Here is a 55,315-nt window from a genome sequence, read left to right on the forward strand (position 1 = left end):
GGCCGACATGACAGTCTCGGTCAATGTCTCTGCGCAGCAGTTCTCGACGGACAGCCTGCCCGCGCTGGTCACGAATGCCTTGGCCTCGTCGGGTTTGAAGCCGCGCCGCCTCGAGCTTGAAATCACCGAAAGCGTGTTCATGGGCGATGCCGCGACGACCGACGCGATGTTCGCCAAGCTGAAGAAGATCGGCGTACGCCTTGCGCTCGACGACTTCGGCACCGGTTACTCGTCGCTCGGCTACCTGCGCAAGGCGCCCTTCGACAAGATCAAGATCGACCAGAGTTTCGTGCGTGGCTCGACCGAGGACGACAATTCGAACTCGGCGATTATCGCCGCGATCGTCAGCCTGGCCGACGCGCTCGATATGGAAACGACCGCCGAGGGCGTTGAGGCGATGGACGAACTGGCGCTGGTCAAGAAGCGCGGGGCGACGCTCATCCAAGGCTTCATTTTCTCGCGCGCCGTGCCGCAGGAGGAAGTGCTTGAGAAGCTCGCCGACGGCAATTTCGTCTATGAGCCCAACGGACCCGAGAAGCAGCGCTCGCAGCGCCGCACCTTGTTCCGCCGTATCGGTGTGATCCATGAGGACCACCGCTACGAAGCCGTCCTGCGCAATCTCTCGCGCACCGGAGCGATGATCGAGGGCCTGCTCGAAGTGCCGGTCGGGACCGATCTCGTCCTCGATCTCGGCGAGGGCCAGCTCGCGATCTGCCGGGTGCGCCGCTCGCAAGATGCCACGCAGGGTGTCGAGTTCGAAACCCCGCTGATCAGCGACGGGGCAGACGGCTTGTGCACGCGCCACCGCATCTCGCCCTATGCACTCGCCGCGGCCGGCATGCCGCTCGCGGCGCTGCCACCGGGCCATTACGCGATGCCCGACCGGCGCGGGGCGAGGCCGACGGACAACCGCCGCTTCATGCAGGTCGACGTCGGCATGGGCGCATCGCGCGCTGCATAACAGAGGCTGCTGACAGCGGGGCGGGGCGCGGCTAAGGGCGGCGCATGACCGAGCTTTCGCTGATCCGCAATTTCTCCATCATCGCCCACATCGACCATGGCAAGTCGACGCTGGCCGATCGGCTGATCCAGGCGACGGGGGGGCTGACTTTGCGCGAGATGAGCGAGCAAGTGCTTGATAACATGGACATCGAGCGCGAGCGCGGCATCACCATCAAGGCCCAGACCGTGCGCCTCAGCTACACCGCCGGCGACGGGAAGACGTACGAGCTCAACCTGATGGACACCCCCGGCCACGTCGACTTCGCCTACGAGGTCTCCCGGAGCCTCGCCGCGTGCGAGGGGGCGCTGCTGGTGGTCGACGCGGCGCAGGGGGTCGAGGCGCAGACGCTCGCCAACGTCTACCAGTCGATCGAGCACGACCACGAGATCGTGCCCGTCATCAACAAGATCGACCTCCCCGCCGCCGACCCGGAAAAGGTCCGCGCCGAGATCGAGGACATCATCGGCATCGACGCGAGCGAGGCCGTGCTCACCTCCGCCAAGTCGGGCATCGGCATCGAGGACGTGCTCGAAGCGGTGGTCAAGAAGATCCCGCCCCCCACGGGCGACCGCGACGCGCCCCTGCGCGCGCTGCTGGTCGACTCCTGGTACGACCCCTACCTCGGCGTGGTCATTCTCGTCCGGGTCCTCGACGGGGCGATCAAGAAGGGCCTGCAGGTCAAGTTCATGCAAGGCGGCACCGAGCACCTGATCGACCGCGTCGGCTGCTTCACCCCCAAGCGCGTCGAGCTACCCGAGCTCGGCCCGGGCGAGATCGGCTTCATCACCGCGCAGATCAAGGAAGTCGAACAGGCCCGCGTCGGCGACACCATCACCACGGTCAAGGGCGGCGCCACCCAGGCGCTGCCGGGCTACAAGGAAGTCCAGCCGGTGGTGTTCTGCGGCCTGTTCCCGGTCGACGCCGCCGACTTCGAGAAGCTGCGCGATTCGATCGGCAAGCTGCGGCTCAACGACGCCAGCTTCTCCTACGAGATGGAGACCAGCGCCGCGCTCGGCTTCGGCTTCCGCTGCGGCTTCCTCGGCCTGCTCCACCTCGAGATCATCCAGGAACGCCTGAGCCGCGAATACGACCTCGACCTCATCACCACCGCGCCGAGCGTCGTCTACCGCATCCAGCTGAACAAGAGCCGGACCGACGATGCGCGCGAGATCATGCTCCACAACCCGGCCGACTATCCCGACCCGAGCCGCATCGAGAGCATCGAGGAGCCGTGGATCAAGGCGACGATCTACACCCCCGACGAATACCTCGGCGCGATCCTCAAGCTGTGCCAGGACCGGCGCGGCATCCAGCGCGACCTGACCTACGTCGGCGGCCGCGCGCAGGTGACCTACGAGCTACCGCTCAACGAGGTGGTGTTCGACTTCTACGACCGCCTGAAATCGATCAGCCGCGGCTACGCCAGCTTCGACTACGAACAGATCGGCCTGCGCGAGGGCGACCTGGTCAAGATGAACATCCTGGTCAACAACGAGCCGGTCGACGCGCTCAGCCTGATCGTCCACCGCGCGGTGGCGGAAGAGCGCGGCCGCGGCATGTGCGAGCGCCTCAAGGACCTCATCCCGCGCCACCTGTTCAAGATCCCGATCCAGGCCGCGATCGGCGGCAAGGTCATCGCCCGCGAAACCATCGCCGCACTGCGCAAGGACGTCACCGCCAAGTGCTACGGCGGCGACATCAGCCGCAAGAAGAAGCTGCTGGAGAAGCAGAAGAAGGGCAAGGCGCGGATGCGGGAATACGGGAATGTCTCGATCCCTCAGGAAGCCTTCATCGCAGCGCTTCGCATGGGAGAGGAGTAGCCCTCATTCTGAGGATGCGGGAGCGCCGCAGGCGGCCTGTCCCCGCGGAAGCGAAGCTGGCCGAAGGCCAACGCGGGGAGCAATGTGTCGGTCCCGCAGGAGGCGTTTATTGCGGCCTTGCGAATGGGCGAGGAATGAGCTTTCACATGAAAGTGGTTCCAAGGAGGCTATTTCGTGCGGCTGTCGATTGAAATTTGCACCGAGCCGGATCAGTCGACAACTGACAAAGGGGGCCTTCTCGAGGCTCTGGCTAAGGAATTTCTAAAATCGCAAGGCCTCAGCTCGATTGTCAATGTCCGATTGACAGGCATGGAGGTCGATCTCCTTGCGACAGATAATAGTTCGGGTGAGAAGATTCTCGTCGAGTGCAAGGCTTATCGCAGTAATATAGCTGCAGATGTAATTACAAAGCTCCTGGGAAATGTTGATATTCGCGATGCACAAGCTGGCTGGTTGATAACTACTTATGACTTCGGCAAGGACGCGAAAGGACTCGTCGAGGAGTGGGGCAACAGGACGGTCGAAAAACGAAGGCGGCTAAAATTCTTTCCGCCTGAGAGCTTTATCGGAAGGCTCGTTTCCGCGGGCCTGATATCTGAGCCTTCATCCCTGGTCGCTTCAGCAGGTGAGTCGGCTGCCAATGCTCAGCTCTACCTCATGGTAACCCCAAAGGGACGCTATTGGGCGTATCCTCTCCACGATCCTCACTCCGGCCTATCATCGGCCATTAACGCTTACGATGCAAAATCACTTAATCGGGTGACCGACGAAAAGGAGCTGGCGTACTTAAAAACCTTGGACAGCAGTCTCGCTGAATACGATTGGCCGAGCCCGAGTTCAAATGTGGATGTCGATCAGCAGCTTCCTTTAAAAGATGAACTTGAGCACATTGTTACGATTCCCGTCGCCGAGCACTGGACAGATTATCGGCCATCCCGTCCCATAGATTTCGTTGGCCGTGAGACAATTCAAAGGGAGGTCTTCGCGTTTCTAGAGCGAGTGAGGGATGGCCAGACGGCCATTCGAACCATTGCACTTAAGGCCCCGTCCGGATGGGGCAAAAGTTCGGCAGTGGTCAAGATTGCTGATAAGGCACGCGACAGGCGTCATCGCGCCAAATTCTTTGTGCACCCAATAGACTCTCGCTCTGCGCGGACTTCACGCTTTCCAGAGCTTGGTGTCGTCTCGGCGATGAAGGCAGCCATTTCTGCTGGCTTCGTTCGCTCTGACAAAGCGCCACAGTTCGGAACAGGGGCCAACCTTCTCGAAACAGCGGATGCCGCAGGCATTATCGAGCAGCTTCGATCAGAGAATAAGGTGATAGTTATCTTCTTCGATCAGTTCGAAGAAATTCTATATAGAGAGGCCCTTAGTCCAGCATTCGACCAGTTCGGAGTTTTGATATCCGCCATCGAATCCTCCTTACCTAATATTGTTGTCGGATTTTCCTGGAAAACGGACGGGTCGATCGTAACTGACCACCCTGCCTACTATTTGTGGCACCAGTTGGCGGATCGCCGCTTCGAGACGGATATTCCACCTTTTACAGAATCCGAGGTCAACTCAGCGATCCGGCGCTTCAGTGAAGAGCTTGGCGAGCCGGTTTCAAACCAGCTTGCGCGCCTACTACGCGACCATTGCCAAGGCTACCCGTGGTTGCTGAAGAAGCTATGTGTCCATATCTATGAACAGGTGCGCGCCGGGGTTGATCAAAGCGACCTCTTGAATCGCGGGTTGAGCATTGAGGATTTATTCAAGCGCGATCTCGAAACACTAAACGGTCAGGAAAACGCATGTATTGTTTACATCGCGCAGAATTCACCTGCAGAATTTTATAAGGTATCTGAGAAATTTCCGGAGACTATCATTACGTCATTGTTGAACAGGCGTTTGATTGTGCGGAGTGGCACCCGGTTATCACTATATTGGGATATCTTCAGGGATTATGTTCTCACGCAGAAAATACCCTTCATTCCGCTAACCTATATCCCGCAGGCAAATTTGAGTGCTTATCGTGCTGCTCTTGATCTCATTCTAGACGCCGAGGAGGTGAGTTACGCTCGTATTGGAAATGCGCTCTCGCTAAGTCCCGGTGCAACAGATAACCTCGTACGTGACTTGGTCAATGTTGGCCACGTCGAAGCGGATCGAAAGCAAGGGACGGTCCGTCGATTGTACGCGGATCGTAAGGAAGCCGTGAAAATTGCGCACGACTTTTGGTCCACACATGAGGCGTTCCGCTTAATAAGTATCGATTTTGCAGGTCAGGCATTCTCATTTGAGGTGTTTTACTCTCGTTTCAAAACCGCCGTTAGACGAACAGATTTTTCGGACAAGACTCTCAGCATCTACGCGAATCGCATCTTGCAATGGTTGCAGAGCGTCGGATTGGTGGAACGTTTTCAGAATAACGCGTTTCGCATCGCAGAGAGCCGGGTGCCGAACGCTGATTTTATGACGGTCGATCCCCGCCGGCGGCACGCAGGTTCGTTTCTCGCGCCGAGCTCGCCAGAGGTCACTCTTTTCGCGTTCCGCGCATTTCCGAAGCAAGCAGTGGCGCTTGAAGCGGCGAACGAACAGTTTGGACGAAATGCGGTCCAGTCCCTTATCGCTCTTGGATTGCTAGAGCGGGCGCAGGGTGGATTTCGGCGGGCTGATTTAGAAATCAACGAGGAAGAGGCCTTAAAGGCGGCGGCGCGAAGGCAAGCAACCATACAGTTAGCGAAGCACTTCCTGGACGGAAATGAAGACCTGAGCGGTTCTGATCTGGGTGATCTCATAGCGCGATTCTTGGATGCAGATTGGAAGGATGCTTCTAAGTCTAGGTACGGGAACGCGATCGCGCGTTGGGCTAGATGGGCATTTGGCATGCAGCAAAAGAGGCGCCCTCGGAATTGACGAATCGAGCCGAGCTTCTCCTCCGACGCGGAGGTTCTGTTATCTGAGGGCCACAGCAAAGGGGGGTGGCATGCCGCACTGCCTCTTCATGCACAAAGCGGACTCGATCTACGACGACATCCCGGCTGAGCGCTATCAATTCCCCGCGCAGTACTTCACCCGCGCCGAGCCCTGCATCGCGGACTGGATCGTCTATCTCGAGCCGCGCAAGGTCAGGAATTCGCGCGGGTACTTTGCCGTCGCCCGGGTCGAAAAGATCATCCCCGATCCCACCGCGCCGGGCATGTTCCTCGCGCTGATCGAGCCGGGGACTTATCTCGACTTCGTCGATCCCGTTCCCTTCAGCGGCTCCGAGGGGCCGATCGAGCGCGGGGTGCTCAACGAGGCGGGTGCGATCTCGGGCCGGGCGCAGGCGGCGGTTCGGCCGCTGTCGCGGCTGGACTTCGCGCGGATCGTCAACGCCGGGCTGCCCGAGGATGACACGCTGCCGCGTGTGGGCGACTTGGCTCCGCTGGACCGCGTGCAGGACCCGCAGGTGTCGTTCGAGATTGAGCGGCCCATCATTCAATCGCTGGTCAATCGCCCGTTCCGCGACCGGGCGTTCCGCCGCGCGGTGCTGCAGGCCTACGACGCGCGCTGCGCGGTCACCGGGTGGAAGCTCATCAACGGCGGGGGCCGGGCGGAGGCCGAGGCGGCGCATATCCGCCCGGTGGAGCGCGGCGGACCGGACTCGGTGCGCAACGGGCTGGCGCTGTCGGGCACCGCGCACTGGATGTTCGACCGGGGGCTGATCGGCCTTTCGGATGATCTCGACATCATGATCTCGCGGCAGGTGAACGACTATCCCAGCGTGGAGGCGATCATCAACAAGACGGGCAGGGCGCTCGCCCCCGAGCGGGCCGCGCTGCGGCCGCATCCGGCGTTCCTGGGGTGGCACCGGGAGAATTGCTTCAAGCATTGATGGAGGAAGCCGCGATTTAGCTTCGCCCGGCCATCCACTCTTGGCCATTCGCGCGCGAGCGCGACTCCGGATTGCGCATTGGCCTGGCTGGATCCCCGCCTGCGCGGGGATGACGAGGAGCGGCGGGGATGACGAGGGAGCGGCGGGGATGACGAGGGGGTGGGCGGGGCGGGACGTTGCCGGGATGGGGGCGGGCAGGGTGAGGCGCTGCCGGGATGGGGCGGGCGGGGTGAGGCGCCGCCGGGGTGGCGGCCCCTCTCGCGGCCCGCTGTGGTTGTGCCCCATCCACGTCGCCCCTGAAGGGCGGTGCTAGGCGGCCTCCTCCCCTTCATTCCCATCGTCCGCCCAATCCAGATCCCGCCAGTGGTCCTCGTCTTCGTTGAACTGCTCGAGCTCGTCCTCGACCTCGACCAGCCCTTCGAGCTCGCCGGCTTCCTTCCAGTCGCTGCTGCGCAGTTCGAGGAAGGCGGTGTCTTCGTTGTGTTCGGGCGGGCCGTCGAGCTCGGCGCGCTTGCGGGCGGCGATTTCCGCGAGCTGGGCCTGCATCGTCTCGATCTCCGCCAGGCTCATGTCGACCGGCGCGAAGTGTTCGACGATCGCGGCGTTCATGTCGTCCTTCTCGGCGCGGGTGAGGGCGGGGATGGTGTAGGTTTGTCCTACCGCTACGCTGCTTGAGGGCATGCTTGTCTGTCCTATCACTTCGTTGCTTGAGGACGTTATTGTCCGTCCTACCGCTACGCTGCTTGAGGACGTTTTTGTCAGTCCTACCACTTCGTTGCTTGAGGAGGGGTAGACCACATCCCCCGTGCCGCCGTGGAGGCGGGAGGCGCCCGGATCGAAGTAGCTCGCGGCGAGGCGTTTGCCGCGTTCGTCGCGGGCGTTCATCCTGAGGCAGAACATCAGCAGCCGGTCATTCCGCACGCGGCGGAAGCCCCTGAGCTTGCCGGCGACGAACACCGGCGAGAGCTGGCCGTCGATGGCGCGTTCGTAGGCGATGTCCTTGAGGCGCTGGACGCCGAGATCGAGCGCGGCCTCCCACGCGCGGCGGAAGCCTTCCGCACCCGGGCGGCGGCGCAGGTAGTATGCGCCCTCGGGGCTCATGTTGACGTAGCGCGCGGCGCGGCTGACGCTGCCGGTGTCGGCCAGCGCGCCGATGAAGGCCTTCTGGCGCGCCGGGGTCCAGCCGTCGTGCCGCGGCTTGACCGGCACGGGGGTGAAGGCGGGGAGGTCTTCGGGCCCGACGGGGACGCGGGTTTCGGCGGGGTCTTTGCGGCGAGTCATGGGGCGAGTCCTTGATCGGTGAACGGGACTCGCCCCGGTGAAACACATCGGGCGCTGTAGGAAAGTTGTTTCTACGGTTTGCGGGCGGAAACGAGGCTGTAATAGCCGCCGCCGGTGCGCTGCGCGGCGACCTCGGTGAAGCCGGCGGCTTCGAGGATCGCGGCGAATTCGGCGAGGCTGTACTGCTTGCCGAGCGTGCCGGTGAGCATGAGCAGGCTGAACGCGGCGGCGTGGTAGGGGCCGGTGTAATCGTCGTGCATGAGGATCTCGTTGAGGAAGATCCGCCCGCCCGAGGGCAGCGCCGCGAAGCTGCGTCTGGCGAGGTCGAGGCAGGTCGCGTCGCTCCAGTCGTGGAACACGTTGGAGAAGAAGTGCGCGTCGGGGCCGGAGGGCCATTCCTCGGTGAACATGTTGACGCTGGCCGTGCCGACCCGCTCGCCGACGCCGGCCCTGGCGACGTACTTGCCGGCCTCGTGCGCGACCTCCTTGAGGTCCATCAGCGTGACCGTGAGGTGCGGGTGGGCCCTGGCGATCTCGATGCCGTAGACCCCGCTGCCGCAGCCCACGTCCATCAGGTGCTCGACCTCGCCCCACACCGGCATGCGCGCGGCGCCGAGCGCGGGGGCCTGGCTGTGCGCCTGCATGAAGCGGGCGATGTTCTCGGCCACCTCCTGCGGCATCGTGCCGTCTTCCCACCCGGCGGGGCGCCGGTCGGTGCCGCTCTCGGGCCGCTTGCCGGTGCGCAGCGATTCGAGCAGGCGGCCGCGAAGGTGCTCGTTGCGGTCCATGGCGTCGAAGAAGTGGCTCCAGTTGCCCTGGCCCTCGGGGTGGAACCAGGTCCGCGCCAGGCTCGTCGCCCGCCACGTGCCGAGCCGCTTCTCGACGTAGCCCATGGCGCACAGCGCGGCGAGGTGCATGGCGAGAGCGCGGGCGTCGACCTTGAGCTCGGCCGCGAGGTCGTCGGTCGTCAGGCCCCTGTCGGAAATCGCCGGGAACAGCCCCACCGCCAGCGCGGTGTTGAGAATCGGCAGCTTGAACATGGACAGCCAGGTGTCCCAGATCTCGCGGTCGTCGACGGTCGGCGGCAGTGCGCTCATGCAGATTCTCTCCCCTGTTGCGCCGGCGGAGATAACCGCGCCCGCGGCGCTGCGCCAGCCCCGGGTTGACGAAATCAAATAGCGCGGGGGGCGCGGCGGCGTCGCGCCCGCGCCGGCCGCCGGTCAGCGGCCGCCCGCGACCAGCCGCAGCGCCTTGCGCGCGGACGCGCTCCAGCTCTGCGACCCGGCCGATTGCCAGTGCGAGACGAGCGCGGGCACGCGCTTGGCGGGGACGGCCTTGGAGAACAGGAAGCCCTGGCCGTAGTCGCAGCCGAGCGAGAGCAGGCGCTCTGCCTGGCTAGGCGATTCGATCCCCTCGGCGACGACGTGGATGCCGAGGCTGCGGCCGAGGTTGATGACGGCGCGCACGATGGCCTCGTCGCCCGGATCGATTTCCATGTCGCGCACGAAGCTCTGGTCGATCTTGATGATGTCGACCGGGAACTGCTTGAGGTGGCGCAGCGAGGCATAGCCGGTGCCGAAGTCGTCGAGCGCGATCCGCACGCCCTGGGTGTTGAGCAGCGCCAGCGCCCGGTGCACGTATTCGGCGCCGCGGCCGAGGAACACGGTTTCGGTGACCTCGATCTGGAAGCAGCGGGTGGGGATCGCGTGGCGTCGCAGGCTCTCGAGAATGCGCTCGGCGAAATTGTCGCGCCGGAATTCCGCCGCCGAGGCGTTCACCGCGACGTGATGGAAGTCGATGCCGCGGTCGAGCCACCCGCGCATGTCGGTGATGGCGCGCTCGATCATGCGATCGCTGATGGCGGCGGCGACCTCGAGGTCTTCGAACGCGGCGGCGAGCATGGCCGGCTGTCCGATGCGCCCGGCCGGCGTCCGCCAGCGCAACAGCGCCTCGAACCCGCGCACCGCGCCGGTGACCAGGTCGAGCTTGGGCTGATAGTAGGGGATGATGCGATCCTCGGCGACCGCGTCGCGCGCGAGGCTGACCATGTTGAGCTGGCGCTGCAGATCCTGCCGCATGGCCGGTTCGTAGATCGTCAGCCGCGAACGCCCGCCGCTTTTGGCGGCGTAGAGCGCCAGATCGGCATTCTTGAGCACTTCGTGGGCCGACTGTCCGTGCGCGGGATATATCGCCGCGCCCGCGCTGACCCGGCAATCGAGCATTCGGCCGCCGTGCACGAAGGGGGCGCGCATTCTTTCCTGGACGGTCTGCGAGAGGGCCACGAGGTCCTGCGCGTCGGCGAGATGCGGGACCACGATGGCGAATTCGTCGCCGCCGAGCCGCGCGACGGTGTCGCTCTTGCGCAGGCTTTCGCGCAGCCGCTCGGCGATCATCTTGAGCAAGGCATCGCCCACGTCATGGCCGAGCGAATCGTTGATCTGCTTGAAGTGATCGAGATCGAGCAGCAGCACGCCGGCCTGCATGTCGTTCGCGCGCGCTGCGCGTATCGCGTTGTCGAGTTCCTCCTGGAATAGGGCTCTGTTGCCGAGACGTGTCAGCGGATCGTGCAGCGCGCTCCAGCGGATCCGTGCCTCGGCGGTCTTCTCGTCGGTTGCATCGCGCACGGTGGCGATGATGCGCGAGGAGGAGCTGTCGCCCTTGCGCGCGCGCCAGCCGTTGAAGGTTACCCAGCGCTCGCGCCCGTCGTCGGCGCGCGTGATCCGAAAGGTGTCTTCGAACCGCTCCTGGCGGCCGGACATCAGGCTCTCGAGGCGGTCCGCAAACCGGTCGCGGTCGGCGGGGAAAATGCACTCCATCGCCGTTTCCCGGAGCGACGGCGCATCTGGCGCAATGCCGAAGATTTCACGCAGCCGGTCCGACCATTCGCGCTGGTCGCGCGCGGCATCGTAATCCCATACGCCCAGGCCGGCGGCCTCCGCGGCGAGGCGGAAACGCTCTTCACTTTCGCGCAGGGCCTCTTCGGCCAGCTTGCGGTCGGTGATGTCGAGGTGGACGCAGATCGTACGCAGGGTCCGGCCCTCGGCGTTTCTTTCCTGCATCGTACGGCTGTGGATCCAGCGCATCTCGCCGGTGACGCCGTGGTGGATGCGGAATTCGCGTTCGAAAGTATCGCTCTTGTCCAGACTCGAAACGAAGGCCGACGTGAGTTCCTCGCGGTCGTCGGGGTGAACATATTGGTTCAGTTCCGGGTACGACAGGCGTTCGGTACCGGGCGGCAGGCCGAGCTGATCGATCAATGCCTGCGAGATATGGACGACCCCTTCCAGGCCGGCTTCGAAGTCGGCCAGGCCGGAGACTTCCTTGACGAGCTGCAGGCGCTCTTCGCTCAGGCGCAGCGCTTCGTGGCTGCGTTCCTGCTCGGTAATATCGCGGTGCGAACCGATTGTCCGGATAGCCGTGCCGTTCTCGTCACGAAGGAGCTTGGTGCGGCACGCGATCCAACGCACCTCTCCATTGTCGGGGCGGATGATGCGGTAGGTGTTTTCGAAGGCATCGGCATTGTCGCGCGCTTCTTCCATTTCGCGCTTCAGCCTGTCGCGATCTTCGGGATGGACCAGATCGAGCCATTGCCAGATGGAGATAGTGCCGTCGCCCACCGGCAGCCCGACCTGTTCGAAGAACAGATCGGAGCAGTGGGTGATTTCGCCGCAATCGTTCTCGAAATCGGCGAGGCCGGCGCCGTCCTGGATCAGCCGCAAGCGTTCCTCGTTGCGACGCAACGCCACATCCGCCTCGTGCCGCTCGGTCATGTCGCGAGTGATGGAGAGGTGCGCGCGCGATCCGTCGGGCAAGTGGAAGGGCACCGCTCGCGCCTCGCAAAGATAGCGCGTGCCCTTCATGCCCAGTATCTCGTAAGTCCAGATAACCGTCTCGCCGGCCATTACGCGGGTATGTACGTCAATCGCCTCCGCAAGATAGTCGGGCGAGATGGGCAGGTGGTCCGAAGCCTTCAGGGCTTCGAGGTCGCTGGCCTCGATGAGCTCGAGGCCCTTGGGATTGATGTAGGTAAGGATTCCCTGCGCGTCGAAGATCTTTACGCAATCGGGTAACGCTTCGAGTATCGCGCTCAGCCGCGCTTCGCTTTGCCGGGTCGCCGCCTCGGCCGCCTCCTGGGCGGTGACGTCCTCGAATGTCGCAACGAGATTGCCACTCGCGGTACGGCCCGGATGCACCACATAAGTGCGGCCGTTGCGGCGGATTCTCCCCCGGTCGGGGCCATCATCGGCCAGATTGCGCCAGAATTCCTCCTCGATTTCCTCGACCGTGCGGCTTGGATCGTAGTAGCCGGCCTCCATGGCCATGCCGATCAGCTCGCGAACCGCAAGGCCCGGCCTGATCTTTTCGGCCGGCAGACCGACGACCTCCGGATAGCGCCGATTGCAATAAGCGATGCGCCCCTCGTGGTCGAACACGCACAGCGCATGGCGCACGTTCTCGAGCGCCTCCTGCAGGCGCTCGAGTTCCTGGCTCATCCGCGCGTTCTCGGCAGCCAGGCCCTCCAGATGCCCTTCGTGACGCAATCGTTCGGCCTCCGCTCGCAAACCCCTCTTTTGCTTCACACTTCCGCGTTCGAGACGGACTAAGAGCAGACTCGGGAAAAGTACCTAGTGGCTCCGCGGGCCGCAGGGCAGGCGGAGCAAACCCGCCGAGACGGGTTGCACAACCGAAGCGTCGTGGCATTATCGTAACGAGCGTTATGAACGTTGGAGAGGACGATAAACATGGCCACCGCCGCAATCCCGCATGACGACGTCGAGGACGGTGCGCGCGAGGTGCGCACGACGATCCGCTTCGTCGACGAGGGGGATTTCCTGACCCGGCGCTATGTGAGTGCGGGCAAGGAGATGAACACCGGAACCTATTCCGACCACGAAGTGACGGTGCGCGACGGCATGCCGATCCGCGACCACTTCGAACTCGACGTGCACGGCTTCCGCATCGCCATTCAGCCAAGCGCGGTGACCGATTTTCACGACAAAGAAATGGTCGAGCGGCTCTACGAGGCCGAGGTGGAGCGGCATGTGAAAGAGCTGACCGGAGCCGACAAGGTGGTGCCGCGGGGGTGGATGATCCGCACCTCGGCCGATCTTTCGCAGCAGTCGGCGAAGAAGGTCGAAGGCTACCAGCATCGCGGGGGCATCCAGCCCCCGGCGGGGGAGGCGCATGTCGATCTCAATACGGCCACGGCGCGGATGATGGCCGAGAACACCTATCGCGACCGGTTTCCCGACGGGCCCGGCTTCAAGCGCTTCCTCATCACCAGCTACTGGCGCACCTTCTCGCCTCCGCCGCAGGACGTGCCGCTGGCACTGTGCGACGGACGCACCAGCTTCGGCGGCGAGGAGAAGTCCAACACCCTGTTCATCGTCGACGACTTCCCGAGCGAAGAAGAAGCCGTGCGGCCGATCGAGGGCGAGGACAAGATGATCGCGGCCTCGATCTTCAGCTACAATCCGGCGATGCGCTGGTGGTACTTCTCCAACATGAGCGCCGACGACGCGCTGTTGTTCAAGTTCCACGACAGCGATCATTCGCTGACCTGGCGCTGCCCCCACACGGCCTTCATCGACCCGACCTTTGCGAACGCCAACGTGCGCGAGAGCATCGAGTGCCGCAGCGTGGCGTTCTGGGAATAGGGCGGGGAAAGCCGGTGCCTTCCGGCGCGCTGGTGATCCCTCACCTTACGTACTTTCACCCAAGACGCCATTTTCAAAAGCTTAACCGATTATACACCCCGCCGCCCTAGTTTCCCGGTGTGGAATCACGGGAGATCGCAATGGTCGGGGGACCGGATACGATCGCACCCGACACCGGGAATTCCAGCGACGGGCGCTGGCTCACGGGCACGGTCGCGATGTTTGCCATTGCCGTATTTGCCTACACGGGCGCGCGCATCCTGCCGCTGATCGCGGCCGGGGAGCACGCCGCGAGCGAACTGCGCCCGCACGAGATCACCGGCTTTCTGCTCGACATCGCGCTGGTCATCTTCGCCTGGAAGCGCACGACCGACCTGAAGCAGTCCTTTGCAGAGCGTGACGCGGCCCTGTCGCGAGCGCACGACCTGGCCTACATCGACGAGGTCACGGGCCTCTTCAACCGCCGCTACCTGCGCGAACGGATCGCCGAATGCCAGGCGAACGGGACGCGGTGCGCGCTGTTCCTTCTCGACCTCGATCGGTTCAAGCGCGTCAACGACCTGTACGGTCATGCTGTCGGCGATGCGGTGCTGACGATCGCGGCGCAGCGGCTGCGCGAGGTCAGCCCGCCGCACGCCAGCTGCGTGCGTCTCGGAGGCGACGAGTTCGCCGTGTTCTTCGCCGGCTCGGGCATCGACAGGGGCGAGCTTGCCGCCGGGGCCGAAGCGATCATCGCGGCGTTGCAGGCCCCGGTCAGCGTAAAGGGCATCATTGCAGTGATCGGCGCTTCGATCGGCATCGCCATGCGGACAAGGAGCTGCCAGGATTCCAGCGAGCTGCTCAAGCGTGCAGATATCGCCATGTACGAAGCCAAGCGGCTCGGGCGCAATCGCCACGTCTTCTTCGACGGCGCCATGGAGTGCGAGCTGATCCTGCGCAACGAGCTCGAGGCCGACATCCGTCGCGGCGTCCGGGCCGGCGAATTCGTGCCCTATTTTCAGCCGATCCTCGACCTGGCGAGCGAGGACGTGGTCGGGTTCGAAGTGCTGGCGCGCTGGCTCCATCCCGAAAAAGGCATGCTCGAGCCCAGCGAGTTCATCGCCGTGGCCGAAGACACCAGCATGATTTCCGACCTGTCGCTGATGGTCATGGAGAAGGCCCTCGAGATCGCCCGCGAATGGCCCGGCGAATACAAGATCGCGGTCAACGTATCGCCGATGCAGTTCACCGACCCGATGATCGCTCAGCGCATCCTGCAGGTACTGACGCTGACCGGCTTTCCGGCGGGGCGGCTGGAACTCGAGATCAGCGAACGGTGCCTGCTCGCCGACCTCGACGCGGCGATGGCGACGATCGCCAGCCTCAAGAACGCCGGGATCGCCATTGCGGTGGACGATTTCGGCAAAGGCTATTTGTCGCTCACGCAGTTGCAGGCGGTTCCGTTCGACCGCATCAAGATCGATCACCAGTTCATCCTGGCGCTGGAGCAGGGCGGGGCGAGCAATGCGTTGGTCCAGGCCGTGGCGACGCTGGGCAAGGGATTGAAACTGCCGATTACGGTCGAGGGCGTGGAGACGGCAGCCATTCGCGACCGCCTCGCCGGGCTGGGCTGCGAGAACGCGCAAGGCTGGCTCTACAGCAAGGCCCTCACCGCGCGCGAAGTGCGGACCGGGTTCGGTTTCGCCGCGCCGCACCGGAGCCGCGATGAGACGGAAATGCCGCAGGACAGGGTCGCAGCAGGCTGACCGCTGGGCTACAGGCTGGCGTTACCGGCGCTCCATTTCACCGTGAGCTCGATGCCCTGGCCGACCGGTAGCAATGTCGTCTGAAGATCGCCTTTGGCATTGATCGCATCGCGCAGGGCGCGCGCGTTGGGGCGGGCGCCCTCGGGCGCGATCATGTTGTCGGTGCAGACCACCGCCTCTTCGGACAGTTTGGGGTAGAGCGCCTCGAAACAGGGCACGTAGAGATCCTTCCAGATGTCGAGCAGGGCGAAGTCCCACGGGCCGTCGTCCCGCGCCAGCAGGTCGAGCGCATCGCCGCAGCGGAAGTCGACGTATTGCGCGAGGCCCGCGCGTTCGAGCTGCGCGCGGGCGTGGGCCTGTTTGTAATCGGCGAGTTCCATCGTCACGACTTGCGCGCCGACCTGGCGCGCAGCCTCGGCGAGGAACAGGGTCGAATAGCCGTACGACGTGCCGAGTTCGCAGATCCGCCTGGGCCTGCGGGCGACGATCAGGGCGTGGAGCAGCCATGCCGCCTCCTCGCCGACCGGCAGCAGGAACTCGTCGCGGCGGGCGAACATTTCCGCGCCGATCTCGCGGGCCTTCTCGTGATCGGCTTCGAGGCGCGCGGCGTAGTCGGCAAAGACGGTTTGCACCGCCGGATCGTCGAATGTCATGGGTCCAGGTTCTCCTCGTTCGCGGCGCTTCCTGACATGGCTCGGACAAGGAAAAAAGGCCCGCGAGCCAAAACTCGCGGGCCTTCGCTGTCAGGTTCCGTGCGAACCTGAGGGGATTCAGTTGCCTTCGGCGCGCTTGGCGGCGGCGGCGACCGCTTCGGTCGTCGGGTTGCCGAGCGAGAGTTCGCGGCCGTCGGGGAAGCTGATTTCCGCGGCGCTGGCCCGGGTGTCGCCGTCGCGGGCCTGGAAGGCCTGGACGATGATCTTGGTGCCGGCGGGCAGCGAGTTGCGGTTCCAGCCGCGGCGCAGCAGCGCCGAGGGAGCGCCGCCCTCGACGCGCCAGGTCTGGCCGTTGGCAGTCTTGATGTGGATCCACGAGTGCGGGTTGACCCACTCGAACTTGACCACCGAGCCTTCCAGCTTGATCGGCTTGTTACGGTCGAACTCGGCGGCGAACGAGTGGTGGGCGAGCGCGGCGCTGCCCCCGGCGAGGCCGAGCGCGGCGGCGGAAATGGCGGCGATCCTGGTCAAATGGTTCATGCGAGTGGGCTCCTTTACCTGCCGTTCTCCACCGCAGCGCTCCCCCTGGAGTGCATCGGCGGGGTCAGCGTTCAGGTTTAGGAGAGGCAATATGAACCGGATTGCAATGAAATCCGTGGGCGCCGTTCATCTGACCGCCAGCACGGGGCAAAAGCGGGCCGGGCAAAGCTGCGCCAACTTCACTTGGCGTTCATGGGCGGGCTGGGTATAGGGCGCTCCATGCTCCGCAAGCTTTCCAGCGCGCATCGCGCCGTAATCCTGGTGTCCTTCTCCGCGCTGGCGCTGTCCGGCTGCTCGATATTCAAGGGCAAGAACAAGGGCGGGGATACCGCCTATGTCGCGCGCGACGTGGAATCGCTTTATTCCGAAGCCAAGGAACGGCTCGACAAGGGCGACACCAAGGTCGCCGCGGCGCTGTTCGACGAAGTGGAGCGCCAGCATCCCTATTCGCCCTGGGCGCGCCGGGCCCAGTTGATGGGCGCGTTCACCAATTACGTGCGCAAGGATTACGACAAGGCAATCGAGGGCGCGCAGCGCTTCTTGTCGATCCATCCCGGCAACAAGGATGCACCTTACGCCTATTACCTGATCGCGCTCAGCTATTACGAACAGATCAGCGACGTCGATCGCGACCAGCGCATCACACAGCAGGCGCTGACCGCGCTCCAGGAAGTGCAGCGCCGCTATCCAGCGACCCGCTATGCCGCCGACGCGCGGCTCAAGGTCGACCTCGTCAACGACCACCTGGCGGGCAAGGAAATGGAGATCGGTCGGTTCTACGAGAACACCGGCAAGTGGATCGCGGCGCAGATCCGCTTCATGAACGTGGTCAAGGACTACCAGACCACCAGCCACGCGCCCGAGGCGCTATACCGCCTGACCGAGACGAGCCTGGCGCTCGGCCTGCCCGACGAAGCCAAGAAGTATTCCGCCGTGCTCGGCGCAAACTACCCCGGCAGCAAGTGGTACGACCGCGCCTACGCGCTGATCGAGAAGAAGAAGCCCGAGCTGATCGCCGGGGGCTAGCTCGCCGCACTCAGGCGACGGCGGCGCGGTATTCGGGCGGACGGCTGACTTCGAGCAGGCTGGCGAGTTCGTCGCGCCGCAGCGCGCGCGCAAAGCGCACCCCGACGAAGCCATCGTGTGCCCAGCGTACGAAGCCGGGTAAGGTCTCGCCGTCGTCGAGTTCGACTACGACTTCCTGGTCGATAGTGTAGGCCAGCGAATCCGCATTGGAGATCCGGCAGCCCTCGGTCGAAAGCTCGATCATCAATCCGCCGCGGCGCTTCGGCGGACCGCCGCGCAGCGTGACCGAGCGGCGAACGGCGAACCGCTTGTGCGTACGAATTACCAGGACTGTCACTGCCGCGATCCCCAAGTTCCCACCGGTTATCCACACCACACCAGAGCGGCGTTAAGATTTGGTTTCTTCGCCGGTTTTGTCGCAAGCTAATCCGTGTCTTGCTGCTGGCGGGATCGGTTTGTCTTCGTCCGCGGGTTCGTTGCGGACTGGCGAGCACACAGCGTTGCGCGCCGCGCTGGCGAGACGTAATGCTTGGCGCGAATGCTGACCCGGCTCGCCATCCGCAACATCGTATTGATCGAGGCGCTCGACCTGGCCTTCGCCGGCGGGCTCGGCGTGCTCACCGGCGAGACCGGGGCGGGCAAGTCGATTCTGCTCGATGCACTCGGCCTCGTTCTCGGCAACCGCGCCGAGACCGCGCTGGTCCGCGCCGGCGAAGACAAGGCGGGGGTGACCGCCACCTTCGAATTTTCAAAGCTGCCCGAAGCGGTTCGGTCGGCGCTCGAAGAGGCGGAGGTCGAGATCGAGCCCGGCGAGCCCCTCATCATCCGCCGCAGCGTGCGCGCCGACGGGGGCAGCAAGGCCTTCGTCAACGACCAGCCGGTCGGCGTGGCGCTGCTGCGCGAGCTCGCCCCGGCGCTGGTCGAACTGCACGGGCAGCACGACGACCGCGGACTGGTCAATCCGCGTGGGCATCGGGCGCTGCTCGACCGCTATGCGGCAAGCGATGTGGCCGGGGTCGAGGCGGCGTGGCAGGGCTGGCGCAAGGCCGAAGCGGCGCTGGACGAGGCGCGCGCGGCAATCGAGCAGGCCAAGGCCGATCAGGATCTGTTGATCGCTCACCTCGCCGAACTCGACGCCATCGAGCCGCAGGAGGGTGAGGAGGAAGCGCTCGCCGGGGCGCGTGCCGACATGCAGAAGGGCGAACGGCTGTCAGGCGATCTGGAGGACCTGCGCCTGCTATGGGACGGTTCGGATTCCGCGCTCGCAACCCTGCGGGGAGCGGCGCGCCGCCTCGACCGGATTGCCGCCGAACATCCCATGCTGGCCGAGGCGCTGGCGGCGCTCGACCGCGCGGTGATCGAGGCCGGCGAGGCCGAGGACAAGCTCCAGGCCGCCGCCGAGGCGCTGACCCACGACCCGGCCGAACTCGACCGTATCGAGACGCGGCTGTTCGAACTTCGCGCGCTGGCCCGCAAGCATCGCTGCGAAGTCGACGAGCTGCCGGCGAAAATGCGCGACATGCGCGCGGCGCTCGACGCGATAGAGGCTGGCGATGCCAACATCGCCGAACTCGAGAAAGCCGAGCGGGCGGCCTGCGACGTTTACCGCGCCCGCGCCGCGGCGCTCCACGCGGGCCGCGTTGCCGCCGCGCTGCGGCTCGACGAGGCGGTGGCCGCCGAACTGGCGCCGCTCAAACTTGATTCCGCGCGTTTCCGCACCGCCGTCACCGAACTGCCCGAGGAGCGCTGGGGCCCGCACGGAATGGATGCGGTCGAATTCCTCATAGCCACCAACCCCGGGGCCGACTTTGCCCCGCTCGGCAAGATCGCCAGCGGCGGCGAGCTGTCGCGCTTCATCCTCGCGCTCAAGGTCGCGCTGGCCGAGCAGGGCGGGGCGGCGACGGTGATCTTCGACGAGATCGACCGCGGGGTCGGCGGCGCGGTGGCCAGCGCCATCGGCGAACGCCTGGCGCGGCTGGCCGGCGGCGGGCAATTGCTCGCGGTGACGCACAGCCCGCAGGTCGCGGCGCGCGGCACCACGCATTACATGATCGCCAAATCGTCGGAGGGCATCGTCACCCGCACCTCGGTCGAACTGCTCGATGCCGCCGGGCGGCAGGAAGAGATCGCCCGGATGCTCTCGGGTGCGGAGATCACCAGCGAGGCGCGGGCCCAGGCGGATCGCCTGCTCGAGGGGGTGTGAAGCATGCGCTCGCCCTGCCGGTCCTGTTCGCGGTTGCTTCGTGTGTTGGCGTGAAGGCGCCCGACACCTACGCCGGCGAGAATCTCTGGGGCGCCGACGCCCATCTCGCGCCCGACACCCCCGATGCAGTGCTGCGCTACGGCGAGGGCAAGCGTGCCTTTGCCGAGCTGCGCATGCCCGAGGGGGCCGGGCCGTTCCCCTTGGCAGTGCTCTATCACGGAGGCTGCTGGAAAGCGGGCATCGCCACGCAGGCCTACATGGCGCCGCTGGCGACGCGCTGGCAGCAGCTCGGAATTGCCACGCTCAACGTCGACTACCGCGAGGTCGGCGACGGCGGCGGCTGGCCCGGTTCGTTCGAGGACTGGCAGGCTTCGGCCGCGTTGATCGATGAGGTCGCGGCCAGGTATCCGATAGACCGCAACCGGGTGACGCTGGTCGGTCACTCGGCTGGGGCAACCCCCGCGCAGTGGCTCGCGGCGGAACAGGGCGCGGACGGTCCGGTCGGTGCGCGGCCTCCGCTCGAGGCGCGCGCCGCGATCGTATTCGACGGTCCGGCTGACGTCGGGGCCGAGCGAGGCGCGTTCGATACGCTGTGCCAGTTCGGCGCGGTCGATCCGTTCATGGGCGGCTCGCCCCGCCAGGTGCCCGCGCGCTATGCCGCGATCGCGCCCGGCAGCCACCCGCCCATGCTGCAAGAGGTTCGTTTCGAAATGGCGAAGATGCCGCCCGCGCCCGAGGCGGCCCAGGCGGCCGTTCGCGCCGGCGGCGCCCGGCTGACGGTGCACGTCAATGCGGGCGCATCCCACTTCGCGGTCATCACCCCGGGCGACCCGGTCTATCAGGCGAACGAGGCGGCGCTGCTGAAGATCATGCGTGCCGAGTAGGGCCTATTGTTGCTCCTTCAAGAGATTGGGAGCGCCACCGATCTTTCGTGGAGTGCCTTGCGATGGCGGAGTGGAGGCTATTTGGGTGATGCCAACGTCATGATAATGGAAGAACATTCTCACGCTCTTCCAGTAGTCTGGCGGAGAGATTACCGACGGGGGCAGTCGTGCAAACTGTTTGGAAAATTATGGCGGGGCGTTCCAGCGCCTTCATCGACGATTTTGTTGCAGAAAGCATCGTCGCAATCGGTTGGTCACAGGCGGGCGACCACACGCTAGCGAAATCAAAGCGCGAACTGATTGATCACTTCGACAATGTCTTTTCAGATCGTACCCCTCGCCAAAACCAGGTTGGAGCAGGACAAGTTTGGCGCTTCTTGCACGAGGTCGAGATTGGCGATTTGGTTGTTTGTTACGACCCTTCGAATCGTATCTATCACGTGGGTGAAATAGCTGGCGCACCGCAATTCCAGCCGGATCGAATAGAGAGCCTGCCGACTACCCGAAGTGTTAGGTGGCTTGGCGAAGTCGCTCGGGATTCGCTCAGCGCGGGAACCCGGAATTCGCTGGGCGCAATCATGACGCTCTTCAAGCTTCCCGAGCCGGCAGCAGCGGAGGTCTTGCGAGGCTTGGGGAGCATGCCTTCGAATGGCGATTCAGGCACACAGGTCGAGAATGCAAGACTGCCGGACGATAATATCGCTCTAGAAACTGCTGACCCGTTTGCGGACATCGAAGACCAAGCTGTCGAGTTGATAAAAGACCGAATTCTACGATTAGACTGGGACGAGATGCAGGAACTCGTGGCAGCATTGCTCCGCGCATTGGGCTATCGAACAATGGTGTCTCCGGCCGGCTCAGATCGAGGAAGAGACATTATAGCGTCCCGGGACGGGTTCGGATTTGAACCACCGAGAATTGTTGTTGAAGTAAAGCACCGTAGAGGTCCGATGGGCGCGCCCGAAGTGCGAGCTTTTCTCGGTGGCCGACATGCCGATGATCGCGGCCTATACGTAAGCACTGGTGGGTTCACGCGTGAAGCCCAGTACGAGGCCGAGCGTGCAGCCACAGTTACTCATCTGATGAATCTCGACGGCTTGGCCCGGGCTCTTATCGAGCAATACGAAGATCTCGATGACAGGGGGCGCACGCTCTTGCCCCTGACAAAGATCTATTGGCCAAGCTGAGACGGAGAATACAGTAGCGGAACCCCGAGCCGAAAAACCTCGTTGGTGGGCTATGCCGCACCCCGACTTTCCATCCTGGCTGCACACCCTCTCGATCGTCTCGCTCATTATCGGCTTCGCCTGCTCCGCCGTGGCGGCGCTGGATATCGCGCGCCATCCGCAGAAGATGTGGATCATGGGGCTCGTCTGGCCGCTCACCTGCCTGTTCGGCGGGCCCTTGTGGCTGTGGCTCTACTGGCGCTTCGGACGGCCCAGAGGCGAGGGCATACCCGAGCAGGACCCGCCGTTCTGGGCCGCGGTCGCCAAGGGTGCGAGCCATTGCGGCGCCGGCTGCTCGCTCGGGGACATCATTGCCGAATGGTCCGCCTTCGCCTTTCCCGCCATCGCCGTCTGGTTCGGCTGGCAGTCCTTGTTCGGGGAGAAGATCTTCGCGGTGTGGATCGTCGACTACATCGTCGCCTTCGCGATCGGAGTCGGCTTTCAGTACTTCACCATCGTGCCGATGCGCGACCTCTCGCCCGGCGAGGGCGTGGTCGCCGCGGCCAAGGCGGACTTTTTCTCGATCACCTCGTGGCAGGTCGGGATGTACGGGCTGATGGCGCTGATTCAATTCGCCTGGTTCAGGCCGGACTATGGCGGCGTGGCGCACGTGAACACGCCCGAATTCTGGTTTGCCATGCAGCTCGCCATGCTCGCGGGTTTCTGCACCGCCTATCCGACAAACTGGTGGCTGATCCGCAAGGGTTTCAAGGAACGCATGTAGGAGGCTGGAAAGCCGCGCCGGTTCGGGCAATAGCTGCGCCATGGCCGCGAATCCTCCCGACATATCCGAAGCCGATGCCGCCAACGAGCTGATGCGGCTCGCCAGGGCCATCGCGCATCACAACAAACTTTACCACGCGGAGGATGCGCCGGAGATTACCGACGCCGAATACGACGCGCTGGTGCGGCGCAATGCCGAGCTGGAGGAGGCTTTTCCGCATCTCGTGCGCGCGGATTCACCCTCGCGGCAGGTCGGGCACGAGGTCGCCGCCTCGCCGCTGTCGAAAGTGACGCACGAGGTTCGCATGATGAGCCTCGACAACGCTTTCTCCGACGAGGAGGTGGCCGAATTCGTCGCCCGCGTGCGGCGCTTCCTCAACCGCGCCGACGATGCCCCGCTCGCCTTCACCGCCGAAGACAAGATCGACGGCCTGTCGTGCTCGCTGCGCTACGAGAACGGCAAGCTGGTGCGCGCTGCGACGCGCGGCGACGGGCAGGTCGGCGAGGACGTCACCGCTAACGTCGCCTTCGTCGCCGACATTCCCCGGGAACTGCCCGGCAAGGCGCCGGAGGTGTTCGAGGTGCGCGGCGAAGTCTATATGGAGAAACAGGCGTTTACCGCGCTCAACGAACGCCTGATGGAAGACGCGCGCCGGGCGGCGGAAGAAAAGGGCGAGGCCTTCGATCCCGCCGGCGTGCGCCAGTTCGCCACCCCGCGCAATGCTGCGGCCGGATCGCTGCGGCAAAAGGATCCTCAGGTCACCGCCCGGCGCAACTTGCGCTTCTTCGCATGGGGCTGGGGCGCGGCGTCCGAGGTGCCAGGCGCGAGCCAGCACGCGGTCATGCAGCAGATCGGCGACTGGGGCTTCGTGCCCTCGCCGCAGCTGAAGCTGTGCCATTCGACCGAGGACATGCTGCAGCAATACCGCAGCATCGGCGAGGGCCGGGCGGGACTCGGCTACGAGATCGACGGGGTGGTCTACAAGGTCGACGACCTCGCCTACCAGCAACGGCTCGGCTTCGTCGCCAAGGCGCCGCGCTGGGCGCTGGCGCACAAGTTCCCGGCCGAACAGGCGGAGACGACGCTCGAACGGATCGACATCCAGGTCGGGCGTACCGGCAAGCTGACGCCGGTCGGGCGGCTTTCGGGCGTGCTCGTCGGCGGCGTCACCGTGTACAACGTCACGCTGCACAATCGCGACGAGATCGCGCGGCTCGGCCTGCGCGAAGGCGACCGCATCGTCATCCAGCGCGCGGGCGACGTCATTCCGCAAGTGGTCGAAAACCTGACCCGCGACGAGAACCGTCCGCCCTACCGCTTCCCCGACCACTGCCCGGTGTGCGGCAGCGAGGCGGTGGCCGAGGAAGGCGAGGTCGACGTGCGCTGCACCGGCGGCTTGGTGTGCAAGGCGCAGCAGTTCGAGCGCCTGCGCCACTTCGTCAGCCGCGCCGCGCTCGACATCGAGGGTCTCGGCGAGAAGAGCATCGCCGAGTTCCTGGAGCTGGGCTGGCTCGACAAGGGGCCGCCCGACATCTTCCGCCTCAAGGATCACCGTAAAGACATGCTCGGCCGCGAGGGCTGGCAGGAGAAGTCGGTCGACAACCTGCTCGCCGCCATCGAGGCCAAGCGCGAACCCGATGCCGCGCGGCTGCTGTTCGGTCTCGGCATCCGCCACGTCGGCGCGGTCACCGCGCGCGACCTGCTCAAGCGGTTTCACGAGCTGCCGGCCCTGCGCGCGCTGGCCGAGAAGGCCCATGCCGGGGATGAGGAAGCAGCAGCCGAACTGACCAGCATCGACGGCGTCGGCCCGGTGGTGGTCGAGGCGCTGGGCGACTTCTTCCACGAGGACCACAACAAGGCTGTATGGGACGATTTGCTGTCCGAAGTCTCGCCGCCGCCCTACGTCGTCGAGACCCGGGCTAGCGAAGTCTCTGGCAAGACGGTTGTCTTCACCGGCAAGCTGGAAACGATGAGCCGCGACGAGGCCAAGGCGCAGGCCGAACGGCTCGGCGCCAAGGCCGCAGGTTCGGTCAGCGCGAAGACGGATCTCGTCGTCGCCGGCCCGGGCGCCGGCAGCAAGATGAAGAAAGCCGCCGAACTCGGGATCGAAGTGATCGACGAGGCGGCATGGGCGGAGATCGTCAAGGCGGCGGGATAGCGGAGAATTCAGGGGGAAAAGGGATGGAGGGACAGGACCGGCTCGCCGGGTGGGGCTTCGAAGACGCGACCTACGGCAAGATCGCGCGCCGCGTGCTGCCGCTGCTGTTCGCCGGCTATTTCGTGGCCATCGTCGACCGGGTCAACGTCGGCTTCGCCAAGCTGCAGATGGCCGGCGAGCTCGGTCTGTCGGACGCGGTCTACGGGTTCGGGGCGGGGGTGTTCTTCTTCGGCTATTTCCTGTTCGAAGTGCCGAGCAACCTGGTCCTCGCCCGGGTCGGGGCGCGCAAGTGGATTGCCCGGATCATGCTGACCTGGGGCGCGGTGTCGGCCGCCTTCGTGTTCCTCGGCCACCTGACTTGGGGGCCGCTGGCGCCGGCTTTAGGGCTGACCGATCCGGAGTTCAGTTTCTACCTGCTGCGCTTCGTGCTCGGGGTCGCAGAGGCGGGCTTCTTTCCCGGCGTGATCCTCTACCTGACCTACTGGTTCCCGGCGCGGCGACGGGCGCATGCGGTGGCGCTGTTCATTATCGCCATTCCGCTGGCCAGCGCGGTCGGTGCGCCGGTCTCGGGGCTGATCCTCGAATTCCTCGATGGTTCGGCCGCGCTGCGCGGGTGGCAGTGGCTGTTTCTGCTTGAAGCGCTCCCCGCCATCGCGCTCGGACTGGTGGTGTTGGCAAAGCTGCCCGACGGCCCGCGTGGCGCGCGCTGGTTGAGCGCTGGTGAGCTCGCTCTGGTCGAAGACCGCCTGGCCGAGGACCAGGCGGCCAAGGCCGGGGCCGGGGCCGGGCACCGCACCGCGCTCAGGGCGGTCCTGCTCGACTGGCGGATCTGGGCTTTCGCACTGGCCGATTTCCTGCGCGCGATCATCAACAACACGCTCAACTTCTGGATGCCGACGCTGGTGCAGGAACTGGGGATCGACAAGCGCGCCTATCTCGAGGTCGGTCTCGTCACCGCGATCCCGTGGGGCGTGGCAGCGATCGCCATGGTCCTCATCGCGCGCAGCTCCGACCGCACCGGCGAGCGGCGCTGGCACGCGGCATTGTCGATCATGCTGTCGTTCGCCGGACTGCTAATGCTGAGCTTTGCCGCCCATTCGCCGGTCGTTTCGGTGATTGCGCTGGCGCTGGTGGCCACCGGAGCGATGGCCTGGCTGGCGATCTTCTGGACCATGCCGACTGCGATCCTGTCGGGCGCGGCTGCCGCGGCCGGCATCGCCTGGATCAACGCCTTGTCGCAGCTCGGCGGGTTCGTCGGGCCCGACCTGCTCGGCCGGGTGCGCGAGAGCACGGCGGGGGACAATACTCCGGCGTTCCTGGCCATGGCCGCCTGCGCACTGGCCGTGGCCGGACTGACCCTGCTGCTCGCCGGGCAGGGGAAGACGCGCGCCTAGCCGCATCGCGGCTTGTGCCGACAGCGCGGGCGGCATATCGGCGCCAGAGATGAGGGAATCGCTGCCTGTTCGGGCGAAGCGCGGCTTCGCCCTGATGCTGCTGCTGGCGGCCTTGCTGGTGCGCGCGGCGATTCCGCAGGGCTACATGGCCGAAAGCACTGCGCCGGGCACTTTGGCGATCACCATCTGTCATTCCGGCATGGCCCCGCCAGCCCTGAGTGAGATGCACGTCGACCAGCACGGCCGGATGAATCACGACCGGATGGGGCACGACAAGAAGGGCCACGGCGAGCCGCAGCCCTGCGCATTTGCCGTGGCGGGTCATGCCACGCCCCCGCCGGAAATCCCGTTCCTGCCGCTATCGCGGGTGGTGGCCGAAGCGTTCACGCGCAGCGAGGCGCCCTTCGCGCTGGCCAGCGCCACCCGGCAACTCCCGCCGGCGAGGGCGCCTCCCGCGATCGCCTGAACACGTCGTCCCGCCGCGTGGTGGGGCACTCCTTCAGACATTTTCGGGAATACCACAATGAACAGACTGCTTTGCGGCAGCGCGCTGGCGCTGACCGCCTTCACTCCGCTTTCCGCGGCGCTGGCGCAGGACGCCGGCGATGCCGAAAACGAGATTACCGTCGACGCCCCGCTGCTCCATCCTGCGGCCGGCCTGATGGCCGACCACATGCACGATGGCGGCGAAATCATGGTCGGCCTGCGCTACGAACACGCGAGCAATTCCGGCGCCAACCAGTCGGGTACGCACGAGATCTCCGACGCCGATATCCTCGCCGCGGGGTACACCGTTCGGGCCGCGTCGATGGACATGGACATGGTCATGCTCGACCTGATGTACGCGCCCAACGACAAGGTCACCTTCATGGTGATGCCGATGTACATGTGGCACCGCATGACGATGGTCGGGATCGACCCGATGGCGGGCATGGGCGGCATGGGCGGCCACGCGGGTCACATGACGCTCGGCTACGGCGATACGCACACGCACGGCTCGGAAGGGTTCGGCGATACCTTCGTCTCGGCCTCCTATCGCCTCGCCCGCAAGCCTGGTTTCGGAGCGCATGCGACGCTCGGCGTCTGGGTTCCGACCGGAGCGGTCGACCTCAAGAATCCAGACGGCTCGTTCGTCCATTACGGGATGCAGCCGGGGGGCGGGACCTGGGATCTCGATCCCTCGCTGACCGTGCACGGACGCGACGCCGCGTTCGGGTGGGGCGCGCAGGCGGCTTATCGCTGGAAGACCGACAAGGAAAACGAGAGCGGCTTCAGTTTCGGCGACAGCTTCCGCGCCACCGGCTGGGCCAGCTACCGGCTGGCTGCCGACGTTGGCGCGACCTTGCGGCTCGAATACCTGAGCGAAGGGCCGGTCGAGGGGCACTACAATGCCGGCCACAACCACGCCGCGCCGCCCGACCGCCAGGCCAACTACGGCGGCGACACGGTCACCGCCGGGTTTGGTATCAACTGGGTCCTGCCCGTCGGCGGGGCGAGTCCGCCGCAGATCGGCGCCGAAGTTTCGGTGCCGTTGATTCAGGACCTCAACGGCATCCAGTTGCCGCAGGACTGGAAGCTGGCGGTCAACCTGAACAAGACCTTCTGACGATCGGCGGCGGCGGGCCGTTTCAGGGTTCGCCGCCGCTTTCGCCTTCGTCCTCGCCCTCGGCGTCCTTGCGGCGATCGAGCTCCTCGGTCGCCGCGGCGCGCGCCGGGTCGAAGGCGGAGGCGAAGATCAGGCCGAGCGCCACCATCATGCCCCCGCCGCCCTTCTTCGTCCCGTCCTTGGCCCGGGCGAGCAGGCGCGGGAGCAGCATCAGGGCGACCACGAAGACCGCGCCGGCGACAATCCATTCGAGCATGGCGACTCCCCCCTGGAGAAAGATGTGGGGCGCGCTGGGCCTTTTCGCAATCCGGCCTCCGGTCGGACTGAGGCGCAGGAATGCGGAACCGAGGCGAATCGCGCAAGTTTAGAGCTATGAAAGGAGGCATCACATGCCAGACGACAAGTCCAACGTGGGAGCGCAGGATCGGGCCCGGGTCGCGGGCGGCGAGGATTACGAAGTGCGCTTCTTTGCCGAACAGAACGGCATCAGCATCGAACAGGCGCAGCAACTGATCGAGCAGCACGGCAACAGCCGCGAAAAGCTCGAAGCGGCCGTACGGCAGATGAAAGGCTGATTAGCGCCCGGTCCCGGCGAAGCGGGCCTCGTGGCGATAGAACGCCTCGTAGGCCGGCCACGGGACATGGCCCTGGTCGTGCTGGTACCAGCCGAGCGGGAAGTCTTCGTCCGCGCTGCCGAGCGGCGGCGGCATGGCGCCATCGGGCGTGCCTGAGCCGTACAGCGCCCAGGCCGGCCGCGCGGCCATCGTCGCCAGCCACATGCCACGCGGATCGACCCAGGCATCGCCCTTGTCGGCCCGGCCCGAGGTGACCAACAGCGGGTGCGGTGCCCGCAGGGCGATCAGCATATGCGCGTCGACGGGCAGTTCGGCCACGGAATGGCCGGCCTGCGCGTATCGCATGGCCGCCGGGGTCAGCCAGTGAAATTCGCCGCTGCCGACGAGGTTCTCCCAGCGCTCGCCGAAATCGCGCCGCATGATCTTGGCGCCGCCTGCGCCGCTGCTCGAGACGTGCGCATCGGCGAATTGCGGATCGAACGCGGCGGCGACGAGCACGGCCTTGCCGAAGCGCGAGTGGCCAGTCAGCGAGATGTGCTTTGCAGCGATGCGCGGGTCATGCGCCAGCTCCTCGCGCAAGCGGCTCGCGCCCCAGGCCCAGGCCCGCAGCGCGCCCCAGTCGTGTTCGGCACGCGGCCAGCGGGCGAGGCCGATGATCCCGTCCGCCATCGTCGCGGCGGTGTCCGGCTGAAGCAGTTGCGGGCGATATTCGACATAGGCGAAACCGTGGCGCAGCGCCTGGCTGACGGCGTCGGGCGGCGGCGCTCCGCCGAAATCGGGCACCCGCCCGCCCGGCCAGATATAGCTGTAGGATATCAGCGCCGGGGCGTGGCCCTTGCCCGGCGGGAAGGTGATCGTCGCATCGACCGTCGGCCCCATCGCGCCATCGGGCGCGACGACCTGGCCGATCCATTGTTCGACCGTGCGGTCGCTGCTCCGCGCGACGACTTCCTTGCGCCAGACTAGGCGGAAGCTTGCGACATTCTCGGGAATGCGACCGGTCCAGTTGTCCTCGACCAGGCGCGCCAGCTCGGCACGGCGAATGGGCCAGCCTGCGGGAGTGCGCTGCGCGTCTGCCGTGAACAGCGGCGGCAGCGGCAGGTCGCCGACCTCGGCCTCGTCGTAATTGGCCGCGTTGAGTGCATCGGGATTGTTGCCATCGGCACCGGCGCGCAGCTCGCCATAGCCGAACCGTTCGCGCTCGGCAGCGTGGAGATCGGCTGCCGTCTGCGCCGCCGCCGGGGCCGCGAGCAGCGCCAGCGCCGCGATCAGCGCGCGCATCTCAGCGGGCGACCGCCATCCCGCCGTCCCGCCAGGCGGTGATGCCGCCGGCCATGTTGGCGACGTGCCGGAAGCCCATGGTCCGCATTGCCTCCTGTGCCAGGCTGCTGCGATGGCCGGTGCGGCAATAGACCACGTAGTCCTTGTCCTTGGGCAGCGCGGCGACCTGCGCGGCGAAATCCTCGCTCTTGTAGTCGAGGTTGGTCGCTCCGGCGATGTGGCCGGCGGCGAATTCCTCGGGCGTGCGCACGTCGAGCACTGCAAGCTGGGGACGCGACATCATCGCCTGCCGGACGTCGTCCGGGGCCAGCATCGAGGCGAGATGCGGCGTCGGCAGCTCGGCCACCGAATCGTCGGGCTCGTCCTTGCCCTGTTGCTGGCAGCCTGCGAACAACACGAACGCGGCAAGCGGCAGGATAAATCGTTTGTCCATGTCGGCGTCCTTTCCCCTTGATCGCCCGGTTCTAGCGTGCCGCACGCGGCAAAGCCAAGGTCACAGGGCGAGGGTGGCGCCGCCGCTGTCCGCGCTGCGGTACATCGCCTCGATGATGCGGATATCGCGCAGGCCCATCTCGCCCGGGGTGCGGTGCGCCCGGTTGGCCCGCGCCGCCAGGCTGAAGGCGTCGATCTGCGCGGCGAACTGGCCCCACGGATCGCCTGCGCCGATCGTGCGCTGCGGGCCGTTGCCCTCGAGCACGATGTGGTTCTCGTCGTACGTCGTCGCCGGCTTCATGAACAGCGAGGCCTGCGAACCCATGTAGCGCTGCGAGGAGATGTACGGGCTCCAGCAGTAGGAAGAGGAGCCGCTGATCGTGAGGCCCTTGCGCGTGCGCAGGCGGAAGTCGATCCCGCCCTCGACTTCGCGGAACCTCGGGTCGTCTTTGGGATAGGAATATGTCGCGCTCACTTCGGCCGGCCCATCGTCGCCGATCATCATCAGCGAGGTGTTCAGCCCGTAGATGCCGATGTCGTACATCGAGCCGCCGCCGGCGAGATCCTTCTGCAGGCGCCAGACGTGCGGCGGCCAGTCGGGATTGGCGTTGAAGCCGTGATCGCACGAAATGAAGCGCAGGTCGCCGAGCTCGCCCGCCTCGATCAGCTGTTTTGCCCGCAGGTTGGTCGGTTCGAAGTGGATCCGGTAAGCCACGCCGAGCTGGCGGTTCGCCGCCGTCGCGGCCGCGATCATCGCCTCGCATTCCGCGCTGGTCGAGGCCATCGGCTTTTCGCACAGCACGTGCTTGCCGGCCCTGAGCGCACGGATGGTGTATTCGGCGTGCAGGCCGACGGGCAGGACGATGTAGACGCAGTCGATTTCCGGATCGTCGGCGATGCGGTCGAAGTCGGCGTAGTTGTAGAACCGCTCGACGCCGTAGCGTGCGCCGAGATCGGCCTGCTTCGCCGGGCTGCCCGAAACGAATGCGGTCATCCGGGCATGTCGCGATTGGCGGATGCCGGGGATGACTTCGCCGACCGCGAAGTTTCCCAGGCCGACGACGGCCCAGCGCATTCGCTCCCCGGGTGGATCGGGCAGAGCGAAATCGCCTGCGAGCGGTGTGCCTTTCGCCTGCTGCGCCAGTGCGCGCGTTGCACCTGCCGCCAACGGAACCGCGCCTGCCGCGGCTACGATCTGGCGGCGCGAAAACTTGCTGTCGGACATCGCTCGCTCCCCTGCGGTAGCGCTACCATGCACGTTTTCGCGCACCTGTCACCTCTCCAGATGCGGCACCCATTTCATCACCCCGCCGGCCATCGGTGTCCACCAGCCGGTCTTCACCCCCGCGGCGGCGAGGGTGTTGCTGGTCCACTGATTGCAGGTGTTGCGCACGGTGTAGTGCCCGCCGGTCTCGTAGAAAACGTCCTGCGCGCCGTAGCCGGGGTGGCCTACGCGTTGGCCTTGCGGCACCACCCGGTCGATTGCCGCGACGAGGCGGGCGTATTCGCCATGGGTCAGCCGGAGCGGGCGCAGGTCCTCGGAGGGAGCGGGCCGGACGTAGTGTTCGACATGGAGCAGCCCCTCACCGCCGATGCCGACGATGCGCAGCACGGTGACGGGCGAAAGGTCCGACCAGGTCGGCGTGTTGAGGAACACCTCGCGCTCTCCCCAGCTGATGGCGAGGTGGGTGTAGGGCAGGCCGGACAAGGCGACGTCGCCGGCCGGGAAGACCGGCCGCCAGTCGCGCTCGGGCGCGACCAGCGGGACGACGAGCGCGGTGTGCACGCCGTTGCTCTGGACCATGATCTCGACGCCCTCCCCGGGCTCGCGCCAGCCGGGATTGCGCGGGATCGAGCTGCCGATCCACACGGTGAGGAAGAACAGCGCGGCGGAGGCGGCCAGCGCGATGGCCGTCCACCTGGCTATGCGCCCGATCAGCCGACGAAGCGGCGGCGCAGCCACAAGATCGACCAGTCGCCCCTGACCAGTCGCGCGGCGAGCGAGAATCCGGCGCGCAGGTATGCGGCGCGGATTTTCGGCTCCTGCGTCTCGAGCAGGCCGGCGAGCAGCAGGTTGCCGCGCGGCGGGACGGCCTCGGCGAAGTCGCCTGCCAGTTCGAGCAGCGGCCCGGCGAGGATGTTGGCGATCAGCAGGTCGTATGGCCCGCAGGCGCGCAGGTCGGGGTCGTCCATCCCGGCCGCTATGGCGACGGCGATCTGCCCCGGTCTTGGGCCGAGTGCAAAGCCGTTGGCTGCTGCGTTTTCGGCCACGACAGGACCGCAGACCGGATCGATGTCGGACGCGACCGCATGCGCACCGGGCCACAATTCGAGCGCGGCGAAGGCAAGCAGGCCGGTGCCGGTGCCGATATCGGCGATCCGCCGTGCCACCACGCCGCGGCGCTTCATTTCGTCGAGCATGACCAGGCAGCCCGCGGTGGTCTCGTGCTGGCCGGTGCCGAAGGCCTGGCTGGCGGGGATGACGAACGAACGCTCTCCCGGCTCGTCGCTCGGCGGGTGGTCCGGCGTGTGGACGTAGAACCGCCCGGCGCGGATCGGTTCCATGCCTTGCTGGCTTTCGGTCACCCAGTCGGTGTCCGGCAGCCGTTCGGCGACCAGGTCGAGCGCTTCATCCGCAAAAAGATTCGCCACTGCCTCGCGGTCGCCCCGGGTGGGCTTGCGCGGCAGGTAGGCGTCGAGCCGCCATTCGTCCGGCCGGTCGTCTGCCAGCTCGAAGCCCGTCAGGACGATGTCGGGATCCCAGTCGAGCGCGTCTTCCTGCGCGAGCAGCGCGGACTGGATCGACGCCTTGTCGCCGAACGCAGTCAGCTTCCAGCTCACTTGGAAGATCCACTCTGGCTTGCGAGCAGCTGTTCGAAGCGCGCTGCCGACGTGTGGGCATAATGCTTGCAGCCGACCGGATCGACGATCGCCATCTTGCCGCCGAAACGCTCGGCCATGTCGCTGGCACCAGGGTGCGGGGTCATGAGGATGTCGCACGGCAGGTCGGCCACGACCTCGAAGCCCCTGCGGACCTGGGCGACATAGTCCGGGTGGTCGGCGAAGCGGTATCCCTCCGCGGCGGGCGTGCTGAGCGAATCCGCGTAGGCAATCGTCAGGCACTTGTCGCCTTCGCAGCTTTGCCAGGTCCAGCTGGTCGAGCCCGGCGTGTGCGAGGGCGTCGAGTGGCCTGTGAAGGTAAGCGAGCCGAGGCGGAACGTGTCGGCATCTTCGATCACCTTGTCGATCGGGAACCCGTCGAACGGCGGGATCATCGCCGCCTGCGGGTCCTGCGGATAGGGCTTGCCGGTCTCCAGCGGCTTGACGGCGCCGCGAAGAGCGACGGTTTCACCGCCGCTCAGGCGCCTAAGTTCCGCCGTGGCGCCGACATGATCGAGATGCTCGTGGCTCGACAGCAGGGCCTTGACCGAGGTGACGGGATAGCCGAGCCGCTCGATATTGGCGCGCACCAGAGGTGCCGCTTGGGCCATTCCGGTGTCGAGCAGCACATTGCCATCGGCCGAGGTCACGAGCAGCGCCGCGATGCCGCATGTGCCCACGTAATAGGTGTTGCCGAAGACGCGGAACGGCGGGGCCGGTGCGGTCCAGGCTTCGCGTCCGCTACCGGCACCGGCGCATTGCGCCTGCCAGTCGGCAAAGCTGGCGAGGCCGGGAAGCCTTGTCGGGGCGTCTGCGACCGGAGCCGGGGCGCAGCCGGCAAGCGCGAGAACCCCTGCTGCAAAAAGTCTAGCGAACATAGCTCGCTCCATTCGCGTCGAGCGTGGCGCCGGTCAGGCTGGGCGGGGCGTCGAGCGCGCAGAACACCGCGCAGGCGGCGATTTCCTCGGGCCTCGCCACGCGGCCGAGCGGGATATCGGCAAGGATGCCATTGCCGCCGCGGCTGTCGAGGTAGTCGCCGGCCATCGCGGTGTCGGTGAAGCCGGGGGCGATGGCGTAGCTGTAGATGCCTTGCGCGGCGTAGGCGCGGGCGATGGTCTTGTGCAGCGCCAGCATGCCGCCCTTGCTCGCGGCATAGTGCCAATGGTCGGGCGAATCGCCGCGGTGTCCGGCTCGGCTGGCGATGTGCACGATGCGCCCGCCGCTGCCGCTCTCCAGCCAGTCGCGCACCGCGAAACGGCTGAGTTGCGCGGCGGCGGTGAGATTGATGCGCACGGTGTCCTCCCACGCGTCGAGCCATGCGATGTCGGAGGAGTCGAGCGGGTTGGCTGCAAATAACCCGGCATTGTTGATCAACACGTCGATCTGCCCATCCGCGCGTTCGAGCGCCTCTTGCCACAAGTGCTGCGGGGCGGGGGGATCGAGGAAGTCGGCAGCGACGGTATCCTCGTCGCTTGCCCGGCTGGCGTGGCCGATGACCGTGCAGCCGCGCGCGCGCAGGGCCTGCGCAACGGCCTTGCCGATGCCCCGCGAGGAGCCGGTGAGAAGGACGGTAGGCATCGCGCCGCCATACCCGCGGGCCAGCGCGGCGTCACCCCCGCGCGCGTCGCGAGCGGTCTTGCAGATGCTTCGGCCCGACGACCGTTGCATGCCCGGGATGAGGGTCCTAAGAGGCGGCCACGATTGCCGAAGCATACGGATAACCAATGGCCCAACGCCCGCTCTCGCCGCATCTTTCGATCTGGAAATGGGGACCGCACATGACGGTCTCCATCCTCCACCGTGTCACCGGCGATGGCATGGCGCTGGTCGGCCTCCCGGTGCTGCTGTGGTGGCTCGGAGCCCTGGCGAGCGGCGAACAGGCATACGCCGCGTTCGTGGGCCAGGCTTCCAGCTGGTACGGGCTGGTCGTGCTGGTGGGGCTCAGCTGGGCGTTCTTCAACCACCTCTCCTCCGGCATCCGGCACTTCGTGCTCGACATCGGCGCGGGTTACGAACTGACCACCAACAAGGCGTTCTCGCTGGTGTGCATCGTGGCGGGGCCGGTGCTCACCGCGGCATTCTGGCTCATCCTGCTGTGGAAGGGGCTGCTCCATGGGTAACGGCACCCCGCTCGGCCGCGTCCGCGGCCTCGGCTCGGCCCGCGAGGGCACCCATCACTGGGTGCTCCAGCGCATCACCGGCATGGGCAATCTACTTTCTGTCGGCTTCCTGGTCGCCAGCCTGCTGCTCTTGCCCGACCTATCCTACGCGACGCTGCGCGAGTGGATCGCCGGGCCGATCCCGGCAACCGTGATGGCGCTGCTGGTCGTTTCCACCTTTTGGCATGCCCGCCTCGGGCTGCAGATCATGATCGAGGACTACGTGCACACCCCCGGCAACAAGACCGCCGTCCTGCTCGCGCTCAATCTCGCCGCGATTGCGGGTGCGGCGTTCGGCCTTTTCTCGATCGCCCGTCTCGCACTGGGAGGAGCCGCCTGATGGCTACCCAGAACAGCCGCACGGTGGGCAATCAGCCGGCCTACGCAATCGTCGACCATACCTACGACACCGTGGTGGTCGGCGCCGGCGGCTCGGGCCTGCGCGCGGTCCAGGGCAGCGCCGAGGCGGGGCTGCGCACCGCCTGCATCACCAAGGTCTTCCCGACCCGTAGCCACACCGTCGCAGCACAGGGCGGCATCGCCGCCAGCCTCGGCAACAACACGCCCGACCACTGGCAGTGGCACATGTACGATACCGTCAAGGGCTCCGACTGGCTCGGCGACCAGGACGCGATCGAATACATGGTGCGCGAGGCCCCGCAGGCGGTCTACGAACTCGAGCACGCCGGGGTGCCGTTCAGCCGCAACGACAACGGCACCATCTACCAGCGCCCGTTCGGCGGGCACATGCAGAACATGGGCGAAGGCCCGCCGGTGCAGCGCACCTGCGCCGCCGCCGACCGCACCGGCCACGCCATGCTCCACGCGCTCTACCAGCAGAGCCTGAAGCACGACGCCGACTTCTTCATCGAATACTTCGCCATCGACCTGATCATGGACAAGGGCCGCTGCGTCGGCGTGATCGCGCTGTGCCTCGACGACGGGTCCATCCACCGCTTCCGCGCCAAGGCCGTGGTGCTGGCGACCGGCGGCTATGGCCGGACCTACTTCACCTGCACCAGCGCTCATACCTGCACCGGCGACGGCGGCGGGATGGTGCTGCGCGCCGGGCTGCCGCTGCAGGACATGGAGTTCGTCCAGTTCCACCCGACCGGCATCTACGGCGCCGGCGTTCTCATCACCGAGGGTGCGCGCGGCGAGGGCGGCTATCTGACCAACTCCGAGGGCGAGCGGTTCATGGAGCGCTATGCCCCGAGCGCCAAGGACCTCGCCAGCCGCGACGTCGTCAGCCGCTCGATGGCGCTGGAAATCCGCGAAGGACGCGGCGTCGGGCCGCACAAGGACCACATCTTCCTGCACCTCGACCACATCGATCCCAAGGTGCTCGCCGACCGGCTGCCGGGCATCACCGAGAGCGGCAAGATCTTCGCCGGTGTCGACCTGACGCGCCAGCCGCTGCCGGTGGTGCCCACGGTCCACTACAACATGGGCGGCATCCCGACGAACTATCACGGCGAAGTCGTCACCATCGGCGTCGACGGCGATCCGGAAACCGTCGTGCCGGGGCTGTTCGCGGTGGGCGAGGCGGCCTGCGTCTCGGTTCACGGCGCCAATCGTCTTGGCTCGAATTCGTTGATCGATCTGGTCGTCTTCGGCCGCGCCACGGCGCACCGCATTGCCGAGCTCAACAAACCGGGCGAGCGGCAGGAAGAACTGCCCAAGGACAGCGCCGATTTCGCGCTGACCCGGCTCGACCATTTCCGCCACGCCAAGGGCGATAAGCCCACGGCGGAAATCCGCACCGAAATGCAGCGCGCCATGTCGGCCCACGCCGCGGTGTTCCGGACCGACGAACTCATGGCGGAAGGCGTGGAGATGCTCGGGCAGATCTACCGGTCGATGGAGCATATCTCGGTTACCGACCGCTCGCTGATCTGGAACAGCGATCTCATCGAGACGCTCGAGCTGGACAATCTCATCGCCCAGGCGACGGTGACGATGCACTCGGCGCACAACCGCAAGGAATCGCGCGGCGCCCATGCGCACGAGGACTACCCCGAGCGCAACGATGCCGAGTGGATGAAGCATACCGCGGTGTGGATGAACGGCTGGGGCGGCAAGGGCGGCGAGGTGAAGATCGACTACCGCCCGGTCCACGAATACACCCTCACCGACGACGCCAAGTACATCGAGCCGAAGAAACGCGTGTACTAGGGAGCGGGGCGATCAACTCGCCTCGCCGGACAACTGCCGGGCCGCCCGCGCGAACAGTGCGCCGCTGGCGGACCATGTCAAAACGAAGAAGCTGTCGATGACCAGCGCAGGGCTGACCGCGTCGACCAGATGGACGAGCAGGACGAGCGCCTGCGCGCCCGCCGTTGCCAGCATCGCCCGCGCGAGCCGCGCAGGATCGCGTCCGGCGGTGATCGCGGCGCACGCGGCAATGCCGAGCACGGCGATATAGACCAAGTTGAGCGGATCGTCCGGCGCGCCGACGATCCCCACGGCCATGATGATCCACAGCGCCAGAAAGGCCGTCAACGCGGCAATGGCCGCCCCGGCGCGATAGGCGAGATTGGCGCTGCCCCGCGCGGCCAGTTCAAGCACGCCGCCAAGCGCCGCGAGCATCAGCCCGGCGACGGCAAAGTCGCCGAAGGTCCAGTCGACCTCGGAGGTGAACTGCATGGCGACGGCGGGCAGGGCAAGCAGCAGGGCGGCGAGCGACCAGCCGCCGATTCTCAGACTTCGGGTCGTGGCGGGACTCATTTCAAGCAGGGCGGGCATGGCAAACTCCTCTGATCTGGTGGAGCGCGCTTGTCGCGTGGTGACTCCCTGAGCGTCATGAGTGGCGGCTGAGCAATATGTGAGGATACTCAGCGCGCGCGCAGCCGGCGAACCAGCGTGAGCGCGCCTGCCACGCTGGCGGCGAACACCGCACCCTCCGCGGCGGTAACCAGCGCCAGGCCGGTCGAGCCGATAGCACCCTCGTCGCTGAGATGCGTCCCGGGAAACTTTGCCGCCAGCGACACCAGGCTCCCGGCCAGGAGCCGGCCGCCGAGCAGGGCGATGGCGAGGCCGGCCAGCCCCCCCGCGGCGAAGCCCGGCAGCGTGCGTCGCCACAGCGGCCGGCCGTTGGCGCGCGAGGCAAGCCAGCTGCCGACGCCGGTCGCCGCACCGAGCGCGAAGCCTTCCGGTGCACCGGTCATCGCGTTCGGAGCGCGGCCGAACAGCAGGTTGAACAGGTCGGTGCCGACCATGTGGGCCACGCCGCCGACGAGCAGCCCGCCAAGGGCGCCGCCGGCCAAGCTCCAGAGGCCGCGCCGGCTCTTCTGCGCCGCGCCGACCGCGATCCCGAGCCCGACCGCGCCCCCGGCAACGAGACCGAGGAAGAGCGCGAGACTGATCATGACCAGGAGCGTCGATGCCGCACCGATGCCGGGCGCGACAAGGCCGCTCGAAGCATAGGCGAGGCCGACCACGGCGCCGGCGGCCCCGGCACCGAGCGATCCGGCAGCTGCCTCGGCCCACGGGGAATGTGCTCGCGGCCGGGCAAGCGGGGCCATCGGTTCGCCCGCGCGCTCGACCGCCGCGATGAAGCGATAGCCGTGGCGCGGTACGGTCTCGATGAAGCACGGTGCACTTGCGTCGTCGCCGAGCGCGCGGCGCAGCGTGCGGATGCACTGGGTCAGCGCTTCGTCGGTTACCGGGATTCCGCGCCACACCTCGTCGTGGAATCGGTCCTTGCTAACCAGCCGCCCAGGGGTGGCGAGCATCAACAGCAGGGCATCGAGATAGCGTGCGTTGAGCTCGACCGTCTCGCCTTCGCGGGTCAAGCGCCGGTCGGCCGCATCGACTATGAAATCGCCGAAGCAATAGCGCGCTGGGTCCATGGGCGCGTACCTAACCGAATCTCGGCCGCTTGCCACCTTTACGGCGCGCGCGCGTTGGGGATGCATGGCCGAGAACGAACTCAAGCGGGCGACCAAGACGCAGGAAAAGCTCGCGGACAGTGCGGAAATGCTGGCCGACAGCGCGGAAACGCAGGAGACAAGCGCGCTGCGGCAGGAAGACAGCGCCGAGCGCCGGACCCGGCTCGCCGCCGATCGCTCGCTGCTCGCTGCCGAGCGGACCTATGCTGCCTGGATGCGCACCGGGCTCGCTGCGCTGGCGGCCGGCATCGGCGGCAAGGCGCTGCTCGACAAGCTGGTCGAGCCGTGGCTGGTGCTGACCGCGTCGATCGTGCTGATCCTGTTCTCGGAATTCTGCTTCGTCGCCGGCGTCTGGCGCGAACTGAGCGGCAATGCGCTGCGCCCCGATCCGGACACCGCCAAGTTGCCGGGGTGGGTGCTCATCGTCTTCAACGGCTTTCTCATCGTGCTCGGCTTCGCCGTGCTCGTCGGCATCGTCACTCGCTAGCGCAGGTCAGGCAGCGGGCGGAAACGATGGTGACCGGTTCGGCGAGCATCTGGCCCTTCATCCAGCCTTCGCCCTTGTCGGGGTCGGTCGGTGCATCGAAGATCGCTTTCACCACCTCCATCCCCGCGGTGACGTGCCCGAAAGCGGCAAATCCCGCCCGGGCATCCTCGGTATCGCCGTCGGGATCGGCGTCGAGGCTGGGCATGGCGGAAAGCAGAATCGAGAAATCGCCGGTCGCTGTTCCAGGTGCGTAGCGCGCCATCGAGATCGTGCCCGCGGTGTGCCTGATCCCGGTCCGGCTCGTCGGCTCGTGCGCGATCGGGTCTCGGATCCGGTCGGGATTCATCTGCGTGCCGCCTTGGACGAGACCGCTCGGCTGCTCGCCCCAATCGAGCCGCATCGCGCGGTAGAATGCCGTCCCGTCGAAACGCTTTTCGGCGACATAGCGGAGGAAATTGGCGGCCGTCACCGGCGCCCGCTCGCTCTCGATCGCCAGCGTGATATCGCCCATCGTGGTTGCGAGAACGACCGTGTCGGTCCTGGCCCCGTCTTGCGCGGCAAGCGGTGCGGCGAACAACAGGGCGGCGACAGGAACGAATCGCTTCAGCATGGCTCCTTGTGCCCGCAAAGGCGCCCTCCGGACCAGCGTGTTCGAGCGCAAATCGGAGCTGGTCGTTGTTGGAACGCGGGCTGGAATCGCGCAGTCCCCGGGCGGTCAGGCCGCGGCGACGCTTTCGAGGCGCCGCGCAAAGGCGGCGGCATCGGGGACGAGATCGTCGAGCGTGTAGGCGTCGAGATGGGCCAGAAAGGCCTCGACGGCACCGGACAAGGCTGGCTTCAGCGCACACAGGCCGTTGACCGCGCAGCCCGACGCAGCAGCAAAGCAGCCGACGAAACTGTCCAGCGTCTCGAGCCGCCGCACGACCTGGCCGACCACGATGTCGCTGGCTGGCCGCGCAAGGCGCATTCCGCCGCCGCGCCCGCGAAATGTCTCCACGAAGCCCTCCGCCTGAAGACGCTGCGCGACCTTGGCCAGGTGGTTGCGCGAAATGTCGTAGCGGCGGGCGATTTCGTCGACCGAAAGCTGTCGTTCGGTAGCGGCAAGCGCCATCAGGATGCGTAGCGCGTAGTCGGTGTGAAGGCTCAATTGCATAAAATAGGCATATCACATGTTGATTTAATCGGCAACGCGACATAACAGGTACTTCAAATACCTAATAAGTGAGTCGCCATGTCCATTGCCGCAGCCCGTTCCCGCAAGCCCGATGCCGACAGCAGCGCCTATGCCGCGCAGAAGCGAGCCGAAAAGCGCGCCTCGGCCGAGGCGATCGGCGTCGATGCCGAGTACGTCGATCACTTCGTCGAAGCGTTTTACGGCAAGGTTCGCGAGGACGAGCTGCTCGGCCCGACCTTCGCCGAACGCATTGCCGACTGGCCGCGGCATCTCGGCCGAATGAAGGCCTTCTGGCGCTCGGTGCTGCACAACAGCGGCGAGTTTTCGGGCAACCCCATCCTCAAGCACCTCGCGATTCCCGGCCTCGATATCACTCACTTCAGCCGCTGGCTCGACCTCTTCTACGCAACGCTGCGCGAAGCCGAGCCCACGTCCGAAGCGACCGCGCTCGTCGGTGAGCGGGCGCGAATGATCGCCGACAGCCTGCTCACCGCAATCGCCATGCGCCGCGACGGACTTCCCGCGGGGCGCGCCGGAAAGGATCTTCCCCATGTCTGAGCCCCTTCGCAAACCCGAAATTGCTCCGCCCGCACCCGCAGCCTTGAAAGAGTTGCTGCCCGCGCCGCGGCTGGCCGTCGACAACGACAACGATGTTTCGCCGAGGGTGGGCGAACGGACGGGTTTCGAAATTCCGGTCTGGATCTGGGGCGCGATGGTTGGCTGCTACGCGGCCTTCCTGGTGCTCTTGCTCGCCGCGACCGGCGGCGCCCGGGCCGGCTTCGCGATTGCCGTTTCGGCGGCCTACGTGGCGATGTTCTTCGGCACGACCCGCGTCATGCTGCGCCAGGCCCCGCTGCAGCCGCGCAGCCCGCTCTCGCGCTCGGGCGGCAAGCTGGCGACGCTCTACGGTCCGCTCAGTCGGGGTGCAGTCGTGGCGCAGATGCTGGTGGTACCCGGCGCGATCGTCCTGTTCGGCACGGCCGTGCTGATCATCCGTCTGGCGGTGTTCTGATGACGGCGCTGCTTTGCGACCCGCGCGGGAAACTCCCGCGCGAGGCCGAACCCTACCGCACCATCGGGCCGTTCGATGCCGACAGACTGCCCGGCGGGATTCGCGCCGTGCATCGGCTCAAACCGGGCGCCTGGGGCAAGCTGGCATTGACCGAAGGGGCCTTGCGCTTCGTCTGGGACGATGCGGTGGGCGGCGTGGAGCACTTGACCGCACCCGCCGAATTGGTGATCCCGCCCCAGACTCCACACCACGTGGAGGGCGAGGGACCCTTCACGGTCACGATCACCTTCTACGCCGCTTAGCGGAAGCGCAGGTTGTCGGGCGTGAGCTGGGCTAGGCTGGTCTTGCCCATCAGCTTCATGTCGCGGAGGATCTCGTCGCGCAGCAGGCCGATCGCGCGCTCGACGCCGGGCTGGCCGGCGGCGGCGAGGGCGTAGAGGTAGAGCCGTCCGCCCGATACCGCCTTTGCGCCGAGGCTGAGCGCCTTGAGCACATGGGTGCCGCGGCGCACTCCGCCGTCGAGGATGACCTCGACCTTGTCGCCGACCGCGTCGACCACCTCGGCCAGCTGGTCGAAGGGCGCGCGGCTACCGTCGAGCTGGCGGCCGCCGTGGTTGGAGAGGTAGATCGCATCGACTCCCATCGCCGCCGCGCGGCGCGCGTCGCCTACCGACATCACCCCCTTCAATGCAAACTTGCCGCCCCAGTCGTCGCGCAGCTTTTCCGCCGCCTTCCAGTCCATCGCCGGATCGAGCATCTCGGTGAAGTAGCTCTGGATCGAGCTCGACACGTCGCTGCCGGCGGAAACGTGGGCTTCGAGATTGGGAAGGGAGAACTTCTCGCGGAAGAAGTAATCGAGCGCCCAGCGCGGCTTGCTGGCGTAGCTCCATGCGCTTGCCGGGGTAATCTTGGGCGGACTGGTGAAGCCGGTTGCCTTGCAGCGTTCGCGGTTGCCCCCGACGTTGGCGTCGACCGTCAGCGTCACCGCATCGAACTTCGCCGTCCGCGCCATCTCCAGCAGCGCCGCATTGAGCCCTTTGTCGCGGTGGTAATAGTACTGCAGCATCTTCGGACCCGAGAAACGCCGGCCGATCTCCTCGACGCTCACGCTGGCGAGGCTCGATATGCCGAACCACAAGCTGAATTTCTCCGCCACCGCAGCCACCGCGCGCTCACCCTGCCAGTGGAACAGCCGCTGCAGCGCCGTGGGACTGAGCATCAGCGGCAGCGGGGTCGTCTTGCCGAGCACGGTAACCGAGGTGTCCACGCTCTCCACGTCGACCAGTACGTCGGGCACAAGGTCGACATCGTCGAAAGCCGCCGTGTTGCGATCCTTGGTCACCTCGTCGTCGCCGCCGCCGTCGATGTAGTGGAACACCGGGAAGGGCAGCCGGCGCTGCGCCAGCTCGCGAAAGTCCGCGACGTTGCGACAATCTTCCAGCTTGCGGATGGCCCCGATCTTCATCGGCAAGCCTCTTAACGCCGCCGCCGCGTTCGACAAGCGCATGAGCGGGCCCGACGAACGGCATGGCGTTCACCTGGAATTCAGTTTACGAATGTAATCGTAAGTCTCAGGGATATCAGATTGAGGGAGTTTCGCGATGGCCGGCGCCAAGCCCGACCCGGGTGAACGGATTAGCGATGCCGAGCATGCCGTGATGGAGGCGCTGTGGCGGCAGAGCCCGCGCACCGCCGCGGAAGTGTGCGACGAGGTCTGCGAACAGCGCGGCTGGAGCCTGGCCACGGTCAAGACGCTCCTCAGCCGCCTGGTCACCAAGGAAGCCATCGCCGCCGAGCCCGATGGCCGCCGGTTCCTCTACTCTCCGCTGGTCGAACGCGCCGAGTACGTCGGGGGCGAATCCCGCCGCCTGGTCGACCGCCTGTTCGGCGGCCGCGCCGCCCCGCTGTTCGCCCATCTGGCCGAGCAGGAGGCCCTTAGCGAGGACGACATCGCCGCGATCGAAAAGCTGCTGAAGGAGCTCCGCAAATGAGCACCTGGCTGATCGACACCGCGCTCTACACCGGCCTGCTGATCGCCGCCGTGATGCTGCTACGCCGCCCCGTCTCGCGGATCTTCGGGCCGACCATGGCCTACGCGCTGTGGGCCCTGCCGCTGCTGCGCCTGTTCCTGCCGCCGATCGTTCTGCCCGCCAGCCTGGCGCCGCAGGCCGAGGCTGCCCCGGCGCTGGCCGCTGCCGCGCCGCAGGCCTCGCCTCTGCTGGCGGAAGCGCTGGCGAACCCGGCTGGGGCCGAGCCCGCTTTTGACTGGCAGCCGCTGGTGCTGGCCGTGTGGCTGGTCGGCGCCGCGCTGCTGCTTGCCTGGCGGCTGTCGAATTACCGCCGGATGCGCCTGGAAGTGCTGCACCGCGCCCGCCCCGTCGGCGAGGTCGGCAGGATCAGGCTGGTCGAATCGCCTGCCGTCAACTCGCCGGTCGCCTTCGGGGTGTTCGACAAGGTCGTCGCGCTGCCCACCGCGTTCATGGCGATGGAAGACCGCCAGGCGCGCGATCTCGCCATCGCCCACGAGCTGGCGCACCACAGGGGGCACGATATCGCCGCGAACTTCGCCGCCCAGCCGCTGCTCGCGCTGCACTGGTTCAACCCGATCGCCTGGGCCGGCTGGCGCGCCATGCGGCGCGACCAGGAGGCGGCCTGCGACGCCCGCGTGGTTGCCGGCCGCGAAGGCTGGGAGCGCGCGCAGTACGCCAATGTCATCGCCGGTTTCGCCACCGGTCCGCGGCTCGCGCTGGCGGCGCCGATGGCTTGCCCGATGCTGCGCGAGAAATCGATCATCCACCGTTTGAGGAGCCTGTCCATGTCCGATGTTTCGCGCCGCCGCCGCCTGGCCGGGCGGTTGCTGCTCGGCGCCGCCGCCGTCGCCCTGCCGCTGACCGCCTCGGTTTCCTACGCCGCCGGTCAGCCCGACGAGATCGAACCGGTCGAACTCGCCCCTTCGCCGCCTCCGGCGCCGCCCCCTGCGCCGGAGGCCCCCGCGGCCCCCGAAGCTCCGGCTGCGCCCGCCGCTCCGGAAGCGCCCGCGGCGCTCAAGCTCAAGCGCGTCGACGGGTCGCTGAGCGAGGCTCGGCGCAAGCATTTTGGCGAGATGGCCAGCAAGTTCCAGTCGAAGGACTTGGCCCGGCTCGCCGAGGCGCAGGCGCAGCTCGCCACGAAGCAGGCCGAGATGGCTCGGCAGATGGCGGAAAAGCAGGCCGCCTGGACCCAGGCGCACATGCCGCTGATCGAGGAGCGCTGCGACGACCAGGGCACCACGACCCGCCAATGGACCGACTCGTCGGGCCGGCAGCACATCATGATCTGCGAGCGGGCGATCGAGAAGCTCGCCAGCCGCAGTGCTGCGATGGGCCTGCGCCAGGCGCGCGAATCGATTGCCAGCAACCGCGAATTGAGCGCCGACATCCGCAACGAAGTGCTCGAGGAGCTCGATTCCGAGATCGAGCGCATCGAACGCGGCGATAGCTGATCGAGTCGAGGGGGTAACACCCCCCGAACCGGATCGGCGCGTCCGTTCCGGTCCCTGGGCGGCGGGAGAACTTCGGGGTCTCTCGCCGCTTTGCGTAGGGCGGCGAGGGCGGCTTCAGCCCTGGATTATGCGATCGCACTGCGTGTCGTCGGCGCTCTCCATGCCCAGCCTGAGCGCTTGCATGCGCTGCTGGCTGGTGCCGTGGGTGAAGTTTTCGGAGCTCACCTGGCCGTGCGTCAGGGTGTCGTCGCCGATCGCGTTGGCCGCAGTCATGCCTTCCTCGAAGTCGCCCGGCTCGATCAGGTTGCGGTTCTTGCCCGCCCAGACCCCGGCGTAGCAGTCCGCCTGCAGCTCCATCCGCACCGACAGGGCGTTGGCCTGGCGCGGATTGGCCTGCATCGCACTCTGCATCTGCCCGGCCAGCCCGGTGAGGTTCTGGATGTGGTGGCCGTATTCGTGGGCGATGACGTAATAGCGCGCGAAGTCGCCCCTGGCGCCGAGCTGGCGGTCCATCGTGTCATAGAAGCTGGTATCGATGTAGATGCCTTCGTCGGCCGGGCAGTAGAACGGCCCCATCGAGGCCTGCGCCGCGCCGCAGCCCGAGCGCGTTCCGCCCTGGTAAAAGACCAGCGTGGGCTGTCGAAAGGCGATCCCGGCGCGTTGGAATGGCGGCGCCCAGGTCTGGTCGAGCGAGGCGAGGGCGTTGCAGGCCTCGGTGGCGTACTGGTTGTCGTCGCAGATCTGGGCCGCGCTCTCGTCCGAGGGGCCCTGCGTGATCTGCCCGTCCGCCTGCTGGGTGTTTTCGAGCGTGCCGAGCATCTGCCCCGGGTCGACCCCGAACACCAGCGCGGCGATGAGGACGATGACGATACCGCCGCAGCCGAGGCCGCCGGCCCCGCCGGGCAGCCCGCCGCCGCCGCCGCCGCCGCGGCGCACGTTGATACTTCCCGGATTGAACGGATTGAGCCGCACTGCCTTTCCCCAAACCTGCCGTGCCGGGTCGAGAAAGGGCTGGACCTGCCCGCCCGTTCGGGCTTTTCCCGCTGCACCGCCAACCAACTCGCAAGGAGTCGATAATGTTCCTCTCAGGCAAGCGCGCCCTCGTCACCGGATCGACCTCGGGGATCGGCCTGGCGATAGCCCGCGCGCTGCGCGCCGAGGGGGCCGACGTCGTGCTCAACGGCTTCGGCGACGAGGCCGAAATCGCCGCGCTCTGCGCCGAGCTGGGCGCGCAGCACGTCGGAGCCGACCTGACCACGACGGCGGGCTGCGAAGCCCTGATGGACGAAGCCGGTCCGGTCGATGTTCTCGTCAACAACGCCGGAATGCAGTTCGTCTCGCCGGTCGAGGACTTTCCGCCCGAGAAGTGGGAAAGGATCATCGCGCTCAACCTGTCGGCCGCCTTCCACACCTCCCGCCTCGCCGTGCCGCACATGAAGGCGCAGGGCTGGGGCCGGATCATCAACACCGCCAGCGCGCACTCGAAGGCGGCGAGCCCGTTCAAGGCCGCTTACGTCGCCGCCAAGCACGGCATCGACGGGCTGACCAAGGTGCTCGCGCTCGAACTGGCCGAACACGGCATCACCGCCAACTGCATCAGCCCGGGCTACGTCTGGACCCCGCTGGTCGAGAACCAGATCCCCGACACGATGGCGGCGCGGAATATGACCCGCGAGCAGGTGATGAACGACGTTCTGCTGGCCGGGCAGCCGACCAAGAAGTTCGTCCAGGTTGAGGAAGTCGCGGCGCTGGCGGTGTTCCTGTGCCGCGACGTGGCGCAGAACATTACTGGGGCGAACTACTCGATCGATGGCGGGTGGACGGCGAAGTAGTCTCGACAGTGTATTGGTCATCCAATACACTCCTTGCAGGAGGAATTTCGATGGCCGACTGCCCCAAATGCCGCACCCTGATGACGCGCGGCTATCTCTATTCGCCCGACACCGGCGGGCGCGTCAAAGTGATGGACGGGGAACCTGGGCTCTGGAAGACGCTCACCGGAATGGGTGGGAAATCCGCCGACCTGGCGGTTTTGCGTTGCAGCAAATGCGGTTTCGTGGAGCTTTACGCCGATCCGAATGTGAAGCCCGAAAAGACCCTGGAATCGATCGACGAGGAAAACGAACGGCTTCGCAGTCTCGTCACTCGGCTGCAGGACCGGGTCGAGACGCTCGAAACCATCGCCACGGACCCCGCCGAGAGAACCGCGCGCGAAATCGAGGCGCTTCGCCAGCTTCCCGACACGCGGGGCGAAAAGCAAGGCGATTCCTAGACGCAGGCGCTGCGCCTTCGTTCAATCTGTCCGCCCCTCTAGCGAATGCCACATAGTGCGGTTACATGGGCCGCCACGAATCGCTCCGCACAATATCTGGTGGCACCCATGGAAATCGAAACCGGCCTTACCTTCGACGACGTCCTCCTGAGGCCGGGCGAGAGCGACATCCTGCCGTCGCAGGCCAGCACCCGGACTTTCCTCACGCGGGACATCGCGCTCAACATCCCGGTCATTTCCGCCGCGATGGACACCGTGACCGAGGCCGAGATGGCGATCGTCATGGCGCAGATGGGCGGGATCGGCGTCCTGCACCGCAACCTGACGATCGAGGAGCAGTGTGACGCGGTGCGGCGCGTCAAGCGCTTCGAGAGCGGCATGGTGGTCAATCCCTATACCATCGAACCCGACGCCACGCTCGGCGAGGCGCAGGCGATGATGACCCGCCACAAGATCAGCGGCATCCCGGTGGTCGATGCCAGCGGCAAGCTGTGCGGCATCCTGACCAACCGCGACGTGCGTTTCGCCGACAATCCCGCGCAGCCGGTCAAGGAACTGATGACGCACGAGAACCTCGCCACGGTGAGCGAGGGCGTGACCCAGGCCGAGGCGCGCAAGATCCTCCACCAGCGCCGGATCGAGAAGCTGCTGGTGGTCGACGAGGCCTTCAAGTGCGTCGGCCTGATCACCGTCAAGGACATCGAGAAGGCCGTGCTCAACCCCGACGCGACCAAGGACGGCGGCGGGCGCCTGCGCGTTGCCGCGGCGACCACGGTAGGCGACAAGGGCTTCGCGCGCACCGAGGCGCTGGTCGATGCCGAGTGCGACGTCATCATCATCGACACCGCGCACGGCCACAACAAGGAAGTCGCCAAGGCGGTCGAGCGCGCCAAAAGGCTCTCCAACAGCGTGCAAATCGTCGCCGGCAACGTCGCCACGGGCGAGGCGACGAAGGCGCTGATCGATGCAGGCGCAGACGCGGTCAAGGTCGGCATCGGCCCGGGCTCGATCTGCACCACGCGCATCGTCGCCGGCGTCGGCGTGCCGCAGCTCACCGCGGTGATGGAAAGCGCCGCCGCGTCGGGCGGGGTGCCGATCATCGCCGACGGCGGGCTCAGGACCTCGGGCGATGCCGCCAAGGCGCTCGCCGCCGGGGCCTCGACCGTGATGATCGGTTCGCTTCTTGCCGGGACCGAGGAAGCGCCGGGCGAAACCTTCCTCTACCAGGGCCGCGCCTACAAGGCCTACCGCGGCATGGGCAGCGTCGGCGCCATGGCCCGCGGCAGCGCCGACCGCTATTTCCAGCAGGACATCAAGGACCAGATGAAGCTGGTGCCCGAGGGCATCGAGGGCCAGGTCCCCTACAAGGGCCCGGCGCGCGACGTCGTCCACCAGCTCGTCGGCGGGGTCAAGGCGGCGATGGGCTACACCGGCAGCGCCAGCATCGAGGAACTGCAGAAGCGTGGGAAGTTTATCCGGATTACCAATGCCGGGCTGAGCGAAAGCCACGTCCATGACGTGAGCATCACTCGGGAAGCACCGAACTACCCGACGCGGTAGAGGGCGGGAAAGCTGTCAGTCTGATAACGACCCTTAGCTGCCGTTTGGCAGGGGAATGAAGTTGGGATAGCCTTCTAGGCAAGTGCTGCCGACTGATTGGCAACCGAGCGCTTTTTCCATTTGGTCCCTGACAGCTTCAAGAGTGCGGCAAGGCACCCCCATTTCGGCCTCCAAATAAACGTCAGGTCGAGGTTCGAGTTTGACAGAAGCCATTAGCAGCCGCTCGAATTCCTGATTGCTAATTTTGCTACCGTTCCAAAAAATCTCGCCCTTGTGATCCAACGTCACTCTGTCCCAGAGCGTATGTAATCCGGGCCCGAACGTTGGCTTTTGCCAATGGCTTCGCGCCGCTGTGCAAGCTTGCTGCTCGGCGCGGGAGCAACCCGACTGCAAGAGCGCGGTCAGAGCCAAAGCCAACAGCAACCTCATAACCTGATGGATGACATACCGAATGTCCGCTTTCCACCCAATTCCGGCCATTCCCCCATCGTCATGCTGAACTTGGTTCAGCATCCATGCGGCTAGGTGACGGCGGATGTGGCGACATGAATCCTCGACTTGAGCGGTGCTTGCGTAAACAAGTTCGGGATGACGGTGCCTTGTTGGTGCCGTCCTCCCGAGGTTGCGGTTTAGTCTCTTCCTCGTCACCCCGGGCTTGGCCCGGGGTCCAGCTTCCTTCCTGCGCGGTGTCGCGCAAGCGGGACCCAGGCCCGGGGGCCGGAGTGACGAAGTTGGCGGGCTCTGGCAGCGCGGGCGAAAGGCTTTCCTACATGGCCGCAATCTGACAGGGCGACGGCATGCCCGATCTGAACCGCCGCATGACCACCGTGGAAAATATGCAGCAAGCGAAAGCCACACTGCGTCGTTTCGGTATGCGCCGTAAGACGTTGATAGAATGGCGCTTCATGTCCAAAAGCCACACATTTCTTCCCCCGCTTTCGCGGTCCACGAGTGGTGCCGCACAATGACCCCCGCCGCCCGAGTCCAGTCCTCGATCGAGCTGCTCGATTCGGTGATCGAAGCCGCGCGTACGAAGGGCGCGCCGGCCGACCGCATCCTCGCCGAATGGTTCCGGAACAACCGTTTCGCCGGGTCGAAGGACCGGAGGGCGATCCGTGAACTCGTCTATGGAGCGATCCGTGCCTGCGGGCCGCTTCCCGAAAACGGGCGCGCCGCGATGTTGCGGCTGGCGCAGGAGGATGCGGCGCTGACGGGGCTGTTCGACGGGTCGAACTATGGCCCGGCGGCGATTGGTCCGGGCGAGGCGGTCGCGGAGGGCGGCATCGCCCCGGCGTGGCTGGCCGATCGGCTCTCTGCCTCGGACATCGCCGGGCCCGATGCGGAAGCGCTACTCGGCCGCGCGCCGCTCGACATCCGGGTCAACACGCTTAAGGCGAGCCGCGACGACCTGGAGCTTCCGGCCGAAGCGCGCCCCGTCGAAGCCCCGCAGGGCTTGCGCCTGCCGCCCGGGACGCCGGTCGAGCAGTGGCCCGCCTATCAGGACGGCCTGATCGAGGTGCAGGACGGGGGCAGCCAGCTCGCTTGCGAGGCGGTCGCCGCGCGGCCGGGCGAGACGGTGATCGACCTGTGCGCCGGTGCGGGCGGCAAGACCCTCGCGCTGGCCGCGGCCATGGCCAACGGCGGAACCCTGGTGGCGGCAGACACCGATCGCGGCCGCCTTTCGCACCTCGCCCCGCGGGCCGAGCGCGCCGGGGCGCTGATAGCCGAGACCGTGCTGCTCGATCCGGGCCGCGAACTGGCAGCGCTAGAGGCATGGCGCGGCAAGGCCGACGCAGTGCTGGTCGATGCGCCCTGTTCGGGGACCGGGACCTGGCGGCGCAATCCCGAGGCGCGCTGGCGGCTGACCCCCGACGAGCTGGAGCGATTTGCGAAAACCCAGGCGCACCTGCTTGAAATAACGAGCGAACTGGTCAGACCCGGTGGGCGGCTTGTGTATGTCGTCTGTTCGCTGCTCGACGGCGAGGGGACCGACCGCGTCGCCGCCTTTCTCGCGGCGCACGAAGGCTGGCGGGCCGAACCGCCGGAACTGCCGCTCGGCCGCGCGCGGGGCTCGGGCCTGCGCCTGACACCGTTTCACGACGGCACGGACGGATTTTTCATCGCACGTCTAGAAAAGCCGTGTTAGCCTTATGACATTATGACCGAAGCCGGACCTCCGCCGAAGTTCGCGCTCAAGGAGTTCGCGATGCGTTACACCCCCGCCGCCCTTGCCCTGTCCCTTCTGATCGGAGTGACCGCCAGCGTCGGCATGGCCGAAGACCTGCAGACGGACCCGCGCTCGGCGGCGCTCGAGGCGCAGGGCCGCAGCCAGTTGCAGGCCGGTCAGCTGCAGATGGCGGTCGACAGCTTCGAAGCGGCGCTGGTGATCGATCCCGCCAACACCCGCGTCTATCTCGATCTCGCCGCGGCGGCGCGCGCGCAGGGCCTGCAGGGCAAGGCGATCCACTATTACCGCGAAGCGCTGGAGCGCGACCCGAAAAACTTTGCCGCGCTCTCGGGCGAAGGCGAGGCGATGCTCGAAAAGGGCGCGGTCGAGAAGGCTCGCCGCAATCTCGCCCAGCTCGAGTCGCTGTGCGGGGCGCAATGCAGCGAGAGCCGCGAGCTTGCCGCGGCGATCGAGCGCGGCCCGGTGACCGGCACGCTGACCGCCGAGGCGGTCATGCCCGAGCCGGTGGTGACGCAGAACTAGGCTGGGTCAGACAAGCCCCGCGAATCCCTCGACGATGGTCCGATAGACCTCCCGCTTGAAGGGGACGATCAGCTCCGGCAGCAGCCTCGGCTCGATCCACTTCCACTCGCAGAATTCGGGCGGCTCGTGCGCCTCGAGGTCGATGTCGGCATCGCCGCCGGTGAAGCGGGCCAGGTACCAGGTCTGACGCTGGCCGACGAACTTGCCGCCCCACAGCTTGCCCTTGAGTTCGTCGGGAAGCTCGTAGAACAGCTCGCGGGGCAGACGGTCGACAACCTCGACGTGCCTGGCTTGCGCGCCGGTCTCTTCCCACAGCTCGCGCAGCACCGCATCGTCGGGGTTCTCGCCCTCGTCGACGCCCCCCTGCGGCATTTGCCAGAAGTCGCCTTCCTTGTTGTCGATGCGCTTGCCGACGAAGGCGTGGCTGGCCGCATTGACGAGCATCACGCCCACACAGGGGCGGTAGAGCGCAGGGTCGGGCGTGGTCACGGCAGCATCGCCGCCAGCGCGCGATAGACTCGCCTGAGGTCCTGCATGCCGCTCGGGATCGCCTTGCGCATGGTGATGAAGCCGTGGTTGATCCCGCGCGCTTCCAGGCATGTCACGTCGACGCCCTGGCCGATCAGGTGCGCGGCATATTCACGGCCCGAGTCGCGTAGCGGGTCGAGCCCGGCGGTCAGCACCACCGTCGGCGGAGTCCTCGAGTGGTCGGCCTTGAGCAGCGGGTACATACGCGGGTCGGTTTCGTCGCCGGCGTACTGCTCGGTGAACCAGGCCATCAGCTTGGAGGTGAGGAAGAAGCCTTCGGCGAAGGATTTGAAGCTTTCGTGGTGCGAAATCGGGTTGGTGATCGGATAGATCGGCACCTGGGCCACCACCGGGACTGCCGCCGGCTCTGCAATCAGCGCGGCGGTGGTGACGATGGTCAGGTTGCCGCCGGCGCTGTCGCCCATCGGCACCAGCCCGGTAACCTTGAAGCCCAGTTCCTGCGGACTTTCGCCGACCCAGCGCGCCGCCGCCTCGCAATCGTCAGGCGCGGCGGGGAATGGGTGCTCGGGCGCGAGCCGGTAATCGACCGAAATCACGGGCAGCCCGGTCTCGGCGGCAATCTCGGTACACAGGCTGTGATAGACCTCGATGTCGCCGATCACGAACCCGCCGCCGTGGTAGAAGACGATCGCCGGTCCGGAATTGCGCGAGGCTTCGGCGTCGTAGAGCCGCAACGGAATCTCCCCGCCGGGGCCCGGGCACCTCAGGTCCTTTATGACCGCGAGCTCGCGCGGCTGGACATCGATCAGATCCCTCATCTCGCGCGCGCCCTTGCGGGCGACATCGAGCGGCAGTTCGTAGAGCATGGGTTGGTTCAGGGACGCCAGGTAATCGAGGAACGCGCGGACATCTTTGCGCACGAAAGGGGTGTCTCCGACCATGAAGTTCTCCTGCTCTCTCGCCGCGGACCCTAGCGAAACCCGGGGCAGTTTCCACGGGGCAATTTCCTCATCCGACAGAAAAACTTGATTGCGAGCACGCCCGGTGGGACCTACGTCCCCGCCATAATCGATTGACGACGCCGCAACCGGCGCGAGCAGGACAGTACAATGGCAACCCAGACGGCCGAACGGCCGGTCGATACAACAACCCCCGAAGCGGTCGTCGTGCGCTTTGCCGGCGACAGCGGCGATGGCATGCAGCTGACGGGCGGGCAATTCACCCTTTCGACCGCGCTGGCCGGCAACGATCTCGCCACGTTCCCCGACTTTCCGGCAGAGATCCGTGCCCCGCAGGGCACGCTGTTCGGCGTCAGCGCGTTCCAGATCAATTTCGGCAGCCGCCAGATCAACACCGCCGGCGACGCTCCCGACGTGCTGGTGGCGATGAATCCGGCCGCGCTCAAGGTGAACCTCGCGGCGCTCAAGCCCGGCGGCCTGATCATCGCCGACAGCGGCGAGTTCACCAAGCGCAACCTCGACAAGGCGAAGTACGAGTCCAATCCGCTCGAGGACGGGAGCCTCGCCAAGTGGGATCTGCTGGCCTTCGACATCAGCGCACTGACCATCGAGGCGGTCAAGGACTTCGGCCTCGGCAACAAGGATGCGCTGCGTTGCAAGAACATGTGGACGCTCGGGCTGGCGCTGTGGATGTTCGACCGCGACCGCCAGCCGCTCGTCGACTGGCTCAACGCCAAGTTCAAGACCAAGCCCGATATCGCCGGCGCGAACATCGCCGCGCTCAACGCCGGGCACGCCTATGGCGAGACAGCCGAGATCGGCGGCCACCATCTCAAGCAGTTGCACATCCCCCCGGTGCCAAGCGAGCCGGGCCTCTATCGCACGATCACCGGCGCCGAAGCCGTCTCGCTGGGGCTGGTCGCCGGGGCGCAGTTGGCCGAGCTGCCGATGTTCTTCGGCGGCTATCCGATCACCCCGGCCTCGGCGATCCTGCATCACCTCGCGCGGATGAAGGAATTCGGCGTCACCACCTTCCAGGCGGAAGACGAGATTGCCGCGATCTGCGCAGCGATCGGCGCGAGCTACGCCGGCCAGCTCGGCGTCACTTCCTCGTCGGGGCCGGGCATCGCGCTCAAGGGCGAGGCGATGGGCCTGGCCATCATGGTCGAGCTGCCGCTGGTGATCGTCAACTCGCAGCGTGGCGGGCCCTCGACCGGCCTTCCGACCAAGACCGAACAGAGCGATCTCTACCAGGCGGTCTACGGCCGCAACGGCGATGCGCCGCTGCCGGTAATTGCCGCGAGCAGCCCGGCCGACGCCTTCGAGGTGGCAATCGAGGCCTGCCGCATCGCCACGCGGTATATGACGCCTGTCATCCTCCTGACCGACGGCTACATCGCCAATGCTGCCGAGCCGTGGAAGGTACCCGATCCGGCGAGCTTCGAGCATTTCCCGGTCCGGTTCCTCGCGGAGAAGAACGACGGCGAAGAGTTGCTGCCCTACAAGCGCGACGCCAAGGGCGCGCGGCCGTGGATCAAGCCTGGCACGCCCGGGCTGATGCACCGCATCGGCGGGATCGAGAAGCACGAGCTGACCGGCAACATCGACTATTCCCCGGCCAACCACCAGGCGATGACCGATGCCCGCAAGGCCAAGATGGACAACATCGCGGTGCCCGACCAGGACGTCGCGCTGGGCGACGAAACGGGCACCCTGGCCGTGGTCGGCTGGGGCAGCACTTACGGACCGATCCGCCAGGCCGTTCGCCGCTGGCGCGAGAAGGGCAAGGCGGTGAGCCACATCCACGTACGCCATGTCTGGCCGCTGCCCAAGAATCTCGGCGCGCTGCTCGCGGGTTTCGACAACGTGCTGGTCCCCGAGATGAACACCGGCCAGTTCAAGACCGTCCTTCGCGACCAGCTGCTGGTCGACTGCCAAAGCCTGACCAAGACCAGCGGCCAGCCGTTCCAGATTGCCGAGCTCGAAGCCGCGATCGGCAAATACTTCGACGGAATGTCCGACAACGAGGGCGGCGGGGTGCCGGCCAACCGCCAGCAGCTTCCCGGGGCTGAGCAGGGCCACGACGACGGCACGTATCCCGACGCTCCGTTCCACGGCGACGGCGCCGCGGCGCCCCACACCGGCAGCGACGACAAGGCGGTGAACCAATGAACG

At 66.3% G+C, this 55,315-nt stretch carries 56 protein-coding genes (2 of these 56 only partly in view); 33 read left to right on the forward strand and 23 right to left on the reverse strand.

What is annotated here, in order from left to right:
• The 4 genes from Q7I88_RS10155 to Q7I88_RS10170 all read left to right on the forward strand — a co-directional run.
• Positions 1–961, forward strand: partial view of an EAL domain-containing protein gene (locus tag Q7I88_RS10155; protein WP_305095802.1) — the 3' portion only. It extends 1,271 nt beyond the left edge of the window; only the last 961 of its 2,232 coding nucleotides appear in the window; its start codon lies beyond the left edge, outside the window; its stop codon occupies positions 959–961.
• A gap of 44 nt (positions 962–1,005) precedes the next feature.
• Positions 1,006–2,823 (forward strand): translation elongation factor 4, encoded by a 1,818-nt coding sequence (lepA, locus tag Q7I88_RS10160; RefSeq protein WP_305095803.1) that lies wholly within the window; start codon positions 1,006–1,008, stop codon positions 2,821–2,823.
• A 174-nt stretch (positions 2,824–2,997) separates the two neighbouring features.
• Positions 2,998–5,721: a restriction endonuclease gene (locus Q7I88_RS10165; protein ID WP_305095804.1), complete on the forward strand. Its 2,724-nt coding sequence runs from the start codon at positions 2,998–3,000 to the stop codon at positions 5,719–5,721.
• A gap of 70 nt (positions 5,722–5,791) precedes the next feature.
• Positions 5,792–6,682: an HNH endonuclease gene (locus Q7I88_RS10170; protein WP_305095805.1), complete on the forward strand. Its 891-nt coding sequence runs from the start codon at positions 5,792–5,794 to the stop codon at positions 6,680–6,682.
• A 309-nt stretch (positions 6,683–6,991) separates the two neighbouring features.
• On the opposite strand, the gene Q7I88_RS10175 is transcribed toward Q7I88_RS10170, so the two are convergent.
• The 3 genes from Q7I88_RS10175 to Q7I88_RS10185 all read right to left on the reverse strand — a co-directional run bounded on the left by Q7I88_RS10175 (position 6,992) and on the right by Q7I88_RS10185 (position 12,543).
• Positions 6,992–7,963, reverse strand: a complete 972-nt coding sequence (locus Q7I88_RS10175) for a hypothetical protein (RefSeq protein ID WP_305095806.1) — start codon at positions 7,961–7,963, stop codon at positions 6,992–6,994.
• Positions 7,964–8,034: 71 nt separating this feature from the next.
• Positions 8,035–9,060 carry a methyltransferase gene (locus tag Q7I88_RS10180; protein WP_305095807.1) on the reverse strand — a complete coding sequence of 342 codons (1,026 nt, stop codon included), beginning with the start codon at positions 9,058–9,060 and terminating at the stop codon, positions 8,035–8,037.
• 123 nt (positions 9,061–9,183) lie between these two features.
• On the reverse strand, positions 9,184–12,543 hold the full coding sequence (locus Q7I88_RS10185) for a sensor domain-containing protein (RefSeq protein WP_305095808.1): 3,360 nt from the start codon (positions 12,541–12,543) through the stop codon (positions 9,184–9,186).
• Positions 12,544–12,705: 162 nt separating this feature from the next.
• On the opposite strand from Q7I88_RS10185, the gene Q7I88_RS10190 reads away from it, so the two are divergent.
• Both Q7I88_RS10190 and Q7I88_RS10195 read left to right on the forward strand, forming a co-directional pair.
• Complete coding sequence (locus tag Q7I88_RS10190) at positions 12,706–13,620, forward strand: CmcJ/NvfI family oxidoreductase (protein ID WP_305095809.1); 915 nt, start codon at positions 12,706–12,708, stop codon at positions 13,618–13,620.
• A 140-nt stretch (positions 13,621–13,760) separates the two neighbouring features.
• Positions 13,761–15,365, forward strand: coding sequence for a putative bifunctional diguanylate cyclase/phosphodiesterase (locus Q7I88_RS10195; protein ID WP_305095810.1), 1,605 nt, complete (start codon positions 13,761–13,763; stop codon positions 15,363–15,365).
• A gap of 8 nt (positions 15,366–15,373) precedes the next feature.
• On the opposite strand, the gene Q7I88_RS10200 is transcribed toward Q7I88_RS10195, so the two are convergent.
• Complete coding sequence (locus tag Q7I88_RS10200) at positions 15,374–16,018, reverse strand: O-methyltransferase (protein WP_305095811.1); 645 nt, start codon at positions 16,016–16,018, stop codon at positions 15,374–15,376.
• Positions 16,019–16,135: 117 nt separating this feature from the next.
• Complete coding sequence (locus Q7I88_RS10205) at positions 16,136–16,558, reverse strand: DUF6152 family protein (protein WP_305095812.1); 423 nt, start codon at positions 16,556–16,558, stop codon at positions 16,136–16,138.
• Between the two features lie 219 nt (positions 16,559–16,777).
• Here Q7I88_RS10205 and Q7I88_RS10210 point away from each other — a divergent pair, with 219 nt between their 5' ends.
• Positions 16,778–17,584, forward strand: a complete 807-nt coding sequence (locus tag Q7I88_RS10210; RefSeq protein ID WP_305095813.1) for an outer membrane protein assembly factor BamD — start codon at positions 16,778–16,780, stop codon at positions 17,582–17,584.
• A gap of 10 nt (positions 17,585–17,594) precedes the next feature.
• Here Q7I88_RS10210 and Q7I88_RS10215 read toward each other — a convergent pair whose 3' ends face one another.
• Complete coding sequence (locus tag Q7I88_RS10215) at positions 17,595–17,921, reverse strand: PilZ domain-containing protein (protein ID WP_305095814.1); 327 nt, start codon at positions 17,919–17,921, stop codon at positions 17,595–17,597.
• A gap of 201 nt (positions 17,922–18,122) precedes the next feature.
• Between Q7I88_RS10215 and recN the strand changes: the two genes are divergently transcribed.
• The 8 genes from recN to Q7I88_RS10255 all read left to right on the forward strand — a co-directional run bounded on the left by recN (position 18,123) and on the right by Q7I88_RS10255 (position 27,779).
• Positions 18,123–19,787, forward strand: a complete 1,665-nt coding sequence (recN, locus tag Q7I88_RS10220) for a DNA repair protein RecN (RefSeq protein WP_305095815.1) — start codon at positions 18,123–18,125, stop codon at positions 19,785–19,787.
• A complete protein-coding gene (locus tag Q7I88_RS10225; RefSeq protein ID WP_305095816.1) occupies positions 19,784–20,671 on the forward strand; it encodes an alpha/beta hydrolase in 888 nt (295 codons plus the stop codon). The genes recN and Q7I88_RS10225 overlap by 4 nt, the downstream gene beginning before the upstream one ends.
• A 167-nt stretch (positions 20,672–20,838) precedes the next feature.
• Entirely contained in the window at positions 20,839–21,858 is a 1,020-nt protein-coding gene (locus Q7I88_RS10230) for a restriction endonuclease (RefSeq protein WP_305095817.1), read from the forward strand.
• Positions 21,859–21,910: 52 nt separating this feature from the next.
• Entirely contained in the window at positions 21,911–22,621 is a 711-nt protein-coding gene (locus Q7I88_RS10235) for a DUF4396 domain-containing protein (RefSeq protein WP_305095818.1), read from the forward strand.
• A 40-nt stretch (positions 22,622–22,661) separates the two neighbouring features.
• The gene (ligA, locus tag Q7I88_RS10240; RefSeq protein WP_305095819.1) at positions 22,662–24,779 is read left to right on the forward strand and encodes an NAD-dependent DNA ligase LigA; all 2,118 of its coding nucleotides are present in this window, start codon (positions 22,662–22,664) and stop codon (positions 24,777–24,779) included.
• A gap of 23 nt (positions 24,780–24,802) precedes the next feature.
• Positions 24,803–26,173 (forward strand): MFS transporter, encoded by a 1,371-nt coding sequence (locus Q7I88_RS10245; protein WP_305095820.1) that lies wholly within the window; start codon positions 24,803–24,805, stop codon positions 26,171–26,173.
• Positions 26,174–26,222: 49 nt separating this feature from the next.
• A complete protein-coding gene (locus Q7I88_RS10250) occupies positions 26,223–26,639 on the forward strand; it encodes a DUF2946 family protein (RefSeq protein WP_305095821.1) in 417 nt (138 codons plus the stop codon).
• Between the two features lie 57 nt (positions 26,640–26,696).
• A complete protein-coding gene (locus Q7I88_RS10255) occupies positions 26,697–27,779 on the forward strand; it encodes a transporter (protein WP_305095822.1) in 1,083 nt (360 codons plus the stop codon).
• Positions 27,780–27,801: 22 nt separating this feature from the next.
• Here the strand turns inward: Q7I88_RS10255 and Q7I88_RS10260 are convergent, their stop codons facing one another.
• Entirely contained in the window at positions 27,802–28,035 is a 234-nt protein-coding gene (locus Q7I88_RS10260) for a hypothetical protein (RefSeq protein WP_305095823.1), read from the reverse strand.
• 133 nt (positions 28,036–28,168) lie between these two features.
• Between Q7I88_RS10260 and Q7I88_RS10265 the strand changes: the two genes are divergently transcribed.
• Positions 28,169–28,354: a DUF3606 domain-containing protein gene (locus tag Q7I88_RS10265; protein WP_305095824.1), complete on the forward strand. Its 186-nt coding sequence runs from the start codon at positions 28,169–28,171 to the stop codon at positions 28,352–28,354.
• Here the strand turns inward: Q7I88_RS10265 and Q7I88_RS10270 are convergent, their stop codons facing one another.
• The 7 genes from Q7I88_RS10270 to Q7I88_RS10300 are packed head-to-tail and all read right to left on the reverse strand — an operon-like array spanning position 28,355 to position 34,525.
• Positions 28,355–29,635, reverse strand: coding sequence for a glucuronyl esterase domain-containing protein (locus Q7I88_RS10270; RefSeq protein WP_305095825.1), 1,281 nt, complete (start codon positions 29,633–29,635; stop codon positions 28,355–28,357). It lies immediately after the preceding gene.
• Position 29,636: 1 nt separating this feature from the next.
• The gene (locus Q7I88_RS10275) at positions 29,637–30,068 is read right to left on the reverse strand and encodes a rhodanese-like domain-containing protein (protein ID WP_305095826.1); all 432 of its coding nucleotides are present in this window, start codon (positions 30,066–30,068) and stop codon (positions 29,637–29,639) included.
• Positions 30,069–30,128: 60 nt separating this feature from the next.
• Complete coding sequence (locus Q7I88_RS10280; protein WP_305095827.1) at positions 30,129–31,292, reverse strand: Gfo/Idh/MocA family protein; 1,164 nt, start codon at positions 31,290–31,292, stop codon at positions 30,129–30,131.
• Between the two features lie 48 nt (positions 31,293–31,340).
• Positions 31,341–32,030, reverse strand: a complete 690-nt coding sequence (locus Q7I88_RS10285) for a DUF2459 domain-containing protein (RefSeq protein WP_305095828.1) — start codon at positions 32,028–32,030, stop codon at positions 31,341–31,343.
• A complete protein-coding gene (locus tag Q7I88_RS10290) occupies positions 32,003–32,908 on the reverse strand; it encodes a 50S ribosomal protein L11 methyltransferase (RefSeq protein ID WP_305095829.1) in 906 nt (301 codons plus the stop codon). The genes Q7I88_RS10285 and Q7I88_RS10290 overlap by 28 nt, the downstream gene beginning before the upstream one ends.
• The gene (bla, locus tag Q7I88_RS10295) at positions 32,905–33,825 is read right to left on the reverse strand and encodes a subclass B3 metallo-beta-lactamase (RefSeq protein WP_305095830.1); all 921 of its coding nucleotides are present in this window, start codon (positions 33,823–33,825) and stop codon (positions 32,905–32,907) included. The genes Q7I88_RS10290 and bla overlap by 4 nt, the downstream gene beginning before the upstream one ends.
• On the reverse strand, positions 33,815–34,525 hold the full coding sequence (locus tag Q7I88_RS10300; RefSeq protein WP_305095831.1) for an SDR family NAD(P)-dependent oxidoreductase: 711 nt from the start codon (positions 34,523–34,525) through the stop codon (positions 33,815–33,817). Before Q7I88_RS10300 ends, bla begins: the two co-directional genes overlap by 11 nt.
• Before the next feature lie 146 nt (positions 34,526–34,671).
• Here Q7I88_RS10300 and sdhC point away from each other — a divergent pair, with 146 nt between their 5' ends.
• The 3 genes from sdhC to sdhA are packed head-to-tail and all read left to right on the forward strand — an operon-like array spanning position 34,672 to position 37,281.
• Complete coding sequence (gene sdhC, locus Q7I88_RS10305; protein WP_305095832.1) at positions 34,672–35,067, forward strand: succinate dehydrogenase, cytochrome b556 subunit; 396 nt, start codon at positions 34,672–34,674, stop codon at positions 35,065–35,067.
• Positions 35,060–35,446 (forward strand): succinate dehydrogenase, hydrophobic membrane anchor protein, encoded by a 387-nt coding sequence (gene sdhD, locus Q7I88_RS10310; RefSeq protein ID WP_305095833.1) that lies wholly within the window; start codon positions 35,060–35,062, stop codon positions 35,444–35,446. The genes sdhC and sdhD overlap by 8 nt, the downstream gene beginning before the upstream one ends.
• A complete protein-coding gene (gene sdhA / locus Q7I88_RS10315; protein ID WP_305095834.1) occupies positions 35,446–37,281 on the forward strand; it encodes a succinate dehydrogenase flavoprotein subunit in 1,836 nt (611 codons plus the stop codon). The genes sdhD and sdhA overlap by 1 nt, the downstream gene beginning before the upstream one ends.
• A 12-nt stretch (positions 37,282–37,293) precedes the next feature.
• Here the strand turns inward: sdhA and Q7I88_RS10320 are convergent, their stop codons facing one another.
• A complete protein-coding gene (locus tag Q7I88_RS10320; RefSeq protein ID WP_305095835.1) occupies positions 37,294–37,851 on the reverse strand; it encodes a hypothetical protein in 558 nt (185 codons plus the stop codon).
• Positions 37,852–37,940: 89 nt separating this feature from the next.
• Positions 37,941–38,957, reverse strand: a complete 1,017-nt coding sequence (locus Q7I88_RS10325; protein ID WP_305095836.1) for a winged helix-turn-helix domain-containing protein — start codon at positions 38,955–38,957, stop codon at positions 37,941–37,943.
• Between the two features lie 64 nt (positions 38,958–39,021).
• On the opposite strand from Q7I88_RS10325, the gene Q7I88_RS10330 reads away from it, so the two are divergent.
• On the forward strand, positions 39,022–39,483 hold the full coding sequence (locus tag Q7I88_RS10330) for a YidH family protein (RefSeq protein ID WP_305095837.1): 462 nt from the start codon (positions 39,022–39,024) through the stop codon (positions 39,481–39,483).
• On the opposite strand, the gene Q7I88_RS10335 is transcribed toward Q7I88_RS10330, so the two are convergent.
• Together Q7I88_RS10335 and Q7I88_RS10340 are read right to left on the reverse strand one after the other, a co-directional pair.
• Entirely contained in the window at positions 39,473–40,093 is a 621-nt protein-coding gene (locus tag Q7I88_RS10335) for a peptidylprolyl isomerase (RefSeq protein ID WP_305095838.1), read from the reverse strand. The two genes, Q7I88_RS10330 and Q7I88_RS10335, sit on opposite strands and share 11 nt — an antisense overlap.
• Before the next feature lie 105 nt (positions 40,094–40,198).
• Entirely contained in the window at positions 40,199–40,636 is a 438-nt protein-coding gene (locus Q7I88_RS10340) for an RrF2 family transcriptional regulator (RefSeq protein WP_305095839.1), read from the reverse strand.
• 78 nt (positions 40,637–40,714) lie between these two features.
• Here Q7I88_RS10340 and Q7I88_RS10345 point away from each other — a divergent pair, with 78 nt between their 5' ends.
• Genes Q7I88_RS10345 through Q7I88_RS10355 form a run of 3 tightly spaced genes read left to right on the forward strand, consistent with a single transcriptional unit; the run spans position 40,715 to position 41,971 of the window.
• Positions 40,715–41,215 carry a group III truncated hemoglobin gene (locus tag Q7I88_RS10345; RefSeq protein ID WP_305095840.1) on the forward strand — a complete coding sequence of 167 codons (501 nt, stop codon included), beginning with the start codon at positions 40,715–40,717 and terminating at the stop codon, positions 41,213–41,215.
• Positions 41,208–41,669 (forward strand): hypothetical protein, encoded by a 462-nt coding sequence (locus tag Q7I88_RS10350; protein ID WP_305095841.1) that lies wholly within the window; start codon positions 41,208–41,210, stop codon positions 41,667–41,669. The genes Q7I88_RS10345 and Q7I88_RS10350 overlap by 8 nt, the downstream gene beginning before the upstream one ends.
• Positions 41,669–41,971 carry a TehB-like domain-containing protein gene (locus Q7I88_RS10355; protein ID WP_305095842.1) on the forward strand — a complete coding sequence of 101 codons (303 nt, stop codon included), beginning with the start codon at positions 41,669–41,671 and terminating at the stop codon, positions 41,969–41,971. Before Q7I88_RS10350 ends, Q7I88_RS10355 begins: the two co-directional genes overlap by 1 nt.
• Here the strand turns inward: Q7I88_RS10355 and Q7I88_RS10360 are convergent.
• Positions 41,968–43,134 (reverse strand): alpha-hydroxy acid oxidase, encoded by a 1,167-nt coding sequence (locus tag Q7I88_RS10360; RefSeq protein ID WP_305095843.1) that lies wholly within the window; start codon positions 43,132–43,134, stop codon positions 41,968–41,970. The two genes, Q7I88_RS10355 and Q7I88_RS10360, sit on opposite strands and share 4 nt — an antisense overlap.
• Positions 43,135–43,270: 136 nt before the next feature.
• Here Q7I88_RS10360 and Q7I88_RS10365 point away from each other — a divergent pair, with 136 nt between their 5' ends.
• A complete protein-coding gene (locus Q7I88_RS10365) occupies positions 43,271–43,660 on the forward strand; it encodes a BlaI/MecI/CopY family transcriptional regulator (RefSeq protein WP_305095844.1) in 390 nt (129 codons plus the stop codon).
• Positions 43,657–45,150: a M56 family metallopeptidase gene (locus tag Q7I88_RS10370; protein WP_305095845.1), complete on the forward strand. Its 1,494-nt coding sequence runs from the start codon at positions 43,657–43,659 to the stop codon at positions 45,148–45,150. The genes Q7I88_RS10365 and Q7I88_RS10370 overlap by 4 nt, the downstream gene beginning before the upstream one ends.
• A 114-nt stretch (positions 45,151–45,264) precedes the next feature.
• Here the strand turns inward: Q7I88_RS10370 and ypfJ are convergent, their stop codons facing one another.
• A complete protein-coding gene (gene ypfJ, locus Q7I88_RS10375; RefSeq protein ID WP_305095846.1) occupies positions 45,265–46,122 on the reverse strand; it encodes a KPN_02809 family neutral zinc metallopeptidase in 858 nt (285 codons plus the stop codon).
• A 104-nt stretch (positions 46,123–46,226) separates the two neighbouring features.
• On the opposite strand from ypfJ, the gene Q7I88_RS10380 reads away from it, so the two are divergent.
• The 3 genes from Q7I88_RS10380 to guaB all read left to right on the forward strand — a co-directional run bounded on the left by Q7I88_RS10380 (position 46,227) and on the right by guaB (position 48,982).
• The gene (locus tag Q7I88_RS10380; protein WP_305095847.1) at positions 46,227–46,982 is read left to right on the forward strand and encodes a 3-hydroxybutyrate dehydrogenase; all 756 of its coding nucleotides are present in this window, start codon (positions 46,227–46,229) and stop codon (positions 46,980–46,982) included.
• A 50-nt stretch (positions 46,983–47,032) separates the two neighbouring features.
• Positions 47,033–47,422 (forward strand): hypothetical protein, encoded by a 390-nt coding sequence (locus tag Q7I88_RS10385; RefSeq protein WP_305095848.1) that lies wholly within the window; start codon positions 47,033–47,035, stop codon positions 47,420–47,422.
• A gap of 108 nt (positions 47,423–47,530) precedes the next feature.
• Positions 47,531–48,982, forward strand: coding sequence for an IMP dehydrogenase (gene guaB / locus Q7I88_RS10390; RefSeq protein ID WP_305095849.1), 1,452 nt, complete (start codon positions 47,531–47,533; stop codon positions 48,980–48,982).
• A 33-nt stretch (positions 48,983–49,015) separates the two neighbouring features.
• On the opposite strand, the gene Q7I88_RS10395 is transcribed toward guaB, so the two are convergent.
• A complete protein-coding gene (locus Q7I88_RS10395) occupies positions 49,016–49,495 on the reverse strand; it encodes an ExbD/TolR family protein (RefSeq protein ID WP_305095850.1) in 480 nt (159 codons plus the stop codon).
• A 284-nt stretch (positions 49,496–49,779) separates the two neighbouring features.
• Here Q7I88_RS10395 and Q7I88_RS10400 point away from each other — a divergent pair, with 284 nt between their 5' ends.
• Genes Q7I88_RS10400 through Q7I88_RS10410 form a run of 3 tightly spaced genes read left to right on the forward strand, consistent with a single transcriptional unit; the run spans position 49,780 to position 51,692 of the window.
• Entirely contained in the window at positions 49,780–49,950 is a 171-nt protein-coding gene (locus Q7I88_RS10400; protein WP_305095851.1) for a hypothetical protein, read from the forward strand.
• Positions 49,947–51,128 (forward strand): RsmB/NOP family class I SAM-dependent RNA methyltransferase, encoded by a 1,182-nt coding sequence (locus Q7I88_RS10405; RefSeq protein ID WP_305095852.1) that lies wholly within the window; start codon positions 49,947–49,949, stop codon positions 51,126–51,128. The genes Q7I88_RS10400 and Q7I88_RS10405 overlap by 4 nt, the downstream gene beginning before the upstream one ends.
• 60 nt (positions 51,129–51,188) lie before the next feature.
• Positions 51,189–51,692 (forward strand): tetratricopeptide repeat protein, encoded by a 504-nt coding sequence (locus tag Q7I88_RS10410; protein WP_305095853.1) that lies wholly within the window; start codon positions 51,189–51,191, stop codon positions 51,690–51,692.
• Positions 51,693–51,698: 6 nt separating this feature from the next.
• On the opposite strand, the gene Q7I88_RS10415 is transcribed toward Q7I88_RS10410, so the two are convergent.
• Both Q7I88_RS10415 and Q7I88_RS10420 read right to left on the reverse strand, forming a co-directional pair.
• Positions 51,699–52,181, reverse strand: coding sequence for an RNA pyrophosphohydrolase (locus tag Q7I88_RS10415; protein WP_439648338.1), 483 nt, complete (start codon positions 52,179–52,181; stop codon positions 51,699–51,701).
• Positions 52,178–53,122, reverse strand: coding sequence for an alpha/beta hydrolase (locus tag Q7I88_RS10420; RefSeq protein WP_305095854.1), 945 nt, complete (start codon positions 53,120–53,122; stop codon positions 52,178–52,180). Before Q7I88_RS10420 ends, Q7I88_RS10415 begins: the two co-directional genes overlap by 4 nt.
• Positions 53,123–53,290: 168 nt before the next feature.
• Between Q7I88_RS10420 and Q7I88_RS10425 the strand changes: the two genes are divergently transcribed.
• Both Q7I88_RS10425 and Q7I88_RS10430 read left to right on the forward strand, forming a co-directional pair.
• Positions 53,291–55,312 carry a 2-oxoacid:acceptor oxidoreductase subunit alpha gene (locus Q7I88_RS10425; RefSeq protein ID WP_305095855.1) on the forward strand — a complete coding sequence of 674 codons (2,022 nt, stop codon included), beginning with the start codon at positions 53,291–53,293 and terminating at the stop codon, positions 55,310–55,312.
• On the forward strand, positions 55,309–55,315 hold the 5' portion of the coding sequence (locus Q7I88_RS10430) for a 2-oxoacid:ferredoxin oxidoreductase subunit beta (protein ID WP_305095856.1). It continues 1,028 nt past the right edge of the window; 7 of the gene's 1,035 nt are visible here — the first part of the coding sequence; its start codon is at positions 55,309–55,311; its stop codon lies off the right edge, out of view. Before Q7I88_RS10425 ends, Q7I88_RS10430 begins: the two co-directional genes overlap by 4 nt.

Origin of the sequence: Croceibacterium aestuarii, assembly GCF_030657335.1 — a bacterium.
In the GTDB taxonomy this organism is placed as follows: Bacteria; Pseudomonadota; Alphaproteobacteria; order Sphingomonadales; family Sphingomonadaceae; genus Croceibacterium_B; species Croceibacterium_B aestuarii.

Coding starts and splice junctions, on each gene's coding strand:
- lepA (WP_305095803.1), top strand. CDS start 1,006: ATGACCGAGCTTTCGCTGATCCGCAATTTCTCCATCATCGCCCACATC.
- Q7I88_RS10170 (WP_305095805.1), top strand. CDS start 5,792: ATGCCGCACTGCCTCTTCATGCACAAAGCGGACTCGATCTACGACGAC.
- Q7I88_RS10175 (WP_305095806.1), bottom strand. CDS start 7,963: ATGACTCGCCGCAAAGACCCCGCCGAAACCCGCGTCCCCGTCGGGCCC.
- Q7I88_RS10180 (WP_305095807.1), bottom strand. CDS start 9,060: ATGAGCGCACTGCCGCCGACCGTCGACGACCGCGAGATCTGGGACACC.
- Q7I88_RS10190 (WP_305095809.1), top strand. CDS start 12,706: ATGGCCACCGCCGCAATCCCGCATGACGACGTCGAGGACGGTGCGCGC.
- Q7I88_RS10195 (WP_305095810.1), top strand. CDS start 13,761: ATGGTCGGGGGACCGGATACGATCGCACCCGACACCGGGAATTCCAGC.
- Q7I88_RS10200 (WP_305095811.1), bottom strand. CDS start 16,018: ATGACATTCGACGATCCGGCGGTGCAAACCGTCTTTGCCGACTACGCC.
- Q7I88_RS10205 (WP_305095812.1), bottom strand. CDS start 16,558: ATGAACCATTTGACCAGGATCGCCGCCATTTCCGCCGCCGCGCTCGGC.
- Q7I88_RS10210 (WP_305095813.1), top strand. CDS start 16,778: ATGCTCCGCAAGCTTTCCAGCGCGCATCGCGCCGTAATCCTGGTGTCC.
- recN (WP_305095815.1), top strand. CDS start 18,123: ATGCTGACCCGGCTCGCCATCCGCAACATCGTATTGATCGAGGCGCTC.
- Q7I88_RS10235 (WP_305095818.1), top strand. CDS start 21,911: ATGCCGCACCCCGACTTTCCATCCTGGCTGCACACCCTCTCGATCGTC.
- ligA (WP_305095819.1), top strand. CDS start 22,662: ATGGCCGCGAATCCTCCCGACATATCCGAAGCCGATGCCGCCAACGAG.
- Q7I88_RS10245 (WP_305095820.1), top strand. CDS start 24,803: ATGGAGGGACAGGACCGGCTCGCCGGGTGGGGCTTCGAAGACGCGACC.
- Q7I88_RS10250 (WP_305095821.1), top strand. CDS start 26,223: ATGAGGGAATCGCTGCCTGTTCGGGCGAAGCGCGGCTTCGCCCTGATG.
- Q7I88_RS10255 (WP_305095822.1), top strand. CDS start 26,697: ATGAACAGACTGCTTTGCGGCAGCGCGCTGGCGCTGACCGCCTTCACT.
- Q7I88_RS10260 (WP_305095823.1), bottom strand. CDS start 28,035: ATGCTCGAATGGATTGTCGCCGGCGCGGTCTTCGTGGTCGCCCTGATG.
- Q7I88_RS10265 (WP_305095824.1), top strand. CDS start 28,169: ATGCCAGACGACAAGTCCAACGTGGGAGCGCAGGATCGGGCCCGGGTC.
- Q7I88_RS10270 (WP_305095825.1), bottom strand. CDS start 29,635: ATGCGCGCGCTGATCGCGGCGCTGGCGCTGCTCGCGGCCCCGGCGGCG.
- Q7I88_RS10275 (WP_305095826.1), bottom strand. CDS start 30,068: ATGGACAAACGATTTATCCTGCCGCTTGCCGCGTTCGTGTTGTTCGCA.
- Q7I88_RS10280 (WP_305095827.1), bottom strand. CDS start 31,292: ATGTCCGACAGCAAGTTTTCGCGCCGCCAGATCGTAGCCGCGGCAGGC.
- bla (WP_305095830.1), bottom strand. CDS start 33,825: ATGTTCGCTAGACTTTTTGCAGCAGGGGTTCTCGCGCTTGCCGGCTGC.
- Q7I88_RS10300 (WP_305095831.1), bottom strand. CDS start 34,525: ATGCCTACCGTCCTTCTCACCGGCTCCTCGCGGGGCATCGGCAAGGCC.
- sdhC (WP_305095832.1), top strand. CDS start 34,672: ATGGCCCAACGCCCGCTCTCGCCGCATCTTTCGATCTGGAAATGGGGA.
- sdhD (WP_305095833.1), top strand. CDS start 35,060: ATGGGTAACGGCACCCCGCTCGGCCGCGTCCGCGGCCTCGGCTCGGCC.
- sdhA (WP_305095834.1), top strand. CDS start 35,446: ATGGCTACCCAGAACAGCCGCACGGTGGGCAATCAGCCGGCCTACGCA.
- Q7I88_RS10320 (WP_305095835.1), bottom strand. CDS start 37,851: ATGCCCGCCCTGCTTGAAATGAGTCCCGCCACGACCCGAAGTCTGAGA.
- Q7I88_RS10325 (WP_305095836.1), bottom strand. CDS start 38,957: ATGGACCCAGCGCGCTATTGCTTCGGCGATTTCATAGTCGATGCGGCC.
- Q7I88_RS10330 (WP_305095837.1), top strand. CDS start 39,022: ATGGCCGAGAACGAACTCAAGCGGGCGACCAAGACGCAGGAAAAGCTC.
- Q7I88_RS10335 (WP_305095838.1), bottom strand. CDS start 40,093: ATGCTGAAGCGATTCGTTCCTGTCGCCGCCCTGTTGTTCGCCGCACCG.
- Q7I88_RS10340 (WP_305095839.1), bottom strand. CDS start 40,636: ATGCAATTGAGCCTTCACACCGACTACGCGCTACGCATCCTGATGGCG.
- Q7I88_RS10345 (WP_305095840.1), top strand. CDS start 40,715: ATGTCCATTGCCGCAGCCCGTTCCCGCAAGCCCGATGCCGACAGCAGC.
- Q7I88_RS10350 (WP_305095841.1), top strand. CDS start 41,208: ATGTCTGAGCCCCTTCGCAAACCCGAAATTGCTCCGCCCGCACCCGCA.
- Q7I88_RS10355 (WP_305095842.1), top strand. CDS start 41,669: ATGACGGCGCTGCTTTGCGACCCGCGCGGGAAACTCCCGCGCGAGGCC.
- Q7I88_RS10360 (WP_305095843.1), bottom strand. CDS start 43,134: ATGAAGATCGGGGCCATCCGCAAGCTGGAAGATTGTCGCAACGTCGCG.
- Q7I88_RS10365 (WP_305095844.1), top strand. CDS start 43,271: ATGGCCGGCGCCAAGCCCGACCCGGGTGAACGGATTAGCGATGCCGAG.
- Q7I88_RS10370 (WP_305095845.1), top strand. CDS start 43,657: ATGAGCACCTGGCTGATCGACACCGCGCTCTACACCGGCCTGCTGATC.
- Q7I88_RS10380 (WP_305095847.1), top strand. CDS start 46,227: ATGTTCCTCTCAGGCAAGCGCGCCCTCGTCACCGGATCGACCTCGGGG.
- Q7I88_RS10385 (WP_305095848.1), top strand. CDS start 47,033: ATGGCCGACTGCCCCAAATGCCGCACCCTGATGACGCGCGGCTATCTC.
- guaB (WP_305095849.1), top strand. CDS start 47,531: ATGGAAATCGAAACCGGCCTTACCTTCGACGACGTCCTCCTGAGGCCG.
- Q7I88_RS10395 (WP_305095850.1), bottom strand. CDS start 49,495: ATGCTGAACCAAGTTCAGCATGACGATGGGGGAATGGCCGGAATTGGG.
- Q7I88_RS10400 (WP_305095851.1), top strand. CDS start 49,780: ATGCCCGATCTGAACCGCCGCATGACCACCGTGGAAAATATGCAGCAA.
- Q7I88_RS10405 (WP_305095852.1), top strand. CDS start 49,947: ATGACCCCCGCCGCCCGAGTCCAGTCCTCGATCGAGCTGCTCGATTCG.
- Q7I88_RS10410 (WP_305095853.1), top strand. CDS start 51,189: ATGCGTTACACCCCCGCCGCCCTTGCCCTGTCCCTTCTGATCGGAGTG.
- Q7I88_RS10420 (WP_305095854.1), bottom strand. CDS start 53,122: ATGGTCGGAGACACCCCTTTCGTGCGCAAAGATGTCCGCGCGTTCCTC.
- Q7I88_RS10425 (WP_305095855.1), top strand. CDS start 53,291: ATGGCAACCCAGACGGCCGAACGGCCGGTCGATACAACAACCCCCGAA.